56 protein-coding genes, 2 tRNA genes and 1 riboswitch are annotated in these 55016 nt (G+C 60.8%); of the genes, 30 read left to right on the top strand and 28 right to left on the bottom strand.

Annotated elements, in window-relative coordinates:
* The 4 genes from OKC41_RS19000 to OKC41_RS18985 all read right to left on the bottom strand — a co-directional run.
* Positions 1 to 443 (bottom strand): phage integrase N-terminal SAM-like domain-containing protein (locus OKC41_RS19000; RefSeq protein ID WP_270672273.1); only part of this gene is annotated, 443 nt, incomplete at its 3' end.
* Positions 444 to 687: 244 nt separating this feature from the next.
* Positions 688 to 2085, bottom strand: a complete 1398-nt coding sequence (locus OKC41_RS18995) for a site-specific integrase (RefSeq protein WP_111912225.1) — start codon at positions 2083 to 2085, stop codon at positions 688 to 690.
* A gap of 91 nt (positions 2086 to 2176) precedes the next feature.
* A tRNA-Ser gene (locus OKC41_RS18990) sits at positions 2177 to 2264 on the bottom strand.
* 247 nt (positions 2265 to 2511) lie between these two features.
* Positions 2512 to 2967, bottom strand: a complete 456-nt coding sequence (locus tag OKC41_RS18985; RefSeq protein ID WP_160839247.1) for a YbjN domain-containing protein — start codon at positions 2965 to 2967, stop codon at positions 2512 to 2514.
* Positions 2968 to 3122: 155 nt separating this feature from the next.
* On the opposite strand from OKC41_RS18985, the gene OKC41_RS18980 reads away from it, so the two are divergent.
* Positions 3123 to 4460 (top strand): flavohemoglobin expression-modulating QEGLA motif protein, encoded by a 1338-nt coding sequence (locus OKC41_RS18980; RefSeq protein ID WP_048207843.1) that lies wholly within the window; start codon positions 3123 to 3125, stop codon positions 4458 to 4460.
* Positions 4461 to 4530: 70 nt separating this feature from the next.
* On the opposite strand, the gene OKC41_RS18975 is transcribed toward OKC41_RS18980, so the two are convergent.
* Both OKC41_RS18975 and OKC41_RS18970 read right to left on the bottom strand, forming a co-directional pair.
* Positions 4531 to 5112: a thymidine kinase gene (locus OKC41_RS18975; RefSeq protein ID WP_010674989.1), complete on the bottom strand. Its 582-nt coding sequence runs from the start codon at positions 5110 to 5112 to the stop codon at positions 4531 to 4533.
* 85 nt (positions 5113 to 5197) lie between these two features.
* The gene (locus OKC41_RS18970; protein WP_041211545.1) at positions 5198 to 6778 is read right to left on the bottom strand and encodes a Na+/H+ antiporter NhaC family protein; all 1581 of its coding nucleotides are present in this window, start codon (positions 6776 to 6778) and stop codon (positions 5198 to 5200) included.
* Positions 6779 to 6865: 87 nt separating this feature from the next.
* Positions 6866 to 7037, bottom strand: a riboswitch (Lysine riboswitch).
* Between the two features lie 317 nt (positions 7038 to 7354).
* On the opposite strand from OKC41_RS18970, the gene OKC41_RS18965 reads away from it, so the two are divergent.
* Positions 7355 to 7753, top strand: coding sequence for an H-NS family nucleoid-associated regulatory protein (locus OKC41_RS18965; protein ID WP_270672271.1), 399 nt, complete (start codon positions 7355 to 7357; stop codon positions 7751 to 7753).
* Positions 7754 to 7832: 79 nt separating this feature from the next.
* Here OKC41_RS18965 and OKC41_RS18960 read toward each other — a convergent pair whose 3' ends face one another.
* From OKC41_RS18960 to OKC41_RS18940, 5 genes are all read right to left on the bottom strand, one after another.
* Positions 7833 to 8396: a cob(I)yrinic acid a,c-diamide adenosyltransferase gene (locus OKC41_RS18960; protein ID WP_041211547.1), complete on the bottom strand. Its 564-nt coding sequence runs from the start codon at positions 8394 to 8396 to the stop codon at positions 7833 to 7835.
* A complete protein-coding gene (locus OKC41_RS18955) occupies positions 8393 to 8623 on the bottom strand; it encodes a DUF3820 family protein (protein WP_039038687.1) in 231 nt (76 codons plus the stop codon). Before OKC41_RS18955 ends, OKC41_RS18960 begins: the two co-directional genes overlap by 4 nt.
* Position 8624: 1 nt before the next feature.
* Positions 8625 to 9296 (bottom strand): 7-carboxy-7-deazaguanine synthase QueE, encoded by a 672-nt coding sequence (gene queE / locus OKC41_RS18950; protein ID WP_010674994.1) that lies wholly within the window; start codon positions 9294 to 9296, stop codon positions 8625 to 8627.
* A 61-nt stretch (positions 9297 to 9357) separates the two neighbouring features.
* Entirely contained in the window at positions 9358 to 10065 is a 708-nt protein-coding gene (gene queC, locus OKC41_RS18945; RefSeq protein WP_103858891.1) for a 7-cyano-7-deazaguanine synthase QueC, read from the bottom strand.
* A 22-nt stretch (positions 10066 to 10087) separates the two neighbouring features.
* Complete coding sequence (locus OKC41_RS18940) at positions 10088 to 10741, bottom strand: tRNA-uridine aminocarboxypropyltransferase (RefSeq protein ID WP_201893775.1); 654 nt, start codon at positions 10739 to 10741, stop codon at positions 10088 to 10090.
* Here OKC41_RS18940 and rrtA point away from each other — a divergent pair.
* The gene (rrtA, locus tag OKC41_RS18935; protein ID WP_223915160.1) at positions 10707 to 11285 is read left to right on the top strand and encodes a rhombosortase; all 579 of its coding nucleotides are present in this window, start codon (positions 10707 to 10709) and stop codon (positions 11283 to 11285) included. The genes OKC41_RS18940 and rrtA overlap by 35 nt on opposite strands.
* Positions 11286 to 11371: 86 nt before the next feature.
* Here rrtA and pyrF read toward each other — a convergent pair whose 3' ends face one another.
* From pyrF to cmk, 6 genes are all read right to left on the bottom strand, one after another.
* Complete coding sequence (gene pyrF / locus OKC41_RS18930; RefSeq protein WP_201893774.1) at positions 11372 to 12070, bottom strand: orotidine-5'-phosphate decarboxylase; 699 nt, start codon at positions 12068 to 12070, stop codon at positions 11372 to 11374.
* A gap of 121 nt (positions 12071 to 12191) precedes the next feature.
* A complete protein-coding gene (gene lapB, locus OKC41_RS18925; protein ID WP_201893772.1) occupies positions 12192 to 13358 on the bottom strand; it encodes a lipopolysaccharide assembly protein LapB in 1167 nt (388 codons plus the stop codon).
* 9 nt (positions 13359 to 13367) lie between these two features.
* Positions 13368 to 13652 (bottom strand): LapA family protein, encoded by a 285-nt coding sequence (locus tag OKC41_RS18920; RefSeq protein WP_010675000.1) that lies wholly within the window; start codon positions 13650 to 13652, stop codon positions 13368 to 13370.
* A 156-nt stretch (positions 13653 to 13808) separates the two neighbouring features.
* Entirely contained in the window at positions 13809 to 14093 is a 285-nt protein-coding gene (gene ihfB / locus OKC41_RS18915) for an integration host factor subunit beta (protein ID WP_005299934.1), read from the bottom strand.
* Between the two features lie 92 nt (positions 14094 to 14185).
* Positions 14186 to 15856 carry a 30S ribosomal protein S1 gene (gene rpsA, locus OKC41_RS18910; protein ID WP_010675001.1) on the bottom strand — a complete coding sequence of 557 codons (1671 nt, stop codon included), beginning with the start codon at positions 15854 to 15856 and terminating at the stop codon, positions 14186 to 14188.
* Between the two features lie 93 nt (positions 15857 to 15949).
* Positions 15950 to 16642, bottom strand: a complete 693-nt coding sequence (cmk, locus tag OKC41_RS18905; protein ID WP_010675002.1) for a (d)CMP kinase — start codon at positions 16640 to 16642, stop codon at positions 15950 to 15952.
* Between the two features lie 263 nt (positions 16643 to 16905).
* Between cmk and ribA the strand changes: the two genes are divergently transcribed.
* Positions 16906 to 17499: a GTP cyclohydrolase II gene (gene ribA, locus OKC41_RS18900; protein WP_010675003.1), complete on the top strand. Its 594-nt coding sequence runs from the start codon at positions 16906 to 16908 to the stop codon at positions 17497 to 17499.
* A gap of 66 nt (positions 17500 to 17565) precedes the next feature.
* Here the strand turns inward: ribA and OKC41_RS18895 are convergent, their stop codons facing one another.
* Positions 17566 to 18468, bottom strand: a complete 903-nt coding sequence (locus OKC41_RS18895) for a LysR family transcriptional regulator (RefSeq protein WP_042880680.1) — start codon at positions 18466 to 18468, stop codon at positions 17566 to 17568.
* Between the two features lie 93 nt (positions 18469 to 18561).
* Here OKC41_RS18895 and OKC41_RS18890 point away from each other — a divergent pair, with 93 nt between their 5' ends.
* Positions 18562 to 19815 carry an MFS transporter gene (locus tag OKC41_RS18890; protein WP_042880683.1) on the top strand — a complete coding sequence of 418 codons (1254 nt, stop codon included), beginning with the start codon at positions 18562 to 18564 and terminating at the stop codon, positions 19813 to 19815.
* Here OKC41_RS18890 and OKC41_RS18885 read toward each other — a convergent pair.
* From OKC41_RS18885 to OKC41_RS18865, 5 genes are all read right to left on the bottom strand, one after another.
* Positions 19800 to 20354, bottom strand: coding sequence for a VOC family protein (locus tag OKC41_RS18885; protein ID WP_270672269.1), 555 nt, complete (start codon positions 20352 to 20354; stop codon positions 19800 to 19802). The two genes, OKC41_RS18890 and OKC41_RS18885, sit on opposite strands and share 16 nt — an antisense overlap.
* Positions 20348 to 21112 (bottom strand): hypothetical protein, encoded by a 765-nt coding sequence (locus OKC41_RS18880; RefSeq protein ID WP_010675007.1) that lies wholly within the window; start codon positions 21110 to 21112, stop codon positions 20348 to 20350. Before OKC41_RS18880 ends, OKC41_RS18885 begins: the two co-directional genes overlap by 7 nt.
* Before the next feature lie 153 nt (positions 21113 to 21265).
* Positions 21266 to 21991 carry an oxygen-insensitive NADPH nitroreductase gene (gene nfsA / locus OKC41_RS18875; RefSeq protein ID WP_041215036.1) on the bottom strand — a complete coding sequence of 242 codons (726 nt, stop codon included), beginning with the start codon at positions 21989 to 21991 and terminating at the stop codon, positions 21266 to 21268.
* 67 nt (positions 21992 to 22058) lie between these two features.
* A complete protein-coding gene (locus OKC41_RS18870; protein WP_270672268.1) occupies positions 22059 to 23621 on the bottom strand; it encodes an AbgT family transporter in 1563 nt (520 codons plus the stop codon).
* Positions 23622 to 23775: 154 nt separating this feature from the next.
* Positions 23776 to 25716 carry a bifunctional diguanylate cyclase/phosphodiesterase gene (locus tag OKC41_RS18865; RefSeq protein ID WP_201893876.1) on the bottom strand — a complete coding sequence of 647 codons (1941 nt, stop codon included), beginning with the start codon at positions 25714 to 25716 and terminating at the stop codon, positions 23776 to 23778.
* A gap of 148 nt (positions 25717 to 25864) precedes the next feature.
* Here OKC41_RS18865 and OKC41_RS18860 point away from each other — a divergent pair, with 148 nt between their 5' ends.
* The 4 genes from OKC41_RS18860 to OKC41_RS18845 all read left to right on the top strand — a co-directional run bounded on the left by OKC41_RS18860 (position 25865) and on the right by OKC41_RS18845 (position 29148).
* Complete coding sequence (locus OKC41_RS18860; protein WP_327790093.1) at positions 25865 to 26587, top strand: DUF2982 domain-containing protein; 723 nt, start codon at positions 25865 to 25867, stop codon at positions 26585 to 26587.
* A gap of 83 nt (positions 26588 to 26670) precedes the next feature.
* Positions 26671 to 27615, top strand: coding sequence for a LysR family transcriptional regulator (locus tag OKC41_RS18855; protein WP_113978772.1), 945 nt, complete (start codon positions 26671 to 26673; stop codon positions 27613 to 27615).
* 46 nt (positions 27616 to 27661) lie between these two features.
* Positions 27662 to 28684: a response regulator gene (locus OKC41_RS18850; protein WP_029314668.1), complete on the top strand. Its 1023-nt coding sequence runs from the start codon at positions 27662 to 27664 to the stop codon at positions 28682 to 28684.
* A gap of 32 nt (positions 28685 to 28716) precedes the next feature.
* Positions 28717 to 29148 (top strand): PAS domain-containing protein, encoded by a 432-nt coding sequence (locus tag OKC41_RS18845; RefSeq protein ID WP_201890085.1) that lies wholly within the window; start codon positions 28717 to 28719, stop codon positions 29146 to 29148.
* Positions 29149 to 29211: 63 nt separating this feature from the next.
* Here OKC41_RS18845 and ltaE read toward each other — a convergent pair whose 3' ends face one another.
* The 3 genes from ltaE to OKC41_RS18830 form a co-directional block, all read right to left on the bottom strand.
* Complete coding sequence (ltaE, locus tag OKC41_RS18840; RefSeq protein ID WP_201893768.1) at positions 29212 to 30228, bottom strand: low-specificity L-threonine aldolase; 1017 nt, start codon at positions 30226 to 30228, stop codon at positions 29212 to 29214.
* Between the two features lie 86 nt (positions 30229 to 30314).
* Positions 30315 to 31022: a short-chain dehydrogenase gene (locus OKC41_RS18835; protein WP_270672267.1), complete on the bottom strand. Its 708-nt coding sequence runs from the start codon at positions 31020 to 31022 to the stop codon at positions 30315 to 30317.
* Between the two features lie 75 nt (positions 31023 to 31097).
* A complete protein-coding gene (locus OKC41_RS18830) occupies positions 31098 to 31505 on the bottom strand; it encodes a transcriptional regulator (RefSeq protein ID WP_039038703.1) in 408 nt (135 codons plus the stop codon).
* A gap of 166 nt (positions 31506 to 31671) precedes the next feature.
* Between OKC41_RS18830 and OKC41_RS18825 the strand changes: the two genes are divergently transcribed.
* Positions 31672 to 32571, top strand: a complete 900-nt coding sequence (locus OKC41_RS18825; protein ID WP_103243005.1) for an aldo/keto reductase family oxidoreductase — start codon at positions 31672 to 31674, stop codon at positions 32569 to 32571.
* A 69-nt stretch (positions 32572 to 32640) separates the two neighbouring features.
* Here OKC41_RS18825 and OKC41_RS18820 read toward each other — a convergent pair whose 3' ends face one another.
* Together OKC41_RS18820 and OKC41_RS18815 are read right to left on the bottom strand one after the other, a co-directional pair.
* Complete coding sequence (locus OKC41_RS18820) at positions 32641 to 32919, bottom strand: RNA-binding protein (RefSeq protein WP_029314670.1); 279 nt, start codon at positions 32917 to 32919, stop codon at positions 32641 to 32643.
* Positions 32920 to 33131: 212 nt separating this feature from the next.
* Entirely contained in the window at positions 33132 to 33674 is a 543-nt protein-coding gene (locus tag OKC41_RS18815; RefSeq protein WP_069651382.1) for a hypothetical protein, read from the bottom strand.
* Between the two features lie 174 nt (positions 33675 to 33848).
* Here OKC41_RS18815 and mepA point away from each other — a divergent pair, with 174 nt between their 5' ends.
* The 20 genes from mepA to nuoN all read left to right on the top strand — a co-directional run bounded on the left by mepA (position 33849) and on the right by nuoN (position 54581).
* The gene (gene mepA / locus OKC41_RS18810; protein ID WP_041215028.1) at positions 33849 to 34592 is read left to right on the top strand and encodes a penicillin-insensitive murein endopeptidase; all 744 of its coding nucleotides are present in this window, start codon (positions 33849 to 33851) and stop codon (positions 34590 to 34592) included.
* 42 nt (positions 34593 to 34634) lie between these two features.
* Positions 34635 to 35240 carry a LemA family protein gene (locus tag OKC41_RS18805; RefSeq protein WP_010675022.1) on the top strand — a complete coding sequence of 202 codons (606 nt, stop codon included), beginning with the start codon at positions 34635 to 34637 and terminating at the stop codon, positions 35238 to 35240.
* Complete coding sequence (locus tag OKC41_RS18800) at positions 35237 to 35971, top strand: YgcG family protein (RefSeq protein ID WP_270672266.1); 735 nt, start codon at positions 35237 to 35239, stop codon at positions 35969 to 35971. The genes OKC41_RS18805 and OKC41_RS18800 overlap by 4 nt, the downstream gene beginning before the upstream one ends.
* A gap of 22 nt (positions 35972 to 35993) precedes the next feature.
* Positions 35994 to 36611 (top strand): TPM domain-containing protein, encoded by a 618-nt coding sequence (locus OKC41_RS18795; protein ID WP_270672265.1) that lies wholly within the window; start codon positions 35994 to 35996, stop codon positions 36609 to 36611.
* A gap of 177 nt (positions 36612 to 36788) precedes the next feature.
* Positions 36789 to 36876 (top strand) — tRNA-Ser (locus OKC41_RS18790).
* A gap of 669 nt (positions 36877 to 37545) precedes the next feature.
* Positions 37546 to 38304: a flagellar motor protein gene (locus OKC41_RS18785; RefSeq protein WP_039038709.1), complete on the top strand. Its 759-nt coding sequence runs from the start codon at positions 37546 to 37548 to the stop codon at positions 38302 to 38304.
* Positions 38282 to 39157, top strand: a complete 876-nt coding sequence (locus OKC41_RS18780; protein WP_201901177.1) for a flagellar motor protein MotB — start codon at positions 38282 to 38284, stop codon at positions 39155 to 39157. The genes OKC41_RS18785 and OKC41_RS18780 overlap by 23 nt, the downstream gene beginning before the upstream one ends.
* 256 nt (positions 39158 to 39413) lie before the next feature.
* On the top strand, positions 39414 to 39818 hold the full coding sequence (locus OKC41_RS18775) for an NADH-quinone oxidoreductase subunit A (RefSeq protein ID WP_039038710.1): 405 nt from the start codon (positions 39414 to 39416) through the stop codon (positions 39816 to 39818).
* Positions 39819 to 39847: 29 nt separating this feature from the next.
* Positions 39848 to 40522: an NADH-quinone oxidoreductase subunit B family protein gene (locus OKC41_RS18770; RefSeq protein ID WP_010675028.1), complete on the top strand. Its 675-nt coding sequence runs from the start codon at positions 39848 to 39850 to the stop codon at positions 40520 to 40522.
* A gap of 38 nt (positions 40523 to 40560) precedes the next feature.
* Complete coding sequence (gene nuoC, locus OKC41_RS18765) at positions 40561 to 42330, top strand: NADH-quinone oxidoreductase subunit C/D (RefSeq protein WP_197713285.1); 1770 nt, start codon at positions 40561 to 40563, stop codon at positions 42328 to 42330.
* A 72-nt stretch (positions 42331 to 42402) separates the two neighbouring features.
* Entirely contained in the window at positions 42403 to 42942 is a 540-nt protein-coding gene (nuoE, locus tag OKC41_RS18760; RefSeq protein ID WP_010675030.1) for an NADH-quinone oxidoreductase subunit NuoE, read from the top strand.
* The gene (nuoF, locus tag OKC41_RS18755) at positions 42939 to 44324 is read left to right on the top strand and encodes an NADH-quinone oxidoreductase subunit NuoF (protein WP_113977587.1); all 1386 of its coding nucleotides are present in this window, start codon (positions 42939 to 42941) and stop codon (positions 44322 to 44324) included. The genes nuoE and nuoF overlap by 4 nt, the downstream gene beginning before the upstream one ends.
* A 57-nt stretch (positions 44325 to 44381) precedes the next feature.
* The gene (gene nuoG, locus OKC41_RS18750; protein ID WP_201893759.1) at positions 44382 to 47111 is read left to right on the top strand and encodes an NADH-quinone oxidoreductase subunit NuoG; all 2730 of its coding nucleotides are present in this window, start codon (positions 44382 to 44384) and stop codon (positions 47109 to 47111) included.
* The gene (gene nuoH / locus OKC41_RS18745; protein ID WP_010675033.1) at positions 47108 to 48073 is read left to right on the top strand and encodes an NADH-quinone oxidoreductase subunit NuoH; all 966 of its coding nucleotides are present in this window, start codon (positions 47108 to 47110) and stop codon (positions 48071 to 48073) included. Before nuoG ends, nuoH begins: the two co-directional genes overlap by 4 nt.
* A gap of 90 nt (positions 48074 to 48163) precedes the next feature.
* Entirely contained in the window at positions 48164 to 48706 is a 543-nt protein-coding gene (gene nuoI, locus OKC41_RS18740) for an NADH-quinone oxidoreductase subunit NuoI (protein WP_010675034.1), read from the top strand.
* Between the two features lie 9 nt (positions 48707 to 48715).
* A complete protein-coding gene (nuoJ, locus tag OKC41_RS18735) occupies positions 48716 to 49255 on the top strand; it encodes an NADH-quinone oxidoreductase subunit J (RefSeq protein WP_010675035.1) in 540 nt (179 codons plus the stop codon).
* A 79-nt stretch (positions 49256 to 49334) separates the two neighbouring features.
* Positions 49335 to 49643, top strand: a complete 309-nt coding sequence (gene nuoK / locus OKC41_RS18730; RefSeq protein ID WP_010675036.1) for an NADH-quinone oxidoreductase subunit NuoK — start codon at positions 49335 to 49337, stop codon at positions 49641 to 49643.
* Positions 49640 to 51487 carry an NADH-quinone oxidoreductase subunit L gene (nuoL, locus tag OKC41_RS18725; RefSeq protein WP_102983844.1) on the top strand — a complete coding sequence of 616 codons (1848 nt, stop codon included), beginning with the start codon at positions 49640 to 49642 and terminating at the stop codon, positions 51485 to 51487. Before nuoK ends, nuoL begins: the two co-directional genes overlap by 4 nt.
* Positions 51488 to 51556: 69 nt before the next feature.
* Positions 51557 to 53074 carry an NADH-quinone oxidoreductase subunit M gene (gene nuoM, locus OKC41_RS18720; RefSeq protein ID WP_010675038.1) on the top strand — a complete coding sequence of 506 codons (1518 nt, stop codon included), beginning with the start codon at positions 51557 to 51559 and terminating at the stop codon, positions 53072 to 53074.
* A gap of 43 nt (positions 53075 to 53117) precedes the next feature.
* The gene (gene nuoN / locus OKC41_RS18715; RefSeq protein ID WP_039038715.1) at positions 53118 to 54581 is read left to right on the top strand and encodes an NADH-quinone oxidoreductase subunit NuoN; all 1464 of its coding nucleotides are present in this window, start codon (positions 53118 to 53120) and stop codon (positions 54579 to 54581) included.
* Positions 54582 to 55016: the final 435 nt, after the last annotated feature.

The raw sequence follows: 55016 nt of genomic DNA, 5'->3' as shown, positions 1-55016 counted from the left end.
TCGACAGTAAGAGCCATGAGTTCGCTAATTCGCAGCCCAGTACCGATTCCCAGGGTGATTAATGCCACCTCAATCGGATAATGCTCCTCGCAACTCCTCAGAGCCTGGATCTCATGCTGTAAAAATGGATCGGGATCGTTGGAAGATGTTTTACACGTTTTTATATTTTGTATCGGACTCATGGCAATCAGCCTATCGTCCACAGCCCGAGTGAATATCTGCCGCAAGATTGAGAGATAGTGATTTACAGTTTTGTTACTATATTCCTGATGCAACCTAGCCAAAAAGAGGCCCATGTCGGTTGCGGTCACATCAGAGATATTCTGCCTACCAATCCATTTATTCAGCTGTTCAGATTTGCGACGAAAAGCCTTAAATGTAGCTGGCGCATATGCCGGCTTCATAATAAGAACATTATTTTTTAGTGCCACTTCAATCGTCATCGCCATCCTGTTTTTTCTATACGCCATTAACTCCATCCTCATGTCATTTGCGGTGAGACTAACCGCATCAAAACGACATGTCAACACGCAAAATCACATTTTTTCAGGCTTGTCAATATCCATTTTTACTAATATTTCAATGGAATTTAAGGCAGGTTATTAGATATTCCTAATGTGCGTCATTCATCACCAGAAAAAACAATATAAATAGTCCAGATGAAATTATTTATATTATTTAATAATCTTATTCTGGACGGTGAGGGAGAACAAATTTAAGCGCATCAGAAAAATCTAATTGTTCTACTACAGCCTGCAAACGCTGCACTGTGGATTTTTTTCCATAATGGCTATAGGTAAAACCAATTTTGCTATGTCCTGCCAGGTCTGCGACCGCATGTTCGGGTGTATCACGCTGTTGCAGCTCATCAATAACGGTGTGACGGAACCCATAGGCGGTAGGTCGTTGCCCCGCCACAAATCCCAGTTTCCCCAGGTAGCGGGAGAAGCGACACTCGAAATTTTTGGTCCATTCGCCAAACTCCCCTGTAGCCGTACAACTGAATAGCTGCACATGGCCCTGCCTACGTCGTAATTCGACATAATGCAGGAATCCCAGCGCAATCAACCTGCTGTGGATGGGTACGAGTCGTCGGCTGTTGCCGTTTTTGATCGACTGCGCCTCTCCCTCGTCGGTAATGTTGAGGCAAGCGATATTATCCTGGGTCATCACATCACTGACACGTAGCTGACAGATCTCCGCAGGCCGTGCGCCAGTGTGTAGTAGTACCAGGGGTATCCAATAGTCATCGACGTTGCTGTAAGCGTGCTGGGTGAAGTTTACCGAGCTGAACAATGCCCTGAGCTGGGTGGGCTCCCAGCGCTGTCGTGGGGTGGGCTGCGCACATCTGATTTTGACCTGATCAAATGGATTTTTGGCCGTATATTCCATCTGCACAGCAAAGTTCAGCATCTGCGCACAAGCACTCCGGTATTCACTGATCGTTTTTGCCTTTAGCAACCTCTCCGTCGAGAGATTACGCACAAACAAGTCTACGTGTTGGTATTTCAACGCCTGAACGAAGAAGCCGTCACCAACCGCCTGGATCAGAGCCTCTGTACGAGTCTGGAGCTGTTGGAGCGAGCGTTGCGAAATGTTGTCCTGCGATTTACGCTCCAGAAACTCAGCCTGCAACTGGCTCATGGTCCTGGGCATTGTACCAGCTGGTTCAAGATGCTGGCGCGGTACAAGAGGCGGCTGTACTTGCGATGCCCTCATTGGAGAGTCGCAGCAGGATGCTGCTGACACGTCATCGGGCTGACTATAAGGAAGTGGGGACGACTGAATAAGTCCGTTAGCAGAGGAAAGCAGTTGTTGGCGTAAGCGAGCCAGATCCGGCGCGATAAGGTCTCGAAAACGGGCAGTCGGCTGATGGCTGTCAGTCCTCAAGAGAGCGGGTAATCTGCCCATCATTATCTTGATGCCATGTGCTGCAACCAGATTGCGTAACGTGGCTTCAGTTCGATCTTTGGTGAGCAGGGAGACTCGGATCTCTAGGGGGCAGCCTAACAGGCGGAGGGATTGGGGAAACGGAATGCGGGTGTAGTAGTTCCCGTTTCGGTTTTTCAGCAGGTAGCTCGGCATGATCGTGACACCTCATAGTGACACTGGCCTTTTCGCTCCTCCAGAAACGAAAAAACCCCATGAAATTCATGGGGTTGATTCACACTCAATTTGGCGGTGAGGGAGGGATTCGAACCCTCGATACGTTGCCGTATACACACTTTCCAGGCGTGCTCCTTCAGCCACTCGGACACCTCACCAAATTTTTACTGCTTTAAGTGGCTTTCGCAGCACGCTGCGCGTGCATCTTGCCGACTTCGTCGGTGGGCAGCCTCTCGGATACCGCACCAAATTTTGTCTGTGGTTTAATGTGTTCAGCCAACACGGTGTTCGCTGCGCCGTTGCGCTGGAACGGGGCGTAATTTAGGGGAAAGCCCCGCCGCCGTCAACGGCTTTTTAGCCGCAGCGAACCGTTCGCACATTAAACGCACAGTTCAGGTGCTGAGGTCAGTGAACGGATTCCGGTGCGACCTGGATTTCCGGCAGATTGAGGAAGCCAAGGCGTTCACATTCGGAAACCACTTCATGGGTGGCTGCCGTGGTGCTTTCAACGAACAGCAGGAACTGCTCGACGGTGAGACCCGCCTTGGTAAAGACGGTGTGACCCACAACGAGGCGTGGCAGGTTGTCATCGATGATGTCGAGGAACACCTTGAGGGACGGATATTGCATGTTGAGACGACCCAGTTCGGCCACCAGGGGCAGCAGCGATGAGGGGCGCACCTCCAGCTCGGATGAGAACAGCAGCCCTTCCTCTTCCACGAAGATCCGGCTCTCCTGGATGCCCTCGACGGACTGCAGGGAGACCATGTGGATGCCATGACACTGATCGCACACATAGTGCTCGATCCGGGCCTGTTGCAACCAACGCATTATCATTTCAGAGCTGGGGATATTCATCATTTTCACGACACGGTAGAGATCAAGGGGCGCAGTCTAAACCAATTTTCAGACAACCAAAAGCACACAGGCCGGATCCCCGTCGTCTCGCTTCTTTTTGACAGGCCCTGTGCCTATACTCAGCCATTCTCGTAGCGCACTCGCCTCCAAAGAGCCCGATGACCATCCAAGAAAAATATCGCCTGCACCTCAAATCCCTCTCGGATGAACTGCTCGCCCTGCAAAAACCCATCCGCATCCTGGATGCCATCAAATGGCCCCGTCACCTGCAGAGCGACTTTCTGGCAAGTGGCGGCAAGGCACTGCCCGCCATCGACAGGCACTTCTATGAATCCCTCCCCCTGGGGTTCGATCCCCGCAACAAGTACCTTGAGCTCAAGGAGTTGAGGGACAGGATCCGCCGGCGCCTCGGCCCTCAGGACGATCTCGGCCGGATCCTGCAAGAGACGGTGGATCAGTACATGGTGGTCATCGAGATGCTGCGCCAGCGCGGGCAGCCTGACTTCCAGCGCTACAGCCAGCGGCTCTACGGCTCGGCAAGCGATCACCTGCGCGGGGATCGCAAGACCCTGAAGGAGCTGGGGGCCAGATTGTGCGACATCTTCTCCCTGCCCGGCGCCCGCCACCTGGTGCGCCCCTACCCCAAGGAGTTCGAGGGGGACGCCGCTGTCGCGAGGTTGCAGGGCAAGCTGTCGAGCTACTTCAGCGACGGCACAGTCCAGGTCAAGCTCAGCGATGGCATCGTCTCCGATGCCGCCGCCGGTGGGGATTACATCAAGCTCAACTCCCACGCCCGTTTCTCGGAACTCGATCTGCAGGTGCTAGAGGTACACGAAGGCTGGGTTCACGTCGGCACCACCCTCAACGGCCGTCAGCAATCTTACGCCACCTGGCTCGGCGCCGGCTCACCCCGCATCACCGCCTGTCAGGAGGGGTTGGCAGTACTCATCGAGACCCTCACGTTCAGCTCCTTCCCGGACAGGGCCAAGCGCATCTCGGATCGGGTCATGGCCATCGACATGGCGGAGCGTGGCGCCGATTTCATCGAGGTGTTCCGCCACTTCGTGGCCAAGGGGGCCAGCGAGCACGACGCCTACAAGATCACCCAGCGGGTGTTTCGCGGTGGCATGGTCGAGGGGGGCGCCTGCTTTACCAAGGATCTCTCCTATGTGAAGGGCTATGTGGAGACGGTGAACTTCATTCGCAGTGCCGTGCTGGAGGGAGTGCCGGAGATCCTGCCCATGCTGTTCGTCGGCAAGGTGACCCTGGACGACATCCCCGTGCTCTATCAGCACTATCTGGAGGGGCTCATCGACGCCCCTCGCTACCTCCCTCCCATGTTTCGCGACCTCACCGGGCTCTACGTCTGGTTCGGCTTCGCCTCCGGCATGTCCCTGGTGGACATAGGCCGGGTACAGCAGCATTTTCGCCAGCTCTTCCACCGCCTCCCGGCGGCCGACCCCATCATCGCCCCTGTCGACATAGAGATCGACTGACTCCCATAGACAAAGAGGGCGCCAGATGGGCGCCCTCTTTGGTGTCCAGGCTGCACGAGCCAGCCACGGGTTACTTGAAGGCCCGTCCTTCCAGATAGTGCTTGCGGCAGAGCGACACATAGCGATCGTTGCCGCCGATCTCCACCTGCTCACCGTCGCGCATCACCTGCCCCGCCTCGTTGACCCGCGAGTTCATGTGGGCCTTGTTGCCGCACCAGCAGATGCTTTTTAGCTCCTCGAACTTGTCCGCCAGACAGAGCAGGTGGTAGGAGCCGGGGAACAGTTCACCGCGAAAATCGGTCTTGAGGCCATAGGCGATCACCGGAATGTCCTGCTCATCGACGATGCGGGCGAGCTGGTAGACCTGCTCACGGGTCAGGAACTGCGCCTCGTCAACGATGAAGACATCGATGTGCCGCTTTGCGTGACGCGCCTTGACCATCTCGAAGAGATCGCAGCTGTCGCTGAACACCTCCACTTTCAGCTCAAGGCCGACCCTGGCACTGATGACGCCGGCACCGAAGCGATCGTCGATGGCGGGCGTCATGGCCAGCGGATACATGCCACGCTCCAGATAGTTGAAGTGGGCCTGGATGAGCTGGGTCGATTTGCCTGAGTTCATGGTGGCAAATTTGTAGTGCAGTGAAGCCATGATGGGGTTCCGAAACGGGAGTGATGGGGCGCATGCTAACCAAAGCCCCTGCCAAAACCAAGGGGCCCGCAGGCCCCTTGTTCTCTTATGCGACTGCCACGGCGCTATACGCCCGGGCTTTGCGCAAATGGTAACCGGAGAAGATCAGGAACCAGAGCCCGCTCACGGTGAAACCGGCCAGCGCGGAGTGCATCAGCCCCATCACCAGGTAGCCGAGCGCAGCGCCAAAGGCGATGGCCAGGGCATAGGGCAGCTGGGTCATCACGTGATCGATGTGATGGCAACCGGCCCCGGTGGCAGACAGGATGCTGGTGCTGGAGATGGGGGAGCTGTGATCCCCGAACACGGACCCTGCCAGTACGGCGGCCAGCATGGGCAGCATCAGACTGATGTCGCTGGCGGCCGCCATGTCGCCGGCCAGCGGCAGCATGATGCCGAAGGTGCCCCAGCTGGTGCCGGTGGCAAACGCCATGGCGCAGGAGAGCACGAAGACCACGGCGGGCAGCACTTCCACCGGTAGATTGCCATTGGCCAGGGAGGCCAGGTATTTACCGGTTTCCACATCGCGCACCACGGCGCCGATGGTCCAGGCGAACAGCAGGATGTTGATGGCGGGCAGCATGGCCATGATCCCCTGCGGAGCCGCCTTCATCCAGTTGCTTGCCCCGAGCTTGAGGCGCATGGCCAGACCGATGGAGACCACCAGGCTGCACAGGGCACCATAGACCAGGGAGGAGCCGACATTGGTGTTCTCGAAGGAACCGAGCACGCTGAACGGCAGCCCCTTGTCGGCCAGCACCGCAGCCCCGGAGTCAATCATGAAATAGACGGTGGCCAGGGTCAGGGTCAGGATGGGCAGCACCATGTCAATCATGCCGCCATTGCTCTCCTCCGGGCTCTCCATGTCGAGCCCGATAGGGCGCCCCTTGGACTCGTCCCACAGCTTGCCCTCCAGTGCCCACTGCTCATGCTGACGCATGGGGCCGATGTCGAGCTGGAAGGCGATCACCACCAGCACCATGATCAGGGTGAACACCGCATAGAGGTTCATGGGGATCATTTCGACGAAGGCGGAGATGGGGCTCTGGTCGGTCAGACCATGAGCCGCCATGATGCCGCCGACGAGGGCGATGATGTAGGCCCCCCAGGAGGAGATCGGCATCAGCACGCAGACCGGCGCGGCGGTGGAGTCCAGCAGATAGGCCAGCTTGGCGCGGGAGATCTGGAAGCGATCGGTCACCGGACGGCAGATGGCCCCCACCGACAGACTGTGGAAGAAGTCGTCGATGAAGAAGGCGAACACCATCAGACCGGTCAGGGACTTGGCACCCTTGCGGGTCTTGGCGCGGCGCTCCGCCCACTCGGCAAACGCCCGGGTCGCACCGGAGACGCTCATCAGGCTGATGAGGCCGCCCAGCAGCAACATGAAGAGGATCATGTTGACGTTGTCACGATTGAGCGCACCGTCGACCCAGAAGATCCTGAGCACGGTGTCGAGCATGTAATGCAGGGACGCAAGGGGAGAGAACTGGTTGAGCAGCAGGCTGCCTGCGACTATGCCCACCCCCAGCGACACCAGGACGCGGCGGGTGATGATCGCCAGCGCAACGGCCAGCAGGGGGGGAACGACGGACCAACCGGAGTCGGCGTAATGAACGATGTCCATGATCTCTTTGCACCTAAAGACAACAGGTGGAGATCTACCGAGAGGATCAAAGAAACAAAACCCATGGGGAGGGTATACTCCTCAGCCCCTTCAGGTAGCGCTCCATAGTGGATGACTATGGCAGTCCTGCACCTATTAGATGCAGAACCAGCAACCCGGTATGATGGCCTGGTCACTTCGGCGCCGACTCCTTTCATCGAGCATCGCAGGCATCACCCTCCGCTCGGTTACTCATAGGCAGCGCGCCTCTACTTAAAGGTATTCGCGGCACATTTTATCGAGCCACCGGGTGATAGCAAGTTTTTTGATTAAATTTCAAGGTTTCTGTGGCCCCCATATCTTTAAAGGTAGTCAAATGGTTCATCAAAGACTCCGCTGGCGATATTTTCATCTGACATGAATCCATTCGAAGATGTTGGCCCGTCAAACGGAAAAAAATATCCTTCATATCTATTTCAAGACTTAATTTATCAGCCTAATTAATTATTTTGGCAGGCTTGACTTGGTGCCAATCACCCCTATAAATTATCGAAAAACCAGTTCTTCCCTTAATATTTTGCTCGCGTGGTAGCCAATATGAACGAATTTCTGAAAGTGCTGTTGAATATCCGTAGCCTGCGTGCAGCTTGCCGCGATTTGACGCTGGAACAACTGGAAGAAGGCTTGGAAAAGCTCTCCGCCATCGTCGATGAACGTCGGCAAGATGAATCCGCCGAACGCCAGGCCCGTGAAGAACATCAAAAGAAAATTGCCGAATATGCCGAAATGCTGAAGGCCGCAGGGATCGATCCCGCCGAATTGGTCAACACCGTGGTGTCCGAGAATACCAAGGTCAGCAAACGTGCGCCCCGCCCCGCCAAATATCGTTATCTGGACAATGGCGTGGAAAAAACCTGGACCGGTCAGGGCCGCATGCCCTCGGTCATTGCCAAGGCCGTTGCTGAAGGCAAATCCGTGGAAGCCTTTGCTATCTGACAGCAATATCAGACCCCTTTCCACAGCAATAAAAAAACCTCGCAAGGCGAGGTTTTTTTATTGCTGCTTCGTGCGGTGGTCAGCCTCTGTCAGCCGCCTTGACCCAGAGGATCTCCGGGGTACCCGACGATACCAGCAGGTATCGGGCGATGGTGAAAAACCAGTCGCTCAGCCGGTTGAGGTAGGGCAAAACGGCCGGATTCACCCGCTCTACGCGGCTCAACCCAAGCAGCAGGCGCTCGCAGCGACGGGTCAGGGTACGCACCACATGTGCCTGGGCCGCCGCCCGCGAACCGCTCGGCAAAATAAAATTGCGCAGCACCGGCAACCCGGCACTGTAGGCATCGATCTGTTGCTCGAGCCTGTTCGTCCAAGCCTCGTTCACCTGCCACAGCGTATCCGTTTGTGATTCACTGGAAAATGCCAGCTCCCCCCCCAGATCAAACAGCTCCTGCTGCAACAATATGAGATCGGCCAGGAGAGTCGTCTCCCCGGCGGGTATTTCAGCCATCAACAAGCCTATTTGGGAATTCAGCTCGTCGATGGCGCCATAGGTCTCGACACGTTTATCGTCTTTGGCCAGGGAAGTGCCATCGGCCAGTCGCGTGAGCCCCTTGTCCCCTTGCCTTGTATATATTCTCATTCTGACATCCTGTTAATAATGGGAATAATCATGGACTCGAGTCCATTGAGCTTTATCTCGTAGGCCAGTGCCAGAGACTGGCCCAGGGTACCGGCTGGAAAACCGCTTCGCGCCATCCATACCAGATAGGGCTCGGGAATATCGATGATGCGCCGCCCCTTGTATTTCCCGTAAGGCATCTTGCTGGCCAGCGTCAGCAAGATGCGCTCATCGCTGAGTCCATCCATATCAATCGATATTCAGGTATTTATGGGTCTGGATGGAGAGTCGCCAGTTACGGGCGATGCAGGTCGCCATGGCCAGCTCCGTGGCCCTGGCTTTCTGGCTGATGGGTTGCAGCGCAATCATCACATCGGGGCGCAGCCGGGCGGTGGCCAGCAGGGCATCCAGCTCCTCGATATGGTGCTCGGTGGCCACCGGGTGCTTGATCTCGTTGGCCCGCTCCAGTGCAGAGACCAGCACCGGCAACCCACCCTTCATGCCGATCTTGGGGGAAACAGTCACCCAGGTCTGCTCATGGGTCAGCACCTCGCTGGTCCCGCTGGTTTCGATCTGCACCTGATAACCCGATGCCACCAGGGCCGAAGATAGCTCGCGCAAGTCGTAGAGGCAGGGCTCACCACCGGTCAACACCACGTGACGGGCCCGGTAACCGAGCCGGGTAAAGCTGGCCAGAATATCTTCCGTGCTCATCTTGCTCCAGCCGTCGGACTCATTGGAACGATCGAGTACCTCGCCAGGGGCCACCTCACGCTCGGGGTCCACCACCCAGGTGTGGCGGGTATCGCACCAGGGGCAGCCCACCGGGCAGCCCTGAAGGCGAACGAAGATGGCGGGCAGGCCGGTAAATACCCCCTCCCCCTGGATGGTCTGGAAGATCTCGTTGATTGGGTAGTGCATCTTGGTCACGACTTGCTGCAAAAGGGGCGGATTATACCCCAAACCCGGGCTAGGCACAGGCTCAGGATCCGCTTTTCTCGCCCAGTCCGCTCTTCTCGTAAAGTCTGGCACGGATGCCGCTCTTGTCAGCCAGATAGTGATCCAGGCCACGGCGACGCAGCTCGCAGGCCGGACAGGCCCCGCAACCATCTCCCTGGACACCGTTGTAGCAAGTAAGCGTCTGGTGACGCACGGTATCGAGGTGACCGTAATGATCCGCCAGCGCCCAGGTTTCGGCCTTGTCGAGCCACATCAGGGGGGTTTCGAAGCGGATGGGGCGATCCAGCCCCAGGGAGACCGCCTGATTGAGCGCCTTGACGAAGTCGTCGCGGCAATCGGGATAGCCGGAAAAGTCGGTCTCGCACACCCCGGTGATCACGGCCTCGGCGCCCACCTGATAGGCATAGATGGCCGCCAGGGTCAGGAACAGGATGTTGCGTCCCGGCACGAAGGTGTTGGGCAGGCCGTTCTCCTGAAGCTCGAAGCTCACCGGTATGTCGTCCCGGGTCAACGCAGAGATGGCCAGCTCCCCGAGCATGGTCACATCCATTACCTTGTGGGCGGCGATCCCGAGCGCCGTCGCCAGATGGCGGGCGGTGTCAATCTCCGCCCGATGGCGCTGGCCGTAATCGAAGGTGATGGCATGCACTTCGTCATAGCGGGCCTGTGCCTGCACCAGACAGGTGGTGCTGTCCTGCCCGCCACTGAAGACCACGACGGCTTTTTTCATGTTTTTCACTCCTCTGGGCAACTCAACGGCGGCGGCCTTGTGCAAAGTCATGCCACTGCCGGTTCAAATGGGTAAACAGGGTCATCAGCGGGGCGAAGCGCTCAGGCTCTCCTTCCCACCGGGACAACAGATGGTAGCCCGCTTCCAGGGTGGACAGTGCCTCCTCAAAGGGCTTCTTGCGAATGGAATATTGCCCGGCAATGGCGCCGAGGGTGATCCGCGGCAACCCGAGCAGTGCAGGCGAGCTGTGCAACATGCGATAGGCTTTGCGCCAGGTGCCATCGAGGAGGATGAAGTGGGCTCGCACGGTGCGCCCACGCCTCAGGAGATGCTCCCTTGCCTGTATCAGGGTCAGGGCCTCCTCATCGGGCCACAGCACGTAGCACTGGACAGCGGGGTCGGCAAGCAGGGCATTGAGCACTTCGTCGTCGGAAAAGTCCTCCCCCACATGGATGCGCACATCGGACAGGGACGCCGCCAGCAACGCCGCCGTCCCCTTGGGGTGACCTACTTCGGCAGGGTGTTGCAGGATATGGAGCGCAGCCAGGTTCGGCACCCGCTGAATATAATCGCACAGGCACGCTTTGAGGGCCCGGGTACAGCGTGTACAGTATCGGCTCTCTTTGTCGTTGGGCTGCTTCATGTTGTCAGGAAAATCGGGTCTGCTCTGGGTCATCGCGCTTTCGCTCGTCACTGCCTTGCTCTTTTTCACCGTGCCAAATCATCAGCTCGCCTTCGATCGCGACCTGATCGCCCAGGGCGAAGGGTGGCGCATCATAACAGGCAATCTGGCACACACCAATGGATGGCACCTGCTGCTCAACCTGAGCGGTCTGGCCGTGCTCTACAGCCTGTTTCAGGAGTACCTGACGGGATGGCGCCTGCCTGTGCTGTTGCTGCTGCTGGGAACGGCGGTCGGACTCGGCATCTGGTGGGGCTGCCCGCAAACCCAGTGGTACATGGGACTCTCCGGCCTGCTGCACGGCTTGTTCGTATGGGGTGCCATGCAGGACATCCGCTTTCGCCGTCACTCCGGCTGGCTGATGCTGGCGGGCGTCGCCATCAAGCTCGGTGTGGACTTTTACAGTGCCGGCGAGAGCCCTGTCTCCGCCTTGATCGGTGCCAGGGTACACATCGAGTCACACTTCATCGGCGCACTCGCCGGCCTGCTCCTCGGCCTCTTCCCCATTCGTCTGGACGCCCAGGCCGTCCACTCCTGAGCTCCCTATAGGCAAGGCCATCCCACGGCCAAAATGCAGCAGGCCGGATCTGGGATCCGGCCTGCGCTCATTCGCCCATTACGCCGTTACCGGCAAAGCTCGGCATTGATCGCCCCTAGCACGGCGGCGGGATCCGAGGACTGGGTGATGGGACGCCCGATCACCAGATAATCCGCACCCGCCTCCACCGCTGCCAGCGGCGTCATGACGCGGCGCTGATCGCCGGCAGCCGACCCGCTCGGACGAATGCCCGGTGTCACCAGCTTGAATTCGGCTCCCAGCAGCCCCTTCAGCGCACTCGTCTCTTCCGCAGAGCAGACCACACCATCCAGCCCGGCCGTCTTGGCAAGGGTGGCCAGGCGGATCACCTGTTCTGCCGGCGTCACATCCAGACCCAGGGGCGCCATGTCGGACTGCTCCATGCTGGTCAGCACGGTTACCCCGATGAGCAGGGGCGCCTTGTCGCCGTATGGCAGCAACGCCTCTCTGGCGGCACGCATCATGCGTTCGCCACCGCTGGCATGGACATTCACCATCCAGACGCCCAGCTCCGCACTGGCCGCCACCGCCTTGGCGACGGTGTTGGGAATGTCGTGAAATTTCAGATCCAGGAAGACGTCGAACCCCTTGGCCACCAGTTGACGAACGAACTGGGGACCAAACAGGGTAAACATCTCCTTGCCTACCTTGAGGCGGCACTGGGCCGGTGAGATCTGCTCAATGAAGGCAAAGGCGTCGGCTTCGTGCTGATAATCCAGCGCGACCAGTACTTTGGGGTCTTGCATGTCACTTCCTATGGATTGTTATGCCACAGCCAGGCACAGCAGAGCCGGGGCCCGGTTGCACGCTGGCATCTGAAATTCTTGGGTATCCGTGCTCGCCCGGGCGTGTTGGCCTCGCTGGCGTTTACTCTCCATCCAGCCCTCGGATCGGCTTGATGGTGCCCCACTGCCGGCAGGAAGGGCATTGCCAGAACAGCGAATGGGTGGCAAAGCCGCACTGGCGGCACTTGTGGGTCGACTTGATCTTGATCTGCTCACCGACCAGCTGTTGCAGCAGCTCCAGGCTCTCCTTGGCAGGCCCCTCCTCGGCACTGGCCAACTGGAAACCGACCAGCTGATAAAAGCCCTTCATGGAGGGGTGGCGACGCAGTTGGCGCAGCACCAGGGCACGGGCCTGGCTCAACCCATCGCGGGCCTCCACCAGATTGGCCAGCGCCAGGGTCACGCTGACCCCCGCATGATCCTCTACCGCTTTTTCAAGCAGCGGGATCAGCTCCTGGCTGCGACCAAGCTGGCGATAGCATTCGAGCAGTTTTGGCATGGCTTCGGAGGCAAAGTCGATATCCTGCTCGAACACCCGCAACAGCTCCTTGGCCGCATCCTCGAACCTGCCCTCCTCCATCGCCAGATCGGCCAGCCGCAAGCTGGCGCGGGCACAGGCCGGGTGGGCACCAAGCGCACGCTTGAGCTTGGCGATGCCCGCAGGCTTGTCGCCATCGCGCAAGGCAATCTCCGCCTGTTCGCAATAGAAGTGGGAAATGGGCTCGGCCAGCTTCTTGCCCTGGAATTTCTGCAGACGCACCGCCACGGCGATGGCATTGTCCCAGTCACGCAACTGCTGATGAATGATCAGGAGCTGTGCCAGAGCAGTCTCTTCGAAATCGCTGTCATCACACAGCTCTTTCCAGAGTGCTTCGGCCCGATCGAGCAATCCGGCAGCCAGAAAGTCACGGGCCAGCTCCTGCAAGGCAAGCTGACGCTGCTCACGGGTCAGCTGACGGGCGACCAGGTTCTGATGGATCTTGATGGCGCGATCGACCTCACCCCGTTGACGGAACAGGTTGCCGAGGGAGAGGTGGGTTTCGATGGTTTCGCTGTCGACTTCCAGCAGCTGGATAAAGAGATCCACCGCCTTATCCGACTCGTCAGAGAGCAAATAGTTGAGGCCCGCCACGTACTGGCGGGAAAACTGGTTACTCTGTTGTTGGGTGTCCTGGCGAACACTCCTGCGGCCCATGTACCAGCCATAACCGGCGGCGATGGGCAACAGCAGGAAAAGCAGTTCAAGCATCGAGGGACATTATTCCTTGGTTGTCGACCGGGCAAGCTCCAACTCGCGAGATTGACGACGCATGGTTCGGTTCAGGGTGCGATTTTGCAGTTTGAGACGCAGGAACAGCAGACCAAATACCAGCCAGCCCAGCAGAAAACCGCCGGCGAAGAAGAACCCCAGCAACATGGAGAGCGAGAACTCCCCCTGGGCAATCAGGTAGTTGAACTGCACCAGCTGACCATTTTGAGAACCGATGGCAAGGGTCAGGACAAACACCAGCACCAGTGGAATGAGGGCCAAGATACGCTTCATGGGAGCTCCCTGTCTGTAGCGAATGAGTGACTGATTATCCTTAAAATCACAGGCAGACTCTAGCGCGAATGGGAAAAGAGTGTGAGAAACCCGACAACGGGCAGACTCCAGGCCATAAAAATGAAAAAGGCATACTCAGGTATGCCGTTTTCTGCATTATTCGATGATGTTGACGCGTTCGCGCAACTCTTTGCCAGGTTTGAAGTGCGGGACATATTTCCCGGTCAGTTCAACCTTGTCCCCGGTCTTGGGGTTGCGACCCACGCGGGGCGCACGATAGTGCAGCGAGAAACTGCCAAATCCTCGGATTTCAATCCGGTCGCCGTTTTGCAAGGTCGATGCCATCTGCTCAAGGATCTCCTTGATAGCGGCTTCGACATCCTTGGCCGGCATATGCATGCGGCTGGCTGCCAGTTGTTCGATGAGATCTGATTTGGTCATAAGGTTAAATCTCCTTCCCCGATCACATGCAATAATCATTTTGCCAAGATAAAAAAGGGCGGCGCAATGCCGCCCTTTTCTTGCATCAAGGATTACTCACCCTTGGCGGCTTTGAACGCTTCCATCATGGCATTGCTGAACACAACTTCTTCTTGTTGGTTCAGGCTGTCGATGGCAACACGCTCATCAGCCTCGTCCTTGGCACGGACAGACAGGCTTACGGTGCGGTTCTTGCGATCAACGCCCATGAATTTGGCTTCAACTTCGTCACCAACAGACAGCACCAGAGTGGCGTCTTCTACGCGGTCACGAGCAGCGTCGGAGGCACGCAGGTAGCCTTCTACGCCGTCAGCCAGTTCGATCACGGCACCCTTGGCATCAACCTCGGTAACCTTGCCCTTCACAATAGCACCTTTCTTGTTGTCAGACAGGTACTTATTGAACGGGTCTTCTTCGATCTGCTTGACGCCCAGGGAGATACGCTCACGCTCCGGGTCCACTTGCAGAACAACGGCTTCGATTTCGTCGCCCTTCTTGAATTCACGCACGGCTTCTTCGCCCTGGTTGTTCCAGGAGATGTCAGACAGGTGAACCAGGCCGTCGATACCACCATCCAGACCGATGAAGATACCGAAGTCAGTGATGGACTTGATCTTGCCGGAAACACGGTCGCCCTTGGCGTGAGTTTCGGCAAACAGCTGCCACGGGTTGGATTTGCACTGCTTCAGACCCAGGGAGATACGACGACGCTCTTCGTCGATGTCCAGAACCATCACGTCAACCACGTCGCCAACGTTGACAACCTTGGACGGGTGGATGTTCTTGTTGGTCCAATCCATCTCGGATACGTGTACCAGGCCTTCAACGCCTTCTTCGATTTCAACGAAGCAGCCGTAGTCGGTCAGGTTGGTCACGCGGCCAGACAGACGGGTGGTCTCCGGGTAACGCTTGGCGATAGCAACCCAGGGATCTTCGCCCAGCTGCTTCAGGCCTAGGGATACACGGGTACGCTCGCGGTCGAACTTCAGAACCTTGACAGCGATCTCGTCGCCAACGTTGACGATTTCGGAAGGATGCTTAACGCGCTTCCACGCCATGTCGGTGATGTGCAGCAGGCCGTCAACACCGCCCAGATCTACGAATGCACCGTAGTCGGTCAGGTTCTTGACGATACCCTTAACTTCTTGACCTTCTTGCAGGTTGGCCAGCAGGCTTTCACGCTCGGAGGTGTTCTCGGTCTCGATCACGGCACGACGGGAAACCACAACGTTGTTGCGCTTCTGGTCCAGCTTGATGACTTTGAACTCGAGTTCTTTGTTTTCCAGGTGAGCGGTGTCACGGATCGGACGCACGTCAACCAGAGAACCCGGCAGGAAGGCACGGATGCCGTTCAGCTCAACGGTGAAACCACCCTTGACCTTGCCGTTGATGATACCGATAACGGTAGCTTGCTCTTCGTAAGCTTTTTCAAGCTGCAGCCAGGCTTCGTGGCGCTTGGCTTTTTCGCGGGACAGCTTGGTTTCGCCGAAACCATCTTCGATAGAGTCCAGAGCCACGTCAACGGAGTCACCTACGTTGATTTCCAGCTCGCCCATGGCGTTCTTGAATTCTTCAGCCGGGATAGCAGACTCGGATTTCAGACCGGCATCAACCAGTACGAAACCGTTCTCGATAGCAACGACAGTGCCCTTGACGATGGAACCTTGACGGGTTTCAACGGCGTTCAGGGACTCTTCAAAGAGTTGAGCAAAAGATTCGATCATTGTTTATGTCACAAATGAAACATCCACTTGCAATCCGGCACAAGCGGGGTTGTTTTAAATTATCTGCGCCATCCTTGGTGCAGACGACTGACATCAGTTTGCGCTGACATCACCAAGTTGTTGCTCTGCATAGGCAAGCACCGTTGCCAGCACTTCATCTATGGTCATGGACGTTGAGTCTACAACAAGAGCATCTTCCGCGGGTTTCAGGGGAGCGACGGCGCGATTTCTGTCGCGATCGTCACGTTCCCGAATCTCGGTTAAAAGACGCTCAAAGTTAACATCAAAGCCCTTATCTTGCAACTGCTTATAGCGGCGCTGGGCCCGCTCCTCGGCGCTGGCGTCGAGGAAAATCTTTACATCCGCTTCGGGGAAAACCACTGTACCCATGTCGCGACCGTCGGCGATGAGACCGGGGGCTTGGCGAAATGCTCGCTGACGACGCAGCAGGGCTTCACGTACCCGGGGAAACGCCGCGATTTTGCTGGCTGCGTTGCCCACTTCTTCAGTACGAATGGTGCGGGAAACATCCTCCCCTTCGAGGATCACCTTGACCAGCGCCCCTTCTACCTGGAATTGCACATCCAGATTGGCGGCCAGAGGAACCAATGCGGCTTCGGAATCGAGCTCCACATCGTGATGCAGGGCTGCCAGGGAGAGCACCCGGTAGATGGCACCGGAATCGAGCAGGTGCCAGCCCAGTTTTTCAGCCAGCAACTGGCACAAGGTGCCTTTTCCTGCGCCACTTGGGCCATCAATAGTCATCACGGGGGCCATCTGAGCCATAACGTTTCTCCTGCGCACTCGGCATCTTGACTGGTTGCACACATCCCTGTCGGGATGGGGTAATGGGCGCCGATTATACCCGAATGCGCCGTCGCTGGCAGTTGTCAGGGCACACAATTGCGCAAATGTCGTCGCGATTGCACCTATTCTGACCAATCGGGTTAACCCACTTCTCACGCAAGGTTTTGTTCTTATGGTTGTTCCGAACAATGCGCGCTAAACTGGCCGCCCTTTTTTAAGCAGCTGTAGTCAGGAGCAACCATATGAGCAGCGTTACCCTCGTGGCCAAATCCAAGTTGCCGACCCCCTGGGGCACTTTCACGCTGGTTGGTTTTCAGGAAACCGGCACGGGCAAGGATCATGCCGCGCTGGTGATGGGCGATATCGCAGACGGCGAACCCGTGCTGGGACGCATTCATTCCGAGTGTCTGACCGGGGATGCCCTGTTCAGTCTGCGTTGTGACTGCGGCTTCCAATTGCAGGCCGCGCTGGAAAACATCGCCAAGGCGGGCCGCGGCGTCCTGCTGTATGTCCGTCAGGAAGGGCGAGGCATCGGCTTGCTCAACAAGATCCGGGCCTATCATCTGCAGGATCAGGGGGCCGATACCGTGGAGGCCAACGTGGCGCTTGGCTTTGCCGCCGACATGCGCGACTACACCATCTGTGCCGACATGCTCAAGGCGCTCGAGGTCAAGTCACTGCGCCTGATGACCAACAACCCGCGCAAGTTGAAGGCGATGGAATCCTTTGGCATCCCGGTGGCGGAGCGCGTGCCCCTTCAGGAAGGTCGCAATCCCCACAACGAGTTTTATCTCTCCACCAAGGCAAACAAGCTGGATCACCTGTTCAAGAAATAAGGTTGCATCCACCTTGTCAGCATACGCCTCCAGATTGGAGGCGTTTTTATTGGTGATACCACTGAATCATTCAGTATCTGTAGCGTAATGATTAGACACATCCCCTTGCGCCAGCAAAAAATCCCGCAACGCTCGGTTCGCCATGGAGAGCGGATCCCCCCGTCGCCAGGCGACGCAGAGATCCAGGAAGATGGGGGGTGAAAAAGGGATGCCGGTGAGGGCTGGCTCCTCTTCCAGCGCCATACGCAGGAAGGTGGTCACGGCGAATCCCTGACGCACCACCGCCTTGAGCAGCGGGATGAGATTGCTTTCGAACGCGATGTCAGGCTCTACCCCCAGCCCCTGCGCCAACACCTCCATGTGTTCCCTGTGGTAGAAGCCTCGCCGGAACATGGCGAGCTCCTGGCTGAAGAACTGTGGCAGCGAGACCGCCTCAGCGCCGCGCAGGGGGTGCTCCTCCCCCACCACCATCAGCATCTCTTCCCGCAGCAGTTGCGCCCCCTCGAGGGCCGGTGGCAGATCGCTGGTGATGAGGATGGCGAGATCCAGACTGCCATCCACCATGCGGCTAAGCAGCTCCCGGGTGCCCGCCTCCTCCACCCGGATCTTCAAGCCGGGATAGCGATGCTTGAACGCCATCAGGATTGGCGGGAAGTAATAGGATCCCATCATGTAGGGGATACCGATGCGCACCTCCCCCCGCTCCAGCCCCTTGAGCTCGGCCATCTCGGCCTCGGCCTGGTGCATCTGGCGCAGCAGCCGTTCGGCGTGGCGACAGAGGACCTCTCCCTCAGGGGTGAGGCGCACGCTGCGGTCCTGCCGGTCAAACAGCCGCAGATCGAGCTGCTGCTCCAGCTTGGCGATGGCCATGCTGACGGCAGGCTGGGCCACGTTCAGCCCCTGGGCCGCCCTAGTGAAGGAGCCGGCATCGCGCACCGCCAGCAGGTATCCGAGCTGTTTCAGATCCATATCAATTTCATTTATCAGGGCAATAACTTAAATATATTATATTTATACGTCTCGTCGCACTACCCTGCACAAAAGTCGTCGGGACAACTCCATATGATCGAAGTAGGCAGTCGCGAATGGATACGCGCCACCCTGGCCCTCAGCCTGGGCTCCTTCCTGGTATTCCTCAATCTCTACCAGACCCATCCCCTGCTGCCACTCCTGGCAGAGGTTTTCTCGGTCAGCGCCCTGTCCGCCAGCTGGACGCTTGCAGGCTGCACCGCAGGGCTTGCAGGCTCCCTGCTCGTCTGTGCCCGTCTGGCTGATCGGTTCGGACGGCGGCGGATCATGCTGTGGACCCTGGCGGCCGCCATCCTGCTCTCCCTGTGCATCCCCTGGGTCACCCACTTTGATGTGCTGGTGAGCCTGCGCATCCTGCAAGGCGTCCTGCTGGCAGGGCTGCCCGCCACCGCCATTGCCTACATGGGGGAAGAGTTCAGCAAACGTGCCCTCATCGTAGCCGTCGGCGTCTATATCGCGGCCAACTCCCTGGGGGGCATCGCGGGCCGGGTGGTCGGCGGTCTGCTGGCTGGCTGGTTTGGTGACTGGCAGCACACTTTCCTCGGTATCGGGATCATCAGCCTCGCCCTGCTGCCACTGGTCATCTGGCTGCTGCCCGCCCAGCGCTGCTTCGTGGCCGTGGAGGCAGCACCGGGGCAACTGCGCCGCGCCATCCAGAGTCACCTTGGCAACCCCCTGCTGGTGGGGGCCTATCTCATCGGCGGCCTCAACTTCATGGTCTTCCTGAACCAGTACAGCTATCTCACCTTCCTGCTGGCCAAGGCCCCCTTCTCCCTGCCGACCCAGTGGCTCGGCATGCTGTTTCTGACCTACCTCACCGGCACCGTCGCCTCTTCACTGAGCGGCCGCGGGGCCCATCGCTGGGGAGCACAACGTCTGCTGCTGGCGGGAATAACCTTGATGGCACTCGGCAGCCTGGCCCTGTTGCAGGGGAGCCTTGTCGCCATCATCGGGGGATTGCTTGTCTCGAGCTTTGGCTTCTTCCTGGCCCACGCCTGTGCCAGCGCCTGGGTCGGCCAGCACGTGGAGCACAACCGGGCGCTCGCCTCGTCGCTCTATCTGGTGGGGTATTACCTGGGAGCCAGTCTGGGTGGGCTTTATCTGCACCCCTTCTGGGAGCAAGGGGGGCTCTGGGGTCTGGTACTCGGCATCGAGCTGGTGTTGATGATCACCGCGGGGTTGAGCCTCTGGCTCGGTCACTTGAAAGGACGTGTGGCGCCCGCTTGTGCGTTGACGCCACAGGATCAGGCTCCCGTCAACGGGCCCTCCCCTCACAGACCGTCATAATAGTCCGCCGGTACCGGCACCACGGCGCCGGTGCACAGCTCTTCGTCTATCACCTCCTCAAGCGGGCGCAGATGAAACTTGATCTGCCCAGAGGGCAGCATCAATCCTATATCCGGGTTGCGTCCGTCATCGGTGTTGCCGGTCTTGAAGGGGACATCGGGATGCGTCGTCACCAAGGCCGTGAGCGAGGGCACCACCAACTCGATATGTTCGAGCCCGGCCTGATGGCTTCGGCCCGCCTTGGGGGCGGCCAGTTCGATGCAGGGGACGGTCACCTGCTCCCAGCAGACGGGCTGGTGCAGGCGATAGGTGGCGATGGGACGACCGCCTATCATCCCCTCCACCAGCAAGACTCCGTGGGCGGCCAGCACCGCTTTCAACTCCAGATATTCCGGCAGGGTGGCGGCGCGGTAGCAGAGGTGATCCACCACGGGGGAGTCCTTGACTCCCATGACGGCACGCATTTCCGTGAGCAGTTGGCAAACAAATGGGGCCATTGGCCCCAGTGTGGAATCCAGTGGATGTGACATGATCACCATTTCTTCTTGGGTTGGAACAGGACGTCCAGTTCGTCCGTCTCTTTGTCCTTGATGTTTTGCAGCTCCTTCTCGCTGTGCTGCTGCAGGTGTTCTTCCAGCTGGCGCATCCCCTGCCGCATGTCCTCTTCCCGCGCCAGCAGGTAGGGATCCTTGTCGGTGACATTCGCCAGCGCCCCCAGCCCCTTGGTGTAGAGCTGGCGGCAGGTGCCGTACTGCCCCTGGATCTGGGCATCCATGGCCCGCTTGAGCAGGTTGGCGATGTTGATCTTGAGCTGCATCAGCTCGAGGCGGCGATCCTCCTGGGCAAAGCCTTGGGGATCTATCTTGCCCTTGTTGTGCTCGACCCGCAGCACGGCCCGCATCTTCTTGGCCAGTTGCAGCATCTGGATGGCCTGGCGGTCGGACTCCGGCGTCTTGAAATGTCCCTCGTCCTGGCTGCTGTAGTTCTCCTGCACGTTCTTGATCTGGAGCTGGACATCGGCGATGCGCTGCTTGACCTGCGCATTGGGCATCACCAGCGCGATGGCGCGGTAGGCATCCAGGATCCGGTGTTGCAACAGCAGCACCATGTTTTTGGAAAAGGGCACCAGGTTGACGTTCAGCAACACCTCTTCGGTCTCGTCTGCCACCGCCTTGTGACGGGCAATGGCCTGGCGCTTGTCCGATTCGGCCTTCTGCTTGTATTGCTGCACCACGTTATAGGCGATGACCAGAAACAGGAGTGCGCCGATTGACAGCAATATCAGGGTTAAAATCATAGGGTGTTCACACTCCAGTCCCAATCCAATTGCGAGATCCTACAACAGCTTAGCCTCATAGGGTAGCGCCCAGATCCCGTATTGCCTCACAAGAACGCTCGCAGGCGGTGACCGCATCCGGTGCGTCATGCTCCATATCGCCCGCCGCCCCCATTACTTGAGGCAAAAACCCTTCGACTGCAGGAATCCCAGCATGAAGGGCCTCGCCTCCTTGCCCAGGATCCCCCTGATCTGTCCGCTCCAGGTCTGATCCTTGTTGTTGCTGCTGCGGGCCTGGTAGTAGTCGTGGATCTGCCCGTCGTACCGGGCAAGCAGGGCGCGGTCCAGGGTGGCAGGATAGCGGTTCTCGTGCACCACCAGCGCCCGGGGCAGCCGCGGTTTTTGCTCCGGCCGCTGGGCGGGATGGCCCAGGCAGAGGCCAAACAGCGGGATCACCTGATGGGGCAGACCCAGCACCTCGCTCACCTCGGCCGGATTGTTGCGAATGCCGCCGATATAGACCCCCCCCAGCCCAAGTGACTGGGCCGCCAGCAAGGCATTTTGCGCCATCAGGGCGCCGTCGATGGCCCCGATCATGAGCTGCTCCACAAAGCCGGTGCGGGCCTCCGGCACTATCTGGCTATGACGATGGTAGTCGGCGCAAAACACCAGAAACTCCGCCGCTTCGACCACATAGGCCTGATGGCCGGCCAGCTCCGCCAGGGTGGCCCGCAACCCCTTGTCGGTGACCCGGATGATGCTGTTGGCCTGGAGGAAGCTGGAGCTCGCGGCGCTCTGGGCGGCGCTCAGGATCTGATCCAACTGCTCTGCGCTGACGGGCTCTGAGGTGAACTGGCGAATGGAGCGATGGGAAAGAATGAGATCGATGGTCGGGTTCATGGTACCTCCGGGATGAAGGTCACACTCTACCCAAAAAAAGCGGGGGGCCCAAGGCCCCCCATCACCCTCAAGGGGCAGGATAGACATAGGGGGCCTGTAGCCCAAGCGGGAACCCCAGCGCCCAGTAGAGCAGCAGGAAGCCCGTCCAGCTCACCAGGAAGGCCAGGGAGTAAGGCAGCATCATGGAGACCAGGGTGCCGATGCCTGTGCTCTTCACATACTGTTGGCAATAGACCACCACCAGGGGGAAGAAGACCATCAGCGGGGTGATGATGTTGGAGGCGGAATCCCCCATCCGATACGCGGCCTGAGTCAGCTCGGGCGAGATGCCCACCGCCATCAGCATGGGCACCAGGATGGGGCTGATGAGGGCCCACTTGGCGGAGGCCGAGCCCACCACCAGGTTGACGGTAGCCGTCAGCAGTATGATGCCGACGATGGTCACCTCTCCCGGCAGCGCCAGGGCGTGAAGCACCTCGGCACCGGAGAGCGCCAGCAAGGTACCGAGGTTGGAATCCCCGAACGCCTTGATGAAGAGGGCGCAGAAGAAGGCCATCACCATGTAGGAGCCCATCTTGTTCATGGTGGCCGACATGGCGTCGATCACATCCTTGCCGCTCTTGAAGCTGCCGGCGACAAAGCCATAGACGATCCCGGGCAGGATGAAGAGCAGGAAAATGAGGGGCACGATGGACTTCATCACCGGCGCGGCGAAGGTGGTGAGGGAACCGTCCGGTGCCCGCATCGGCGAGTCGCCGGGGGCCAGCGCCAGCCCCAGCAGCACCACGGCCGCCAGCATGGCAAACCCGGCCCAGTTGAAGGCCCGGCTCTCCTGGGCGCTGTAACGACCCATCTCGTCGGCGCTCTCCAGATCCTCGTTGAGGGGCACTTGCTTGAGGCGCGGCTCGACAATCTTCTCGGTGACAAACCAGCCCACGCAGATGATCAGCAAGGAAGAAGCGCCGGTGAAGATGATATTGCACAGGGTGTTGACCATGTAGTCAGGGTCGAATAACTGGGCTGCAGACTGGGTGAACCCCTGAAGCAGCGCATCCCCGCCGGAGGGCAGGAAGTTGGCGGCAAACCCGCCGGAAACCCCGGCAAAGGCTGCGGCAATCCCCGCCAGCGGGTGACGACCCGCCGCATGGAAGATGATGCCGCCAATGGGGATCACCAGCACATAGCCCGCATCGGCGGCGGTATGGCTGACGATGGCCACCAGGATCAGCATGGGGGTCAGAAAGCGCGCCGGCGTCACCTTGAGCAGCTTCTTGAGCCCGGTGTTGATGAAACCGGACTGTTCAGCCACCCCGACCCCCAGCATGGCCACCAGCACGATGCCAAGGGGAGCAAACCCGGTGAACGTGGTGACCATGCTGGCGAGAAAGTCCGCCAGCCCTGCCCCGGTCAACAGGTTGTTGATGACCACAGCCTCTCCGGTGCGGGGATTGACCAGATCGAAGGAGAACTGGGAGCCTATCCAGGAGCCGACCCAGACGATCAGCAAGGCATAGAGGAAGAGCATGGCGGGATCCGGCAGCTTGTTGCCCGCCTTCTCCACCCCGTTCAGAAAGCGGTTCAACCAGCCGTTGGGAGGGGCCGGACGCTCGTTCACTGCAGCTTGACTCATTATGGTGATACTCCATTACCAAGGAATGAGCGCGCATACTAGCGATAACGTCTAATGGATCCCATGATATGAGACAAAAATTCGATTAATTATGTTTAATTTGGCATCTCGCACTTCATAAATGGGAGATGCCGCACATTTATCGACAACTTTCTCAATGGTTTGCGAGGGGATAGCGGCCCAGCCGGCACTGTACTGCGAACCCCGCCGCCGCCACCTCTTCCGGTGTCATGGGACGGCTGAACAGAAATCCCTGGAAGACATGGCAACCCTGGGTCTGCAGGGCCGCGAGCTCGTGCTCCTCCTCCACCCCTTCCGCCAGGATCCCGAGCCCCAGACTGGTGGCCATGGCCACCGTCGCCCGGATCACCGGCAGGTTGAGCCCCACCACGAAGGAGCGGTCCAGCTTGATGGTGTCGATGGGCAACCGGTTGAGGTAGGCAAGCGACGAGTAGCCCGTCCCGAAGTCGTCGATGGCGATCTTGATCCCCTGCTCGCTCAGGGCGTCGAGGATCTCGATGCACCCCTTCATGTCCAGCATCAGCACCGTCTCGGTCAGCTCCAGGGTCAGCAGTGCCGCCTCCACCGAGAATGCCTCGAGCAGTTGGGCCACCAGCTCCGGCAAACTGGCAGAGAGCTGGAAGCCCGAGAGATTGACCGACACCGGCACCCTCACCCCATCCTGTCGCTGCCACTCCCCCATCTGGGCCAATGCGGTGGAAAGCACCCAGCTTCCAATTTCCCGGATGAGCCCCATCTCTTCGGCCAGCGGAATGAACTCCGCCGGCGACACATGGCCGAGCACGGGATTGTACCAGCGTACCAGGGCCTCGAAACCGATGACCTGACCTTGCGCCACATCCACCTGGGGCTGATAGCGCAGGCTGAGCTCCCCCCGACCGACGGCCTTGGCCAGAAACTGCTTGAGGGTCAGCTTGCGATGCAGGCTTTGCTGCATGCTGGGGGTGAAGCGCTGCCAGCGAAGCCGCCCCATCTGCTTGGCCTGGTACATGGCCATGTCGGCACGGGTGATGAGGTTATCGCCATCATCGGCGTCGTCCGGGTAGATGGCGATGCCGATGCTGCCGCCGATGGTGACCTCGGGGACACCGCTCAGCTGCAGTGGCTTGCTCATCTGGGAGAGCATGAGATCCGCCACCTCCTGGGCCCGATCGCTCGCCTGGTTGAGGGGCACCAGGGCGGTGAACTCGTCCCCGCCAAGGCGCGCCAGCTCCACGTCCCGCGGGCAGATCTGCTTGAGCCGTCCGGCGACCCGCTCCAGCAGGCGATCCCCTGCCTTGTGGCCGTAGTTGTCATTGACCAGCTTGAAGTTGTCCAGATCCATGAACACCAGGGCAAAGCGCCCCCCGAGGCCGCAATAGGCTTCCAGGGATTTCATCAGGCCGTAGCGATTGAGCAACCCGGTGAGGGAGTCGTGCCAGGCCAGGTGGCGATGCTCCAGCTCTTCGAGCTTGCGATCCGTGATGTCCCGCATGGTCAGCAGGATCCGTGCCCCCTGCTGGATATGGCGAAACTGGTACTGGAACCAGCGCATCCCTTTCTGGGTGCGACACTCCCCTTCGGCCACCACTTCGTCCAGACGGGAGAGGCGACGATAGAAGGCCTCGTCCGCACCGGAGAAGATCTGGGGCAGCGTCAGAATGCCGGTGCCAAAGCACATGTCGAAGTGATGGTTGCCGCTCTCGAGGCGCCCCTCGTTGTCAAAGAGACAGGCCAGGGTGTCGCCGGTGGCGAGGGAGGACTCCTGATAGAGGGTGTCGGCATCGATGACCGCTTCCGCCATCATCATCTGCCTTCCGGCAAGCTGGATCCCGGAAAGACGCAGATAGACCTGCTTCTTGACCCCCTTGGGCGAGAGGGTCCACCACTCGTTGTAACTGCGCTCCTGCTGGAAATCGCCGAGATAGCGCTGCAGCAGCAGATCGATGGCGGCGGCCATGTCGGCGGAGAAATCCCGGGACTTCAGCTCGGCCAGGGAGCTCGCCTCCCAGAGCCCGAGGGCAGCATCGTTGGCCCAGTAAATATGATGACGCTGGATGTCATAGACCCAGACCGGCGTGTGGAGGACATCCATCACGGTGAGCAGGCGTTCGTCTAGCGTATTCATGTTGAGTGATGATTCATGCTGAAAGCTCATGGTCGAACCAGTCGCTTGCGCCCCCTGACAGGAGTATTCACGCTGGTACAAAATCCGTTCCGGCCCATAATCGGATAACAAACGGATGAAAAAAGGCCGAAATCATATGAAAACGCTACATGTGATCCCCATGGTACGAAGAAATGGACTCACACTGGTATTGTTGGGCATGGTGATAACCATTGCTATGATTTTTATACTTTTTTTTCTTCGTGAACAACTACTAATCCCCGCCATTTCCTTCCTCCTGGCGGGCCTGATGACAATTCTTGTCGGGGTTTGGAAACTGGGTGAGCCTCATTTTAGTCTCTCTTTGTGTCAGGACTGCCTGCAATACCATCACAAGTACGGCGGCTGGATCCTGAAATGGAGAAATATTCAGCGAATTGACCAACCACGTATCCATTTGGGGTGGGATCTGGTGGAGCTGCCCTACATCGGCTTGAAAATAAAGGATTACGACGCTTTTTTGACGCTGATCACACCCAGGCTCGCCGTCCGTCTGCTGACCGAGCAGCGCGCCGTGCTGATGCAGGCCATGCGAAGCGAGCGCTCCGACTGCCCGACCGGAGGGTGCGGCAGTGGGCTCCTGGGAGAGGGACTGCTGGAGGAGAGCCGCTTCTGCTCACCCTCCGGCCAGCGCTATGAGGGGGTGATCGCCATGCTCGGCAACCGCATGGCACGGCTGCGTGATCTGCTGGGGTACGATCTGCTGGTGCCGGACAACAGCCTGGACAGATCCCCGGAAGATTTCGTCCATCTGCTCCAGCAATACCAGCGCGAGTCGAATCTAATCCAGATCAATTAAACGCCGGATTGCGCTTGCCAAGCCCGGTGACTCTTCATAAGGTCACTGGCTTGTTACAGCCAGAACACCCCCTAAAACCGCTTATGAAGTACATCGAAGAGTTCTATCTGTTCGTCAAGGTGGTGCAAGAGGGCGGTTTCTCCCACGCCGCCGCTGCGCTGGGCATGCCGACCGGCACCATCAGTCGACGTATCTCCCAACTGGAAGAGCAGCTCGGATGCAGCCTGCTGCACAGATCCACCCGCAAGCTGCGTCTCACGGACGAAGGGCTGCGCTATTACGAGCGCCTCTGTACCCCCCTTGCGGAAATAGAGCAGGCCACCGGCGAAATTCGGGGTGAGGAGACGGACATCAGCGGCCTCATCCGCCTCGCGGCCCCCATCGCCCTCTCCAACACCATCCTGGTCGACATGCTGGTGGACTTCGGCCTGCGCTATCCCGGGGTACAATTCGACATCCGCCAGTCCAACGACCATGCCCTCCAGGCGGATCAGGACAGGGACCTGGTCTTTTTCAACGGCGAGCTCCCCCAGACCCTGCCCAACGCCCTCTGTCTGGGTCACATCCAGTACGGTCTGTTCGCCTCCCCCCTCTATCTGGAGAAGATGGGTGTGCCCTCCCACCCGACCCAGCTGGAAGAGCACGATCTCATCTACTGCTGGCCCCACCAGCACTGGCAACTGAGCGGGCGGGACGAACAGACGATCTGCATCAAGCGCACTCCCCGCCTTTGCATCGACCAGACCCAGGCCGCCGTGCGGGCAGCCCAGCGCCACCTCGGCATCGTCAACGCCCCGCAGCACTATGTGCACCCCTTCCTGCAAGATGGTCAGCTCGTCCCCGTCCTGCCGGACTGGCAGTCAGGAAAACGTCCCTTCTACATGCTCCATTGTCAGCCCCGGTTCACCCCGTTGCGTGTTAAGATGTTCGCCGATTTCGTCGAGAAGCACTCCGAGCGCTATCGTACCCGCCAGCAGAACGATCAATTTTCACCGGCGCAGCCGCTGCCCGTTGCATCTGACGGCTGATGACCCACACTTAGCGCAATCCTCGTTGCACAGGTCGGCTAACACTATGAATGTATTGATATGTGATGACTCCGGGTTCGCGCGCAAACAGCTGGTGCGCGCCCTGCCCGCCGATTGGGGTGTTACCTTGCACCAGGCCGCGGACGGACTGGAAGGGGTCGAGCAGATCCTGATGGGGCACGGGGACCTGATCTTTCTCGATCTCACCATGCCGGAGATGGACGGTTATGGCGTGCTCGAGACCCTCAAGCGAGAGGGGGTGCGCAGCAAGGTGATCGTGGTTTCCGGCGACATCCAGCCGGAAGCCCATGAGCGTGTCATGGCTCTTGGCGCCCTCGATTTCATCAAGAAGCCGGCCTCCCCGGACACCCTCCTTGCCTTGCTCAAGCGCCACGGTCTATGGCAATCAGCAACCCAGGTGACGGCCATCCAACACCAGCCCGTCGCCAGCCACCAGGCTGCCCAGAGCAGCATCCAGTTCACCCCCGAGCTGCGGGATGTCTATCAGGAGCTGGCCAACGTCGCCATGGGCCAGGGGGCGGATCTGCTGGCCCGCCTGCTCGGCGCCTTCGTGCTGCTCCCCATCCCCAACGTCAACGTGCTGGAGGTCTCCGAGCTGCACATGGCGCTCTCGGCCGCCGCCGAATCGGAGACGCTCTCTGCGGTCTGTCAGGGCTTTATCGGGGCCGGGATCGCCGGGGAGGCCCTGCTGCTGTTCCACGATGCCAGCTTCCAGGACCTGGCCCGCCTGATGAACCATCAGGGGGAGCTAGATCACGGCGCCGAGCTGGAACTGCTGATGGACACCGCCAACGTGCTGATTGGCGCCTTCTTGCGCGGCTATGCCAACCAGCTCGACACCCCTTTTAGCCAGGGTCACCCCGTGGTGCTGGGCCAGCACAGGCCCATTCAGGATCTCATTCGGACCAACCAGAGCCGCTGGCGCCGCACTCTGGCCATCGAGATCAACTATCGGGTGCAGGGCTATGCGGTGCAGTGCGATCTCTTGCTGCTGTTTACCGAAGATTCCATCGCCACCATGAACAACAAGATCATGCACATGCTCTGACCGTCCCGCGGCAGCAACCACCAGGAGTGACCATGGACATTCGGGAATTTCATTGGCTGATGAACATCGTCCAGAATCTGGACGTGGGGCTGGTCGTGCTCGACAGGGAGTACCGGATCCAGGTGTGGAACGGCTTCATGGAGAGTCACAGCGGCCGGCTGGCAGGCGAGGTGCGCGATCAAGGGCTGTTCTCGCTCTTCCCCGATGTGGACAAGGCCTGGTTCGAGCGCAAGGCCAACATGGTGTTCAAGCTCAACAACCGTGCCTTCAGCACCTGGGAGCAGCGCCCCTACCTGTTGCGCTTCTCCAACTACCGCCCCATCACGGGATCGGCCCCCTACATGTACCAGAACCTGACCCTGGTGCCGCTGGCCGACTTCACCGGAGAGGTCACCCATCTGGCCATCATGATCTATGACGCCACCGACGAGGCCATGCTGATCACCGGCCAGCGCCAGGGATGACCGCCCCTGCCATGACAACAAGGGCGCCCGATGGCGCCCTTGTTGTTGCGATGGGGAATGGCGTCAGCCACTCAGATACTCGGTGAAGGCGTCGATCACCTCGTCGATGTCATCGTCGGTGATCTGCAGGTGGGTCACCAGCCTGAGTTCCCCGTAGCCGGAGAAGAGAATACCGCGCTCCTTCATGAAACCCAGCAAGGTGACGGGATCTCCCTGGGTCAGGCGCAGGAATACCATGTTGGTCTGCACCTCCCCCAAGTTGAGTGTGATGCCTGGCAACGCGGCCAGCCCCTCTGCCAGACGCCTGGCGCGGCGATGATCATCCGCCAGCCGGGCAACGTGCTGATCCAGCGCGAACAGGGCGGCCTGGGCCAGGATCCCTCCCTGGCGCATGCCGCCCCCCAGCATCTTGCGCAGCCGTCGGGCGCGGGCGATGAACACAGCCGATCCCACCAGCAGGGAACCCACCGGCGCCCCCAGTCCCTTGGAGAGGCAGACAGAGATGCTGTCAAAAGGCGCCGCGATGGCGGCCACCGGCTCCCCGCTCGCCACCACCGCATTGAAGAGGCGAGCCCCGTCCAGGTGCAGCTTCAACCCCTTCTCGTCGACGAATTCGCGCATGGCGCGCAGGTAGGTCAATGGCAGCACCTTGCCGTTATGGGTATTTTCCAGGCAGACGAGGCGCGTCTGGACGAAATGGGGATCATCGGGAGCGATGGCCCCCCGCACATCCTCGATGGCCAGGGTGCCGTCCGCCTGCATGGGGACCGATTGCAGGGCCACCGAGCCCAGCACGGCAGAGCCCTGGGCCTCGTAGCGATAAATGTGGGAGGCCGCCCCCAGCACGGCCCCTTCCCCACGCTGGCAGTGACTCATCATGGCCAGCAGGTTGGACATGGTGCCGGAGGGCACGAACAGGGCCGCCTCCTTGCCAAGCAGTTCGGCGCCGCGGCGCTCCAGCGCATTGATGCTGGGATCTTCCCCATAGACATCGTCTCCCACCTCGGCATGCAGCATGCTCTGGCGCATGGCTTCCGTGGGTTGGGTCACGGTATCACTTCGTAAATCGATATAGCGCATGTCATCCTCCTGATGCAGGACGATGACATTAACCAGCCGACACCCGGCTGGCAAGAAACGGCAAGCGGGAATGTGAGCCCGGCGGCTCACCAGGGCAGCGACTGCCCCTGCAGATCCACGAAACGGCCCGAGTGCGCCGGCGTCAGTGTGGCCATCAGATCCAGCAGGCGGACGGCGACCTCGGCGGGATCCTGCAGCAAGGTGGGATCCATCTCCTGAAGAAAAGGTTGCTGCATGGGGGTATTCATGAGGCCGGGATGCACGGTGATGACACCGGCGCCGGGAAAACGTCCGGCCCACTCACCCGCCAGGATCCGGGATCCCATGTTGAGGGCGGTCTTGCTCATACGGTAGCTGTAGTGGCACATGGCCTCCTGGCCCCCCTCCTCCAGGCTTCCCGCCCGATCCGAGAGGGTGCAGAGCCAGAGCGTGCTCTGGGGCATCATGCGCCGACTGAGGTTGGCACCAAGGGCCAGGTGGGGCCAGGCATTGGCCAGCAGACTCTCTTCAAGCCATTGGGGGGTCACCTCCTCCACCCGCCGCTCCGGCATGTGGGCAAGATCATGAAGCAGGCCTATGGTGTTGATCACCACCGTCGGCAGGGTGGTGCTGTCATAGAGGGTGAAGAGGGCCTCGAAGGAGAGCGGGTCCACCTCCTGCAGCGGAAAGTAGCAGGCGGGATCCAGCCCCCTGGGCAGTTGCCTGCCCGCCAGCAACCACTCTTCGCCCCGTCTGGCCAGCTCCCGTGCCAGCGCACTGCCCAACCCGCCACTGCCCAGGATCAGATAGCTCATCTGCGTGTCCTTGGATTTGATCACTGCTTAGAGGGTATCAGAAGAATGGCGGACTGCCGGGAGCACCCGTCAGACTCAGGCCTCGGCCAGATGGCGCCCAAACTCCCGCGCCCGGGCCAGGTCCAGAAAACCGTCCGCCTGCTTGTGGCTGCGCAGGAACTGGTAATAGGCGAGCAGGGTCACCAGTTGCTCCTCGTCCGGCATGGGCTTTCCCGGACGGGTCTCCTGCACCAGCGCCCCCGCCGCCGCCAGGGCGTCCCTGTCCACCACCTCGGCCTGACGATAGAGATACCCGCAACCGGTGGCGAGCCACTCCAGCGAGCAGTTGGCCCCCATGGCAATCTGGTTCGCCTTGCCAAGGCCGGGCTCGGCCCCTTTCAGATACTTGCGGATCAGAGCTTCACTCAACCCCACCTTGCGGGCAAAGGCGCTCACACTCCCCTCCCCGATCAGGCTTTGCAGCCTGGCGGCAAATCCTTCCATCACCCCTTCTCCTCTCACTGACACCGGGCTCTTGACCCGTCGGAGTCAGAACCATAGTTCGAATTCGCGAAGGGGGCATTATTGCCTTGTCCGCCGGAAGAGACCAAGATGCTGGCACATGATTTTGCCCCTTTCTTTTCGCATTTTTATCTCCAGAGGAGTCACCATGTCCGTATCCCGTCTGGCCCTGCACGAGCAAGGCCCCACCTTCTCCCGCCTCATCATGGGCTACTGGCGACTGATGGAGTGGCAGCTCTCCCCCGCCGCCCTGCTGGACCTGATGAAATATCACCTTGATCTCGGGGTCACCACCATCGATCACGCCGACATCTACGGTGGCTACCAGTGCGAGGAGGCCTTCGGCCATGCCCTGCGCCTGGAGCCCTCCCTGCGCGATCGCATGGAGATCGTCAGCAAGTGCGGCATCGCCCTCACCGCCAATCCGGCCCACGCCCTGAATCACTACAACACCGGCAAGGGACACATCGTCGCCAGTGCCGAAGCCTCCTTGCAAAAGCTCGGCACCGATCATCTGGATCTGTTGCTGATCCATCGCCCCGACCCCCTGATGAACGCCGACGAGGTGGCCGACGCCTTCATCACCCTCAAGCAGGCAGGCAAGATCAAGCACGCCGGGGTCTCCAACTTCACGCCCCATCAGTTCGCCCTGCTGCAATCCCGCCTGCCCTTCCCCCTGGTCACCAACCAACTGGAGATCTCCCCGCTCCATCAGGAGGGGACGCTGGATGGTGCCCTGGATCAATGCCAGCAACTGCGCATCAAGCCCATGGCCTGGTCCTGCCTTGGCGGCGGGCGGCTGTTCCATGCCCCCGACTATGCCCCGCTGCGGGCGGAACTCGAGCAGATCCGCCAGGAGGTGGGCGCCGACTGTCTGGAGCAGGTGGTCTACGCCTGGGTGATGATGCTGCCGAGTCAGCCGCTGCCCCTCATCGGCTCCGGCAAACGGGAGCGGATCGCCGCCGCTGTGGCAGCCGAGTCCATTGAGCTCACTCGCCAGCAGTGGTTCCGCATCCGCAAGGCCGCTCTGGGTTACGACGTTCCCTGAGTCTGCATCAGACCCTGAAAACAAAAACGGCATGGAGGATTCCATGCCGTTTTCCGTTATCGAGACGATTCAACGATGGCGCTGGGGGCGACCACGGGGTGCATCCGTCTTCGGTTTGGCCTGATTGACCGTGATGGTGCGGCCGCCGACCTCGGTGCCGTGCAACTCGGCGATGGCCTTCTCGGCCTCACCATTGACCGGCATTTCAATGAAACCAAACCCCTTGGACTGACCGGTATCGCGGTCGATGATGATATCGACCTTGTCTACCTGCCCAAATTGGCTGAACACGGTTGTCAGTTCGTCGGCCGTCATCCGGTACGACAGATTACCTACGTAAATCTTCATGCCATCCACTCTCGATTCAAGGTGCCTTATCTATGCATCCACCGACCTGGGAGTAAGGGCACAACCCCCCTGCCGGACCAGCCACGGCATCATGCCATGGCACTTCCAGCTTCGTATCCCAAGTCCTTGATCTCTTGGGCTATCGGAGCAGGAAAGATCAAATCGAATCAGAGGCAGTATCTGAGCATTGGGATGAATTGTCGAGAAAATAGTCAGAGCGGGTGCAGCTCGGCCAGTAATGTGCCGAGGGCACGACGCCCATGCCAGGCACGTTTGAACCCGAATCGATAGACCCCGGGGGCCACTTCGTGAGTCCCTTCCCGGGACAACCCGAGCAGGCTGGTGGCCGTCGCCAGGGTCACCTCATCCAGCCCGAGATCCAGGCTGAAATCGAGCCACTGGCCATCGTGTCCCACCTTGCGATCCCGCTCCATGCCCACCAGCACGGCTCTGGGCAGGGCCAAGGCCCGGTCTTCGCCGCCATTGAGCAGATAGAGATGGCGTTCATCCCAGGCAAGCTCCGCCAGACGCCAGCGCTGCCAGTTGCGCGGCAACACCATCATCACCAGCACGATGCCGCCAAAGACCACCCCGACCCAGGGCAGCAGGCCCATGTCGGGATATCCCAGCCAGAGGGCGGCCACCACAGTGGCGAGACTCGCCAGCAACAGGCAGATCATGACCCCGTAAAACCGCCGGGCCGGGGGCATCAGCCAGCTCACGTTCTCTTGCGCTGCCAGCTCACTGACTCTCATCTTCTCTTCTCCTTCTGTGATGCGAACGGCCTTGCCGTCGCTGCGTTGCCGCGCATTGTGCGCGAGTGACGCGCCGCGATGCAACCGCCACCGCGACACGGATGACGGCCAGCGGCCACTCTTGGTATGCTTGGGGCTGTCTGAGCCCGCACTGGGCGCCATCCCGGGAGTCCCATGTTCGCCACCGCCCTGCTCTTGTCCGCGAGCACACTCTATGCCGAGGCCATCGGCGGCTACTCCGCCGGCTGCCTGAAAAATGCCGTGGCCCTGCCCCTCGAAGGCCCTGGTTATCAGGTGATCCGCACCAAACGGCTGCGCTATTACGGCCACCCCGACCTCATCCATTACCTGCAGCATCTGGCCAACCAGACCAGACTGGCCGGCATGCCGGATCTCTATATCGCAGACCTCGCCATGATGCACGGGGGACCCTTTACCTCAGGTCATCGCAGCCACCAAACCGGCCTGGATGCCGACATATGGTTCAGGATGGCTGACAGGCCCATCAGCCGCTGGGAGCAGGATGCCCCCAGGGAGTGGGCGCTGATCGACGAACCCAGCTACCGGATGCTGCCAGGCCGATTCGGCCCAAGGCAACTCAATCTGCTGCGCCTTGCGGCCGATCGCCCCGAGGTGGCGCGTATCTTCGTCAACCCCGTCATCAAGGCCGAGGTGTGCAAACAGGCACCCGGTGAAGCCTGGGTCGGCAAGCTGCGCCCCTGGGTCGGCCACTTCAGCCACTTTCACGTGCGTCTGCGCTGCCCGGCAAACAGTCCGGACTGCCAGCCCCAGGCTCCCATTCCCCCCGGCAATGGCTGTGGGGAGGAGCTGGCCTCCTGGCTCAAGGACAAACCCCAGCTGCCCAAGGTGTCGATGAGCTACCGCGCCCCCCTCTTACCCAGGCGTTGTGAGGGCTGACCACAAGCTGTTATGGTGAACCTATTTCCGAGAGAAATATCAATGGAGAACAACAAGATGGCCACTTCACTCTGGCAACGTGGTACCCGTGCCCTGCTGACCCTGACCCTGCTGCTGGGTTTGACCGGCTGCGGCATGAACACCATTCCGACCCTGGATGAGCAGGTCAAGGCGAGCTGGGGACAGGTCGAGAACCAGTACCAGCGCAGGGCCGATCTCATTCCCAACCTGGTGGCCACCGTCAAGGGGTACGCCAGCCACGAGCAGGAGACCCTCAAGGCGGTCACCGATGCCCGTGCCCGGGTCGGCAGCGTGCAGGTGAGTGACCCCTCCCAGCTCAAGGCGTTCGAGGCGGCTCAGGAGCAGCTCTCCAGCGCCCTCTCCCGGCTGATGGTGGTGGTCGAGCGCTACCCGGATCTGAAGGCCGATCAGCAGTTCCTGACCCTGCAGGCCCAGCTGGAAGGCACCGAGAATCGCATCGCGGTGGCCAGACGGGATTACATCGAGGCAGTACGCCAGTTCAATACCGAGATCCGTACCTTCCCCGGGGTCATCTGGTCCAAGCTGCTCTACTCCGATCTGGAAGCCAAACCCACCTTCAGCGCCAAACCCGGTGCCGATGAGGCGCCCAAGGTCAGCTTCCAATGAACGTGATGAGACACTGGCTGGCGCTCTGTCTGCTGCTCTGTACCACGGCACTGCATGCCGCCCCCGATTTCCCGGCCCTGACCGGGCGGGTGGTGGACGAGGCCAATCTGATGTCCCGCAAGCAGGCCCACCAACTCGCACAGCAACTGGCCGTCTTCGAGAAGCGCAGCGGCGTCCAGCTGGTGGTGGTCTCCATCGACACGCTGGCGGGGGATACCATCGAAGAGTACGGCTACCAGCTCGGTCGCCACTGGGGCATCGGCCAAAAAGGCAAGAACAACGGCGTGCTGCTGATCATCGCCCAGGACGAGCGCAAGGTGCGCATCGAGGTGGGTTATGGCCTGGAAGGTGCCCTGCCCGACGCCATCGCCGCCAATATCATCCAGACCCGGATCCTGCCCGCCTTCAAGCGCGGTGACATGGTGGCCGGCATCCTCGCCGGCAGCCAGGGCATCATGCAGGCCCTGGCCGGGGAGTATCAGCCCGTGGACAACACCAGCAAGGCCGACAAGCAGGGAGGTCCCTGGCTCTTCATCCTGGTGGTGATTGCGATGATCGTGCTGCACAATCTGCGCGGCGGCGGCGGTGGGCCGGGAGGACGTCGCCGGACCGCCTACATGGCCGGTGGATTCGGTGCCGGCTCCTTTGGCGGCCGCACTGGCGGCGGTGGTGGCGGTTTCAGTGGTGGCGGCGGCAGCTTTGGCGGCGGCGGTGCATCTGGCGGTTGGTAATCAGGGAAAAAGAGACAACAAGATGATTTCGAAACAGTTTTTCCACACCTTGCAGGCCAAGGTTCGACAGGCCGAGCAGGCCACGGATGCCGAACTGGTCACCGTGCTGGCCCCGGCCAGCGATGGCTATCGCTATATCCCGACCCTGTGGGCCGCCCTGCTCGCCATGCTCACCCCCCTGCTGGTCTTCCAGCTCGGCTTCTGGCTTGGCTGGTACGAGATCCTGCTGGTGCAGTGGTCGGTCTGGTTGCTGCTGAGCCTGCTGTTCCACTGGACACCCATCAAGATGCGGCTCATTCCCAACAAGGTACGCCGTCACCGGGCCGCCCTGATGGCCCGCCTGCAGTTTGTCGAGCAGGGACTTCACCGCACCCGGGACCGGCTCGGGGTGCTCATCTTCGTCTCGGTGGCGGAGCACTATGTGGAGATCCTGGTAGACGACGGGATCGCCCAGCACATCGACAACTCCCAGTGGCAGCAGATCATCGACGACTTCGTGGTTCGGGTACGCAACAAGGAGGTCGAGCAGGGGTTCCTGGAGTGCGTGGAGCGCACCAGCGCCATTCTGACCGACGCCTTCCCCGCCACCCGGGATCAGAACGAGCTGCCTGACAGCCTGATCATTCTCGACAAGCCCTGAACGGGCTTAAAAAACCGGCATTCTGTTCAAGGGATAGGCACTCGATAAAGATTATGAAAAATAAGGGGAAAAGTGGTTGACCCAGGCAGCCCTTTCCCCTAAATTACGCCCCGTTCCAGCGCAACGGCGCAACGAACACCGTGTTGGCTGAACACGTTAAACCACAGACCAAAATTTGGTGAGGTGTCCGAGTGGCTGAAGGAGCACGCCTGGAAAGTGTGTATACGGCAACGTATCGAGGGTTCGAATCCCTCCCTCACCGCCAAATAAAGTAAAAGGCCCCGTCGCAAGACGGGGCCTTTTACTTCTTCCGAAGATGGGCGGCTCGGTTCGAACCCTGTCGACAGGCGGGCAGGATAGCCCAACTGGACGGCCAGAGGCCGCCCGCAGGGCGAGCGCCAGGGATGGAGCGAGTCAATCCCGAACCAGCTTACAGCTTGAAGAATCGACCCCAGGGTCGGTTTTTGCTTCAAGGAGTCTGCCAACCCCCTGGCAGGAGAAACCCGTCATCGGCGGGGCCAGAAAAAACGGCTTGCCGCGATACCTGGCCAAGTGCCGCCCAGCCAATCCCACCCCTTCCGCCTCTCTGCTCTCTGCTCTCTGCTCTCTGTCGACAGGGGATATGCCCCGAGGGCAGCCAGCCCTCTCTCGTTGATAGCGCATTACGCCAATCAAAGAGAAAGTGACGATATAAATAACCAACACCCTCTCACAGATAGCACAGTATATTGTGATATCACTTGGATAACCGCCTCGTCCTGCCATGCCGGCACCGTCAACCTGCTCTGCAGATCAGGCGGCACAGGCCGATGCCACCGGACACTACCGGGTCTGCGCAACCTCTCGGATATTGCTCACCGATTGGATATCGTTTTGAAAAACTGATAGTTAAATGGCTACACTAGCCTCACACATCGCATAGGGATATGGACAAATGAGTCTTATTGGCTTGCTGCTGGCCCTGGCAGCCATTCTGGGTGGCAACATGATAGAAGGGGGGCACCCCAGCGCCCTGCTCGATCTGCCCGCCTTTCTCATCGTGATCGGCGGTACCGTCGGTGCCGCACTGACCCAGTTTCCTTTCTCCGTGGTTGGTAAAACCCTCAAGCGCTTCAAGTGGCTCATCACTCCCCTGCGCCTCGACATGCTGGAGCAGGCCCAACTGCTTGAAACCCTGGCGGGCAATGCACGGCGCAGTGGCATGCTGGCACTGGAGGGCATGATCGACGACATCAAGGATCCCTTCCTGCAAAAAGGGGTACAGATGATGGTCGATGGCTACGAGAAGACCAAAATCCACGAGGTACTGGAAAACGAGATCGAGTTCGAGCAGGAAGATATCGAACAGACCGTCAAATTCTACGAGGCCATGGGGGGCTACTGCCCGACCATGGGGATCGTCGGGGCCGTATTTGGCCTCATTCACGCCATGGGCCTGCTGGATGCCCCCGACAAGCTGGGGGGCGCCATCGCGGTGGCCTTTATCGCCACCATCTACGGGGTGTCGGCCGCCAACCTCATCTTCCTGCCCTTCGGCAACCGCTACAAGTCGTTTGCCCACCAGATCCGCCACTACAAGGAGATGACCCTCACCGGCATCCTCTGCATCGTGGACGGCGAGTCACAGCAACGGCTGCAAGTGACCCTTGAGCCTTACCTCGGAGGCCACAGTGGCGAAAAAGAAAAAGGCTGAGGCGCCGGAGAACCACGAACGCTGGCTGGTCTCCTACGCCGACTTCATGACACTGCTGTTCGCCCTGTTCGTGGTGCTCTACTCCTTCGCCATGGCCAAGCAGTCGGAGACTCGCGTGCTCATTCAGGGCTTTATCGAATCTCTTGGCAAGATAGGGCTGGTTTCCCTTCCCGCCGGCTCCCCCGTGATGCAGGGGGGCACAGGCATACTGGAACCCGAGTCCAAGACCACCCCCAATACCTCCCAGAAAGAGCAGGTGCTGGATACCCAGACGCCCGCAGCGGCGGCCGACCCTTTCAACGAGACCATCGGCTCCTCGGAGAAACCTACGGCCACGGAGTCCTGGCCCCACAAGACAAAGGAGCAGGATTGGGTCACGGTCACCAAGCAGAAGCTGGATCAGCAGCTCAAGAGCCAAATCGAGTCCAAGGAGATCGAGGTGGAGCAGCTTGGCAGCCAACTGGTCATCCGCATCGGCGAAAAGACCTTGTTCCCCGCCGACTCCGCCTTCTTGCAGCCCCAGTTCATTCCGCTGGTCAACAAGGTCTCGGACGTGCTGGCGGACATCCCCGGCATGGTGGTGGTCACCGGTCACACCGACAACTCCCAGGCGCCGGTGGAGCTCTATCGCAACAACTGGGAGCTGTCGGTGCTGCGGGCGGCCACCATCACCCACACCCTGCTGACCAACCCCAAGCTGGATTCACGACGGCTGATCGCCCAGGGGGTAGCGGATACCCAACCCCGTTATCCAAACGATACCACGGCTCACCGCCAGGCCAACCGCCGGGTGGAGATCGTGCTCTCCCAGGGCAAGGCGGCAGAGCAGAGCCTCCCCGTTCTCCGACCCTGAAACAGACCCCGCCATGCGGGGTCTTTTGTTTCCTGCCATCCACCGGATTTTCAAACTATCCGGTTTTTTTCTGCTAAATAAAAACGATTGAAAACAATTCTCAAACGAGAAAGTTGACCCCGCTAGCAAAACACAATTTTCATCCCGTTGATTAATAATTAATCCTTTGAAATGACATGTAAATCAGTACGAAAGTGGCATACTACGTAACGTCATTGTTAAGTCACATGATTAATTTGGTTAGGGAAAAACCTATATGTTTGCTGATATTGCCGTCCAGCACTGGGCTTTTGCTGTCTATGTCATTGGCGCCATCTGTATCTGCTTGACCATGATAGGCCTGGCGGCCTTGCTGGGGGGACGCGCCTATGGCCGTGCCAAGAACAAACCCTTCGAATCCGGGGTGGATTCCGTCGGTAACGCCCGCCTGCGCTTCTCCGCCAAGTTCTACCTGGTCGCCATGTTCTTCGTCATCTTCGATGTCGAAGCCCTCTATCTCTTTGCCTGGTCCGTCTCCGTTCGGGAGAGCGGCTGGGTCGGCTTCATCGAAGCCACCATCTTCATCACCCTGCTGCTGGTAGGCCTCCTCTACCTGTGGCGCATTGGTGCCCTCGACTGGGCCCCGAAAAAGCGTGTCCTGACTGACAAGAAACCAGACTGAACTACCGATTATCTCTTTGAGGTTGCACCATGAAGTACACCCTGACCCGGATTGACCCGGATGCGCCCGTTGAGCGCTACCCCCAGGAACAGCGCCAGACCGTCGATGATCCACTGGCGCAGCAAGCGACCCGCGGCATCATGATCGGGCGCCTCGAAGAGGTGCTGCAAGACACCGTCAACTGGGGCCGCAAGAACTCCCTATGGCCCTACAACTTCGGCATCTCCTGCTGCTACGTGGAGATGTGTACCGCCTTCACCTCTCCCCACGACGTGGCTCGCTTCGGTGCTGAGGTCATACGAGCCTCCCCCCGTCAGGCCGACTTCATGGTGATTGCCGGCACCCCCTTCATCAAGATGGCCCCTGTCATCCAGCGGCTCTATGAGCAGTTGCTCGAGCCCAAGTGGGTCATCTCCATGGGGGCCTGCGCCAACTCCGGCGGTATGTATGACATCTACTCCGTGGTTCAGGGGGTGGACAAGTTCCTGCCGGTCGATGTCTACATTCCGGGCTGCCCGCCCCGCCCCGAGGCCTTCCTGCAAGCCCTGATGCTGCTGCAGGAGTCCATCGGCAAGGAACGCCGCCCCCTCTCCTGGGTGGTGGGGGATCAGGGGATCTACCGTCCCCAGATGCAATCCGAGAAGGAACGCAAGCGCGGCGAGCGGATCAACGTGACCAACCTGCGCACGCCGGATGAGATCTGATCATGAAACTGACTCGAGAATTCCCAAGCAATTACACCATGGCCCAGTGGCAAACCGCCGATCACGCCGATGCCCAGGTGGTCGGCGAGCTGTTCGCCCACTTCGGTGCCGAGCGCTTCACCGTGCAGAGCACCCGTACCGGCGTGCCGGTCATCTGGCTCTCCCGGGATCTGCTGCTGGACGTGATGGGCTTCTTGCAAAAGCTGCCCTCCCCCTTCGTGATGCTGTTCGATCTCAGCGCCACCGACGAACGGATGCGCAGCCATCGCCACGGCCTGCCAGAGAGCGACTTTACCGTCTTCTATCACCTCATCTCCATCGACCGTAACGCCGACGTGATGCTGAAGGTGGCGCTCAAGGAGAGCGATCTCCATCTGCCCACCGTCAGCCGCCACTTCCCCAACGCCAACTGGTACGAGCGGGAAGTGTGGGATCTGATGGGGATCACCTTCGATGGCCACCCCCATCTGACCCGCATCATGATGCCCAAGAGCTGGCAAGGGCACCCCTTGCGCAAGGACTACCCGGCGCGCGCCACCGAGTTTGATCCCTTCATGCTCGATGCGGTCAAGCAGGATCAGGAGCAGGACAACCTGCTGTTCAAGCCGGAAGAGTGGGGCATGGCCCGCGGCAACGAGAACGAGGACTACATGTTCCTGAACCTCGGGCCGAACCACCCCTCCGCCCACGGCGCCTTCCGCCTGGTGCTGCAACTCGACGGGGAAGAGATCCGCGACTGCGTGCCCGACATCGGCTATCACCACCGCGGCGCCGAGAAGATGGGCGAGCGCCAGTCCTGGCACAGCTACATCCCCTACACCGACCGGGTCGAATACCTGGGCGGCGTGATGAACAACCTGCCCTATGTGCTGGCGGTCGAGAAGCTGGCCGGCATCAAGGTGCCGGCGCGGGTCGACATGATCCGGGTGATGATGGCGGAGCTGTTCCGCATCCAGAGCCACCTGCTGTTCCTTGGCACCTACATTCAGGACGTGGGGGCCATGACCCCGGTCTTCTTCACCTTCACGGACCGCCAGAAGATCTACACCATCATCGAGGCCATCACCGGAGCCCGCATGCACCCGGCCTGGTTCCGCATCGGCGGCGTGGCCCACGATCTGCCTGCCGGCTGGACCCGCCTCATCCAGGACAACCTGTTGAGCTGGCTGCCCAAGCGGTTGATGGAGTATGAAAAGGCGGCCATGCGCAACAGCATACTGCGGGGCCGCACCATCGGCGTCGCCGCCTACAACACGGCCCAGGCCCTGGCCTGGGGCACCACGGGGGGCGGTCTGCGGGCCACGGGGCTCAACTTTGACGTGCGCAAATGGCGCCCCTATTCCGGTTACGATCAGTTCGAGTTCGAGGTACCGGTGGGCAGCAACGGGGACGCCTACGACCGCGCCACCGTACGCATCGAGGAGATCCGCCAGAGCCTGTCCATTATCGAGCAGTGCATGAAAAACATGCCTGAGGGCCCCTTCAAGGCGGATCACCCGCTCACCACGCCACCGCCCAAAGAGCGCACCCTGCAGGACATCGAAACCCTGATCACCCACTTCCTGCAAGTCTCCTGGGGGCCTGTCATGCCGGCCGCCGAGTCCTTCCAGATGATAGAGGCGACCAAGGGAGTCAACAGCTATTACCTGACCAGCGACGGATCCACCATGAGCTACCGGACCCGGATCCGCACCCCGAGCTTTGCTCACCTGCAGCAGATCCCCTCGGTGATCCGCGGCCAGATGGTGTCGGATCTTATCGTCTACCTGGGCAGTATCGATTTCGTTATGTCAGATGTGGATCGTTGAGTCCTCTCGCCCCGGCAGCCGGGGCGAAGGGCAAGACGCGCAGTAAAGGGACAAGCCACAAAAGGTCAAGTCATGAGCCAATGTCAGTGTCACAATAACCAGACCCCACAAGGGCAAGGGGCATGCAGCAGCCAGCAGGGAGATTTCGTCCTGAGCCAGGCTGAGCGCGATGCCATCGAACACGAGAAACACCACTACGAAGATCCCCGTGCAGCCAGCATCGAAGCGCTCAAGATAGTGCAACAGGCCCGTGGCTGGGTGCCTGACGGCGCCATTCACGCCATCGGCGCCGAGCTCGGCATCCCCGCCAGCGACGTGGAAGGGGTCGCCACCTTCTACAGCCAGATCTTCCGCCAGCCGGTGGGTCGTCACATCATCCGCGTCTGCGACAGCATGGTCTGCTACATCAACGGCCACGAGCAGTTGCTTGCCGGTCTGAAAGAGGTCGTCAATCTGGCCCCCGGTCAGACTTCCCCGGATGGCCGCTTCACCCTGTTGCCCGTCTGCTGCCTCGGCAACTGCGACAAGGGGCCGGCCATCATGATCGATGACGATACCTATGGCGGACTCGATGCCGTCAGCCTGCTGAAAACCCTGGAGGCTTACCCATGAGCATTCAGCCAGGCAAGACGCTTGCCTCCCTCGGCACCGCCAACCGCATCCCCCGCACCGCCGAGACTCACCCTCTCACCTGGCGCCTGCGGGACGACGGCCAGCCGGTGTGGCTCGAGGAGTATCAGGCAAAACAGGGCTATGAGGCCGCCCGCAAGGCCCTTGGCCAGATGAGCCCGGATGACATCGTCAGCACCGTCAAGGATGCCGGCCTCAAGGGACGCGGCGGCGCCGGTTTCTCCACCGGCGTGAAGTGGGGCCTGATGCCCAAAGACGAGAGCATGAACATCCGTTACCTGCTCTGCAACGCCGACGAGATGGAACCCAATACCTACAAAGACCGCATGCTGATGGAGCAGCTGCCCCACCTGCTGATCGAGGGGATGATCATCAGTGCCCGGGCTCTCAAGGCCTATCGCGGCTACATCTTCCTGCGCGGCGAGTACGTGGATGCCGCCATCCACCTGCGCCGCGCCGTGGAAGAGGCCAAGGCCGCGGGGTTCCTTGGCAAGAACATCCTGGGCTCGGGCTTTGACTTCGAGCTGTTCGTCCACACCGGCGCAGGTCGCTACATCTGCGGCGAAGAGACGGCCCTCATCAACTCCCTGGAAGGACGGCGCGCCAACCCGCGGGCCAAACCCCCCTTCCCCGCCGTCTCCGGCGTCTGGGGCAAGCCCACCTGCGTCAACAACGTCGAAACCCTGTGCAACGTCCCCGCCATCATCGGCAACGGTGTGGCCTGGTATCAGGGGCTGGCACTGCCGGGTTCGGAAGATCACGGCACCAAGCTGATGGGCTTTTCCGGCAAGGTCAACAATCCCGGCCTGTGGGAGCTGCCCTTTGGCATCACCGCCCGCGAGCTGTTCGAGGAGTACGCAGGCGGCATGAAGCCCGGCTATCGCCTGAAAACCTGGCAACCGGGCGGCGCCGGCACCGGCTTCCTGCTGCCCGAGCACCTGGATGCCCAGATGTATGCAGGCGGCATCGGCAAGGTGGGCACCCGCATGGGTACGGGCCTTGCCATGGCGGTGGATGACAGCATCAACATGGTCTCACTGCTGCGCAACATGGAGGAGTTCTTTGCCCGCGAATCCTGCGGCTGGTGCACCCCCTGCCGCGACGGCCTGCCCTGGAGCGTCAAGATCCTGCGGGCGCTGGAGCGGGGCGAGGGCCAACCCGAGGATCTCGCGACCCTGGAACAGCTCGTCAGTTTCCTGGGCCCGGGCAAGACCTTCTGTGCCCATGCCCCCGGCGCCGTCGAGCCCCTTGGCAGTGCGATGAAGTATTTCCGGTCCGAGTTCGAGGCCGGGGTCAAGGCCCCCCATGACAATCACAAGCTGTTCAAGGGTATCCAGCCCAACCTGCTGGGCGAGCGCTGGTAAGCGCCAGGACGCATCGGGCAATAGCCGATTTCATAAAACAGGTTTCAGGGAAGTTGTATGGCAACCATTCATGTAGACGGTAAAGAGTACGAGGTAGACGGGGCAGACAACCTGCTGCAAGCCTGTCTGTCGCTGGGTCTGGACGTCCCCTATTTTTGCTGGCACCCGGCGCTGGGTAGCGTCGGTGCCTGCCGCCAGTGCGCGGTCAAACAGTATCAGAATGCCGACGACAAGCGCGGCCGCCTGGTCATGTCCTGCATGACCCCCTCCACTGATGGCACCTATATCTCCATCGAGGATGAAGAGGCGAAGGAGTTTCGCAAGACGGTGGTGGAGTGGCAGATGACCAACCATCCCCACGACTGCCCGGTGTGCGAAGAGGGTGGCGCCTGCCACCTGCAGGACATGACGGTAATGACGGGCCACAACAGCCGCCGCTACCGTTTCACCAAGCGCACCCACCAGAATCAGGATCTGGGTCCCTTCATCAACCACGAGATGAACCGCTGCATCGCCTGCTACCGCTGCGTACGCTATTACAAGGATTACGCCGGTGGCGAGGATCTCGGGGTCTATGGCGCCCATGACAACGTCTACTTCGGCCGGGTCGAGGATGGCACCCTGGAGAGCGAATTCTCCGGCAACCTGGTGGAGGTCTGTCCCACTGGCGTCTTCACCGACAAGACCCACTCCGAGCGTTACAACCGCAAGTGGGACATGCAGTTCGCCCCCAGCATCTGCCAGGGGTGCTCGGTCGGCTGCAACATCAGCCCGGGTGAGCGCTACGGCGAGCTGCGCCGCATCGAGAACCGTTTCCACGGCGCCCTGAACCACTATTTCCTCTGCGATCGCGGCCGCTTCGGCTACGGTCACGTCAATCTGACCGACCGCCCGCGCCAACCCCTGCTGCAAGATGGCAGTGACAAGCTGGCCATCACGGTGGATGGCGCCCTGAACCGGGCCGCGGATGCGCTGCGCACCGCCAGCGGCGTCATCGGCATCGGCTCACCCCGCGCCTCCTTGGAGAGCAACTTCGCCCTGCGCGAACTGGTGGGGGCCGCCAACTTCTACTCCGGGGTCGAGCAGAGCGAATGGAAATGCCTGCAGAAGATGCTGGACATTCTGGAGCACGGCGGCGTGCGTACTCCCAGCCTGCGCGACATGGAAGAGGCCGACGCCGTGCTGGTGCTCGGGGAAGATGTCACCCAGACCGCCGCCCGCATCGCCCTGGCCCTGCGTCAGGCGGTGAAAGGCAAGGGGCGCGACATTGCCCGCAAGCTGAAGGTGGACCTCTGGCAGGTCGCTGCCGTGCAGACCCTGGCCCAGAACCAGCGCTACCCCTTGCTCATCACCAGTCTGGATGCCACCCGCCTGGATGACGTGGCGAGCAGCACCCTGCACGCCCCCCACGCGGATCAGGCGCGCCTCGGGTTTGCCATCGCCCACCTGCTGGATGCCAGTGCACCGGCACCAACGGATCTCTCCCCCGAACAGCAGGCCCTCGCCGCCCAATGGGCCGACCTGCTTGGCAACGCCAAAAAGCCCCTCATCATCGCAGGCAATGGTGCCCGCAACGAGGCGCTGATCGAAGCGGCCAGCAACATCGCCCGCGCCCTCAAGGGCCGTGGCCAGGCCGCGGAACTTGCCCTGGTGGCTCAGGAAGCCAACAGCCTGGGGCTGGCCATGCTGGCCCGGCATGCCGCCCCGCTGGAGGCAGCCCTCGAGCGCATGGAAGGGGAAGAGAGGCTTGCCCTGGTCGTTCTTGAGAACGACCTCTACCGCCGAGCCCCCCGCAGCCGGGTGGACGCCGCCCTGGATCGCCTGCAACACCTGCTGGTCATCGACCATCAGGAGACGGCCACCGCGAAGAAGGCGGATTTGGTGCTACCTGCCGCCAGTTTTGCCGAAGGCGATGGCACCCTGGTCAACATGGAAGGCCGCGCCCAGCGCTTCTTCCAGGTCTATGCTCCCGCCTTCTACAACACCGATATCCAGGTGCGCGAGAGCTGGCGCTGGCTGGATGCCCTGCAAGGGAGCCAGCAACCGCGTTCGGTTCGCTGGAACACCTTCGACGATGTGAGTCGCGATTGCGCCGCCAGCGCCCCGCTGCTCACCACCATGGGTGAAGCTGCACCCAACGCCGGCCTGCGCATTCGCGGCATGAAGCTCGCCCGGGAGCCGCACCGCTACAGTGGTCGCACCTCCATGCTGGCGAACCAGAACGTGAGCGAGCCCAGAGTCGCCCAGGATCCCGATTCGCCGTTCGCCTTCTCCATGGAAGGCTATGCCGGTGCCCGCCAGCCCCTCTCCCAGGTACCGTTTGCCTGGGCGCCGGGCTGGAACTCCCCCTCCGCCTGGAACAAGTTCCAGGACGAGGTGGGTGGCAACCTGCGTGCCGGGGACCCCGGTCGCCGCCTGCTGGAGCCGGGCGAAGGCAACCTGGGCTGGTTTGGCGCCATCCCGGCCCCCTTCCAGCCCGCCGCATCCCTGCAGGTGGTGAGCTATGACCAGCTGTTCGGTGGCGAGGAGCTCTCCGCCAGAAGCCCGGTCATCCAGGCTCGCATGGGGGAACCCACCCTGGTACTGAACCCGGCGGATGCCACACGCCTGGCACTATCCCCTGACGCACTGGTGGCCTTCTCCTGGGGTGGCAACCACTGGCGCCTGCGTCTTCGCCTGAGCGATGCGCTGGCTCCGGGCCTGGCAGGGTTGCCACTCGGGGTGAACGGCCTGCCGACCGCCCTGCACCACGCCCTGATCGATAACCTGCAGGAGGTCATCGCATGAGCGACTCTCTGATGGATCTGCTGATCGAGGTCGGCAAGGCCCTGGTCGTGCTCGTGGGGATCGTGGGGGCCGGCGCCTTCATGAGCTTCATTGAGCGCCGCCTGCTGGCACTGTGGCAGGACCGTTACGGCCCCAACCGGGTTGGCCCCTTCGGCCTGCTGCAACTGGCGGCCGACATGGTCAAGATGTTCTTCAAGGAGGACTGGATCCCGCCCTTTGCGGATCGCCGGATCTTCGTGCTGGCCCCCATCATCGCCTTCACCGCCTTCATCCTGGCGTTTGCGGTGGTGCCCATCACCCCCACCTGGGGCGTGGCGGATCTCAACGTGGGGCTGCTCTATATCCTGGCGATCGCCGGGCTGGCGGTCTATGCCGTGCTGTTCGCCGGCTGGTCGAGCAACAACAAGTACTCCCTGCTCGGCAGCCTGCGCGCCTCGGCCCAGACCCTCTCCTACGAGGTGTTCCTTGGCCTCTCGCTCATGGGCATCGTCATCCAGACCGGCAGCTTCAACCTGCGTGACATCGTCGAGGCCCAGGCCGGCATGTGGAACGTGATACCCCAGATCCTGGGCTTCGTCACCTTCCTGTTTGCCGGGGTCGCCGTCACCCACCGCCACCCGTTTGACCAGCCGGAGGCCGAGCAGGAGCTCGCCGACGGTTATCACATCGAGTACGCGGGCATGAAGTGGGGTCTCTTCTTCGTGGGGGAGTACATCGGCATCGTGCTGATCTCTTCCCTCATCGTGACCCTCTTCTTCGGTGGCTGGCACGGCCCCTGGCTGCCGCCCTTCATCTGGTTCGCCCTGAAGACCGCCTGTTTCATGGTGTTCTTCATCCTGCTGCGGGCCTCCCTGCCCCGCCCGCGCTTCGACCAGGTGATGTCCTTTGGCTGGAAAGTGTGCCTGCCCCTGACCCTGCTCAACATGCTGGTCACCGCTGCCGTGGTGCTGATGAATGCGTGAGCAAAACGAGATGGACATGACGATGATTCGGCCGTCTGCGGCAAGGAAACGCCCAGACGCCAGTGCTGATAAATGTGCAGTGAGGCACCTATGAAAATTACGAGCATTATCAAGGGTGTTGGCACCCAGTTGCGCAGTCTTGGGATGGTCTTCTCCCATGCCTGGCGCCCCCGTGAAACCCTGAGCTACCCGGAGCAGCCGGTCTACGCCGCCCCCCGTTTTCGCGGTCGCATAGTACTGACCCGGGATCCTGACGGCGACGAACGCTGCGTGGCGTGCAACCTGTGTGCTGTTGCCTGCCCGGTCGGTTGCATCTCCTTGCAGAAGTCGGAGCGGGAAGATGGTCGCTGGTACCCGGAGTTCTTTCGCATCAACTTCTCCCGCTGCATCTTCTGCGGCCTGTGCGAGGAGGCCTGCCCCACCACCGCCATCCAGCTGACGCCGGATTTCGAGATGGGGGAGTATCGTCGCCAGGATCTGGTGTATGAGAAGGAAGATCTGCTGATAAGCGGCCCCGGCAAATACCCGGACTACAACTTCTACCGCATGAGCGGGATGGCCATCGACGGCAAACCCAAAGGGGATGCCGAGAACGAAGCCAAGCCCATCGATGTCAAGAGCCTGCTGCCCTAGGAGTCAATCATGGAACTGGCATTCTATGCCGCGGCCCTGGTCGCCGTTTACAGCACGCTGCGGGTGATCAGCACCAGCAACCCCATGCATGCGCTGCTCAATCTCATCATCTCCCTCATCGCCGTGGCCATGATCTTCTTTTGCCTGGGCGCGGCCTTTGCGGGGGCCCTGCAGGTGATCGTCTACGCCGGCGCCATCATGGTGCTGTTCGTGTTCGTGGTGATGATGCTGAACCTGGGGAGCGCCCAGGATCAGGAGAAGAAGTGGCTCACCCCCATGACCTGGGGTGGCCCGGCCCTGCTCTCCCTCATTTTGCTGGGCTTTCTGGCCCACGGCATTCTCGGCGTGACCGGCGGTGAACTGGGTCTGACCGAGGTCAGCGCCAAGGAAGTCGGTATCGCCCTGTTCGGCCCCTATGTGCTGGCGGTGGAGCTCGCCTCCATCCTGCTGCTGGCGGGTCTGGTCACCGCCTATCACCTGGGCCGCGAGGACAAGAGCGGGGAAGTGCTCTCCGTGCCTCGCACCACACAGGAAGGAGGTCAGCAATGAGCGACATCCCCGTGGTGAGGCATGGCTCGCTGTCGGCAGCCCGCCCCCTTTCCATCCAGCAAGCACAAGGAGCATGGCGATGAGTGGAATTCCCATGGAGCACGGCCTCCTGCTGGCGGCCATTTTGTTTGCCATCGGCCTGTGCGGCCTGCTGATACGCCGCAACCTGTTGTTTATCCTCATGAGTATCGAAATCATGATGAACGCGTCCGCCCTGGCGTTCGTGGTGGCGGGTAGCCGCTGGGCCCAGGCCGACGGCCAGATCATGTACATACTGGTGATTTCTCTGGCGGCAGCGGAGGCCAGTATCGGCCTCGCCCTGTTACTGCTGCTCTATCGTCGTTACCACACCCTGAACGTGGACACTGTGAGCGAGATGCGCGGATGAGCCTCCTATATCTGACTTTCCTGTTCCCGCTGCTGGGATGGCTGCTGCTGGCCTTCTCCCTCGGCCGCCTCGGCGAGCGCACCTCGGCGCTCATCGGTGTCGGCAGCATCGGTCTCTCGGCCCTCACTACCCTGTGGGTCGGCATCGATTTTCTCAATACCATGCCGGAAGGCGGCGTCTATACCCAGACCCTGTGGCAGTGGATGACGGTGGGCGAGTTCCAGCCCGCCTTCCGTCTCTCCCTGGACGGGCTGTCGCTGACCATGCTGGGGGTCGTGACCGGGGTGGGCTTCTTCATCCACCTGTTCGCCTCCTGGTACATGCGCGGGGAAGAGGGGTATTCACGCTTCTTCACCTACACCAACCTCTTCATCGCCAGCATGCTGTTCCTGGTGCTGGCCGATGACCTGCTGTTCGTCTACCTGGGCTGGGAAGGGGTGGGGCTGTGCAGCTACCTGCTGATCGGCTTCTACTACAAGGATCGCAACAACGGCGCCGCCGCCCTCAAGGCGTTCGTGGTGACCCGGGTCGGCGACGTCTTCCTCGCCATCGGGCTCTTCGTGCTCTATCGCGAGCTCGGCACCCTCAACATTCACGAGCTGCTGGTGCGCGCCCCCGCGATGTTCGCAGAAGGCTCCCCTGCCCTGTCGTTCGCCTGCCTGATGCTGCTCGGCGGCGCGGTCGGCAAATCCGCCCAGCTGCCGCTGCAGACCTGGCTGGCAGACGCCATGGCGGGCCCGACCCCGGTCTCGGCGCTGATCCACGCGGCCACCATGGTGACCGCTGGTGTCTATCTCATCGCCCGCACCCACGGCCTCTTCCTGCTGGCACCGGAGATCCTCCATCTGGTGGCGCTGGTTGGTGCCATTACCCTGGTACTGGCGGGCTTCGCCGCCCTGGTACAGACCGACATCAAGCGGATCCTGGCCTACTCCACCATGAGCCAGATTGGCTACATGTTCCTGGCCCTGGGGGTCGGTGCCTGGGAAGGGGCCATCTTCCACCTGATGACCCACGCCTTCTTCAAGGCGCTGCTGTTCCTCTCCGCCGGGGCCGTCATTGTTGCGACCCACCACGAGCAGAACATCTTCAAGATGGGGGGCCTGCGCAAATCGCTGCCGCTGGTCTACGCCTGCTTCCTGGTGGGGGGCTCGGCGCTCGCCGCGCTGCCGCTGGTGACCGCCGGTTTCTACAGTAAGGACGCCATCCTCTGGCAGGTGCAGGCCAGTGGCCAGAGCGCCCTGCTGTGGGCCGGTCTGGGGGGGGCTTTCCTGACCTCCCTCTACACCTTCCGCCTCATCTTCATCGCCTTCCACGGCAAGGCGCAGACCGAGGCGCACAAAGGTCACGGCCTTGCCCACCATCTGCCACTGCTGGTGCTGCTGGTGCTCTCCACCGGCGTCGGCGCCCTCATCGTGCCGCCGCTCGCCGGAGTACTGCCGGCCGGCCCGGGAGATCACATCGAAGAGGGACGCCATGGCCTCGAGATCCTCTCCGGCGTCATCGCCGTGGCAGGCATTGCGCTGGCCGCCTTCCTCTTCCTCGGCGAACGTCGCCTGGCGAAGGGGATCGCCGAGAGTGCACCGGGGCGGGCTCTGTCCACCCTCTGGTTCAATGCCTGGGGCTTTGACTGGCTTTATGACCTGATTTGGGTCAAGCCCTACCTGCTGGCGACTCGCCTGCTCGGCAAGGATCCGCTGGACAGGATGATGAACCTGCCCGCCGTGCTGGCCCAGGGGGGGCATCAGCTGCTGGCCTGGACCGTCTCCGGCAAGTTGCGCTGGTACGCAGCCTCCATGGGGATGGGCGCCGCCCTGATCCTGGCCCTGCTGCTGCTCGGCTGATCCATGAGCCCAATATTGTGTGGCAGGCTCAGCGCCTGCCCGACTAGAACCTAGATGAGAGCTGATATCGTGACCTTACTCTGGATCTTGCTAATTCCCTTCATCGGCGGCTTGCTCTGCTGGCAGATGGAGCGGCTCGGCGGACAGTTTGTCCGCTGGGTGGCCCTCGCCTCCATGAGCGCCTGTCTGGTGCTCTCCAGCGCCATCTGGCTCGGTGGTGACTTCACCCTCGCCAACCCCGGCCTCCCCGTCTGGGCAGCCGAGTGGCAACAACCCTGGATCCCCCGCTTCGGCATCTCCCTGCACCTCGCCGTGGACGGGCTGTCGCTCCTGATGGTGATCCTCACCAGCTTCATCGGCGTGCTGGCAATCCTCTGTTCCTGGAAGGAGATCGTCCAGCGCATCGGCTTCTTCCACCTCAACCTGCTGTGGATCCTGGGGGGCGTGCTCGGCGTCTTCATGGCGGTGGATCTGTTCCTCTTCTTCTTCTTCTGGGAGATGATGCTGGTGCCGATGTACTTCCTGATCGCGCTCTGGGGCCACTCGGTCACCGATGGCAAGTCGCGCATCAACGCCGCCACCAAGTTCTTCATCTACACCCAGGCGAGCGGCCTCATCATGCTGGTGGCCATCCTGGGCCTGGTACTGACCCACCACGCCGCCACCGGTGTCTTCACCTTCAACTATCAGGAACTGCTCAACACCCCCATGAGCAGCACGGTACAGTGGCTGCTGATGCTGGGCTTCTTCATCGCCTTCGCGGTCAAGATGCCCCTGGTGCCGCTCCATGGCTGGCTCCCTGACGCCCACAGCCAGGCGCCCACCGCAGGCTCCGTGGACTTGGCGGGCATCTTGCTCAAAACCGCCGCCTACGGCCTGCTGCGCTTCACTCTGCCGCTTTTCCCCGAGGCGTCCGCCGAGTTTGCCCCCTACGCCATGGTGCTCGGCCTCATCGGCATCGTCTATGGCGCCCTGCTGGCCTTTGCCCAGACCGACATCAAGCGGCTGGTTGCCTACACCAGCATCTCCCACATGGGCTTCGTGATGATCGCCATCTACTCGGGCAGCGAGCTGGCCCTGCAAGGGGCAGTAGTACAGATGATTGCCCACGGGCTCTCGGCCGCTGGCCTCTTCATCCTGTGCGGTCAGCTCTACGAGCGTCTGCACACCCGGGATCTGCGCCAGATGGGCGGTCTCTGGGGACGGCTGCGCTACCTGCCCGGCGTGATGCTGTTCTTCTCCGTTGCATCCCTCGGGATGCCGGGGACCGGCAACTTCGTCGGCGAGTTCCTGATCCTCATCGGCAGCTTCCAGGTGGCCCCCGTCATCACCGTCATCGCCACCTTCGGGCTGGTGCTGGCCTCGGTCTACTCCCTCATCATGCTGCAACGGGCCTGCTTCGGGACGCCCCGGGAGGAGAGCATGCTCAAGGGGCTGGATACTCGGGAACTGACCATGATGCTGACCATCGCCGGCCTCTTGGTGCTGCTCGGTCTCTATCCCCAGCCGGTGCTCGACACCGCCAGCAGCAGCCTCCTGAGCGTGCTGCACTGGTACGCGCTGCCGGGCACGGGGGCGCTGCAATGATGCTTTCTCTTTCGCCTTCCTTGTCCATGTCGGGAGCACTGTCATGACGTTTACTGTTTCTCAACTGCTGGCCCTGCTGCCCCTGTTGCTGACCACGGGGGCCATGGTGGCCCTGATGCTGGCCATCGCCTGGAAGCGCTGTGACGACACCGCCTTCGTGGTCACCATCATCGGCCTCAACCTCGCGCTCTTCTCCCTGCCCATCGTGATGGCCCAGGGGGATCAGGGGGTCACTCCCCTGCTGCAAGTGGACGCTTACGCGGTCTTCTACATGGGGCTGGTGCTCATCGGGGCCCTGGCCACCTGTACCTTCGGTCGCACCTGGCTCAAGGGCTATCCGGACAACCGGGAAGAGTTCTACCTGCTGCTGCTCATCGCCACCGCAGGTGGTCTGGTGCTGGCGGCCTCCCGTCACCTCGCCTCGCTCTTCATCGGGATCGAGATGCTGACCCTGCCCATGTTCGGTCTGGTGGGGTATGCCTATCGCGAGCGGCACTCGCTGGAAGCCAGCATCAAGTACATGGTGCTCTCCGCCAGTGCCACCGCCTTCCTGCTGTTCGGCATGGCACTGCTCTACGCCCAGGCCGGAAGCCTGAGCTTCAGCGATCTCGGTGTGACCCTGGCCCAGAGCCCGGCTCACCATCCGCTGCTGATGGGGGGCTTTGGCCTGATGCTGGTCGGTTTTGCGTTCAAGCTGTCCCTCGCCCCCTTCCACCTCTGGACCCCGGACGTCTATGAAGGGGCGCCGGCACCGGTGGCCACCTTCCTCGCCACCGTGAGCAAGATAGCCGTGTTCTGCGTGCTGCTGCGCTTCTACCTGGCGGTACCCGCCACCTCGGATCCCATGATCCACTGGCTGCTGGCGGCCATGGCAGTCATCTCCATCGTGGTCGGCAACCTCCTGGCGCTGATCCAGACCAACATCAAGCGGATGATGGGTTACTCCTCCATCTCCCACTTCGGCTATCTGCTGGCAGTGGTGGTGGCAAGCCGCCTCGGCGAGATGCCGGTGGAAGCGGCGGGTGTCTACCTGCTGATGTACCTGTTCACCAGCCTGGGGGCCTTCGGCGTCATCAGCATGATGTCCAGCCCCTATCGCGGCAAGGATGCGGACTCCCTGCACAGTTATCGCGGTCTGTTCTGGAAGCGCCCCTATCTGACGGCGGTGATGACGGTGATGATGCTCTCCCTCGCGGGTATCCCCATGACGCTGGGCTTCATCGGCAAGTTCTACCTCATCGGTGTCACCGTCGATGCCAAGCTGTGGTGGCTCAGTGGCGCCATCGTGCTCGGCAGTGCCCTGGGGCTCTACTACTACCTGCGGGTCATGGTCACCCTCTACCTGCGTGAACCCGGCATGCAACTGCGCGATGCCAGGGCCGACTGGGCCTTCTCCTCCGGGGGCCTGGTGGTGCTGCTCTCCGCCATTCTGGTGGTATTGCTCGGCATCTACCCCCAGCCCGTCATCAGCCTGGTGCAGGGCTTCCAACACGTGGTGCTGCGCTAGCCTCAGGTTCAGCTCACACAGCAAAACCGGCCTCCATGGCCGGTTTTTTTATCTCCCGGGGGGCCGCTCCTTGTGGCATTCCGGTTCAGGATGCCAACCCCCTCCCCTCTCTACGCTGCTCTAACCGCTGCGTATCTGCAACCGGCCATCGACTCACAGGATTGAAGAACGCCTCAGAACGCCTCACTCGCCCTATGAAAAGACCGGCCACTGGGGCCTAAGCTGGTCAATCAAGGGGACTCACGTGGCGCAAGTGCTAAATAGGTTGCACCCTCCCCTTGTTCACTCCATGGGCATGAAGTGGCAATACAGGGTGACAACCCCTGTTTTGTGGAGCAGGAAGAGCATCTGCTCGGGAGGAGTGATACCAATCGGATTAAACATTAGGTCAGTTTTATCCAATCTCGGCTACAAAGTGACATCACCCGCTCCACA

The organism is Aeromonas sp. QDB17 (assembly GCF_027705305.1).
GTDB lineage: Bacteria > Pseudomonadota > Gammaproteobacteria > Enterobacterales > Aeromonadaceae > Aeromonas > Aeromonas caviae.
The sequence above is the reverse complement of the archived record's forward strand: the minus strand, read 5'-3'. Positions and strand labels throughout refer to the sequence as shown.

Excerpts from the sequence above, each read along its gene's own strand:
- OKC41_RS18975 (WP_010674989.1), bottom strand. The coding sequence starts at position 5,112 with ATGGCTTCACTGCACTACAAATTTGCCACCATGAACTCAGGCAAATCG.
- ihfB (WP_005299934.1), bottom strand. The coding sequence starts at position 14,093 with ATGACCAAATCAGATCTCATCGAACAACTGGCAGCCAGCCGCATGCAT.
- OKC41_RS18825 (WP_103243005.1), top strand. The coding sequence starts at position 31,672 with ATGTCCGTATCCCGTCTGGCCCTGCACGAGCAAGGCCCCACCTTCTCC.
- cmk (WP_010675002.1), bottom strand. The coding sequence starts at position 16,642 with ATGGCTCAGATGGCCCCCGTGATGACTATTGATGGCCCAAGTGGCGCA.
- nuoC (WP_197713285.1), top strand. The coding sequence starts at position 40,561 with ATGGCCCAGTGGCAAACCGCCGATCACGCCGATGCCCAGGTGGTCGGC.
- rrtA (WP_223915160.1), top strand. The coding sequence starts at position 10,707 with ATGTTGTCAGGAAAATCGGGTCTGCTCTGGGTCATCGCGCTTTCGCTC.
- OKC41_RS18880 (WP_010675007.1), bottom strand. The coding sequence starts at position 21,112 with ATGATTTTAACCCTGATATTGCTGTCAATCGGCGCACTCCTGTTTCTG.
- OKC41_RS18960 (WP_041211547.1), bottom strand. The coding sequence starts at position 8,396 with ATGAGAATATATACAAGGCAAGGGGACAAGGGGCTCACGCGACTGGCC.
- OKC41_RS18850 (WP_029314668.1), top strand. The coding sequence starts at position 27,662 with ATGAATGTATTGATATGTGATGACTCCGGGTTCGCGCGCAAACAGCTG.
- OKC41_RS18795 (WP_270672265.1), top strand. The coding sequence starts at position 35,994 with ATGATTTCGAAACAGTTTTTCCACACCTTGCAGGCCAAGGTTCGACAG.
- OKC41_RS18995 (WP_111912225.1), bottom strand. The coding sequence starts at position 2,085 with ATGCCGAGCTACCTGCTGAAAAACCGAAACGGGAACTACTACACCCGC.
- OKC41_RS18955 (WP_039038687.1), bottom strand. The coding sequence starts at position 8,623 with ATGGATGGACTCAGCGATGAGCGCATCTTGCTGACGCTGGCCAGCAAG.
- rpsA (WP_010675001.1), bottom strand. The coding sequence starts at position 15,856 with ATGATCGAATCTTTTGCTCAACTCTTTGAAGAGTCCCTGAACGCCGTT.
- nuoE (WP_010675030.1), top strand. The coding sequence starts at position 42,403 with ATGAGCCAATGTCAGTGTCACAATAACCAGACCCCACAAGGGCAAGGG.
- OKC41_RS18965 (WP_270672271.1), top strand. The coding sequence starts at position 7,355 with ATGAACGAATTTCTGAAAGTGCTGTTGAATATCCGTAGCCTGCGTGCA.
- OKC41_RS18980 (WP_048207843.1), top strand. The coding sequence starts at position 3,123 with ATGACCATCCAAGAAAAATATCGCCTGCACCTCAAATCCCTCTCGGAT.
- lapB (WP_201893772.1), bottom strand. The coding sequence starts at position 13,358 with ATGCTTGAACTGCTTTTCCTGCTGTTGCCCATCGCCGCCGGTTATGGC.
- mepA (WP_041215028.1), top strand. The coding sequence starts at position 33,849 with ATGTTCGCCACCGCCCTGCTCTTGTCCGCGAGCACACTCTATGCCGAG.
- OKC41_RS18970 (WP_041211545.1), bottom strand. The coding sequence starts at position 6,778 with ATGGACATCGTTCATTACGCCGACTCCGGTTGGTCCGTCGTTCCCCCC.
- OKC41_RS18830 (WP_039038703.1), bottom strand. The coding sequence starts at position 31,505 with ATGGAAGGATTTGCCGCCAGGCTGCAAAGCCTGATCGGGGAGGGGAGT.
- OKC41_RS18785 (WP_039038709.1), top strand. The coding sequence starts at position 37,546 with ATGAGTCTTATTGGCTTGCTGCTGGCCCTGGCAGCCATTCTGGGTGGC.
- nuoK (WP_010675036.1), top strand. The coding sequence starts at position 49,335 with ATGAGTGGAATTCCCATGGAGCACGGCCTCCTGCTGGCGGCCATTTTG.
- OKC41_RS18940 (WP_201893775.1), bottom strand. The coding sequence starts at position 10,741 with ATGACCCAGAGCAGACCCGATTTTCCTGACAACATGAAGCAGCCCAAC.
- nuoI (WP_010675034.1), top strand. The coding sequence starts at position 48,164 with ATGAAAATTACGAGCATTATCAAGGGTGTTGGCACCCAGTTGCGCAGT.
- OKC41_RS18815 (WP_069651382.1), bottom strand. The coding sequence starts at position 33,674 with ATGAGAGTCAGTGAGCTGGCAGCGCAAGAGAACGTGAGCTGGCTGATG.
- nuoJ (WP_010675035.1), top strand. The coding sequence starts at position 48,716 with ATGGAACTGGCATTCTATGCCGCGGCCCTGGTCGCCGTTTACAGCACG.
- OKC41_RS18800 (WP_270672266.1), top strand. The coding sequence starts at position 35,237 with ATGAACGTGATGAGACACTGGCTGGCGCTCTGTCTGCTGCTCTGTACC.
- nuoF (WP_113977587.1), top strand. The coding sequence starts at position 42,939 with ATGAGCATTCAGCCAGGCAAGACGCTTGCCTCCCTCGGCACCGCCAAC.
- OKC41_RS18885 (WP_270672269.1), bottom strand. The coding sequence starts at position 20,354 with ATGGTGATCATGTCACATCCACTGGATTCCACACTGGGGCCAATGGCC.
- OKC41_RS18845 (WP_201890085.1), top strand. The coding sequence starts at position 28,717 with ATGGACATTCGGGAATTTCATTGGCTGATGAACATCGTCCAGAATCTG.
- ribA (WP_010675003.1), top strand. The coding sequence starts at position 16,906 with ATGAGCAGCGTTACCCTCGTGGCCAAATCCAAGTTGCCGACCCCCTGG.
- queE (WP_010674994.1), bottom strand. The coding sequence starts at position 9,296 with ATGCACTACCCAATCAACGAGATCTTCCAGACCATCCAGGGGGAGGGG.
- OKC41_RS18985 (WP_160839247.1), bottom strand. The coding sequence starts at position 2,967 with ATGATGAATATCCCCAGCTCTGAAATGATAATGCGTTGGTTGCAACAG.
- pyrF (WP_201893774.1), bottom strand. The coding sequence starts at position 12,070 with ATGCAAGACCCCAAAGTACTGGTCGCGCTGGATTATCAGCACGAAGCC.
- ltaE (WP_201893768.1), bottom strand. The coding sequence starts at position 30,228 with ATGCGCTATATCGATTTACGAAGTGATACCGTGACCCAACCCACGGAA.
- OKC41_RS18805 (WP_010675022.1), top strand. The coding sequence starts at position 34,635 with ATGGAGAACAACAAGATGGCCACTTCACTCTGGCAACGTGGTACCCGT.
- nuoH (WP_010675033.1), top strand. The coding sequence starts at position 47,108 with ATGAGCGACTCTCTGATGGATCTGCTGATCGAGGTCGGCAAGGCCCTG.
- nuoL (WP_102983844.1), top strand. The coding sequence starts at position 49,640 with ATGAGCCTCCTATATCTGACTTTCCTGTTCCCGCTGCTGGGATGGCTG.
- OKC41_RS18855 (WP_113978772.1), top strand. The coding sequence starts at position 26,671 with ATGAAGTACATCGAAGAGTTCTATCTGTTCGTCAAGGTGGTGCAAGAG.
- OKC41_RS18865 (WP_201893876.1), bottom strand. The coding sequence starts at position 25,716 with ATGGATGTCCTCCACACGCCGGTCTGGGTCTATGACATCCAGCGTCAT.
- OKC41_RS18820 (WP_029314670.1), bottom strand. The coding sequence starts at position 32,919 with ATGAAGATTTACGTAGGTAATCTGTCGTACCGGATGACGGCCGACGAA.
- nuoN (WP_039038715.1), top strand. The coding sequence starts at position 53,118 with ATGACGTTTACTGTTTCTCAACTGCTGGCCCTGCTGCCCCTGTTGCTG.
- OKC41_RS18890 (WP_042880683.1), top strand. The coding sequence starts at position 18,562 with ATGATCGAAGTAGGCAGTCGCGAATGGATACGCGCCACCCTGGCCCTC.
- OKC41_RS18920 (WP_010675000.1), bottom strand. The coding sequence starts at position 13,652 with ATGAAGCGTATCTTGGCCCTCATTCCACTGGTGCTGGTGTTTGTCCTG.
- OKC41_RS18770 (WP_010675028.1), top strand. The coding sequence starts at position 39,848 with ATGAAGTACACCCTGACCCGGATTGACCCGGATGCGCCCGTTGAGCGC.
- OKC41_RS18870 (WP_270672268.1), bottom strand. The coding sequence starts at position 23,621 with ATGAGTCAAGCTGCAGTGAACGAGCGTCCGGCCCCTCCCAACGGCTGG.
- queC (WP_103858891.1), bottom strand. The coding sequence starts at position 10,065 with ATGAAAAAAGCCGTCGTGGTCTTCAGTGGCGGGCAGGACAGCACCACC.
- OKC41_RS18835 (WP_270672267.1), bottom strand. The coding sequence starts at position 31,022 with ATGAGCTATCTGATCCTGGGCAGTGGCGGGTTGGGCAGTGCGCTGGCA.
- OKC41_RS18895 (WP_042880680.1), bottom strand. The coding sequence starts at position 18,468 with ATGGATCTGAAACAGCTCGGATACCTGCTGGCGGTGCGCGATGCCGGC.
- OKC41_RS18860 (WP_327790093.1), top strand. The coding sequence starts at position 25,865 with ATGAAAAAAGGCCGAAATCATATGAAAACGCTACATGTGATCCCCATG.
- OKC41_RS18775 (WP_039038710.1), top strand. The coding sequence starts at position 39,414 with ATGTTTGCTGATATTGCCGTCCAGCACTGGGCTTTTGCTGTCTATGTC.
- nfsA (WP_041215036.1), bottom strand. The coding sequence starts at position 21,991 with ATGAACCCGACCATCGATCTCATTCTTTCCCATCGCTCCATTCGCCAG.
- nuoG (WP_201893759.1), top strand. The coding sequence starts at position 44,382 with ATGGCAACCATTCATGTAGACGGTAAAGAGTACGAGGTAGACGGGGCA.